At 71.1% G+C, this 55117-nt stretch carries 56 protein-coding genes (1 of these 56 cut by a window edge); 23 read left to right on the top strand and 33 right to left on the bottom strand.

What is annotated here, in order from left to right; genetic code table 11:
• The 10 genes from ABZ880_RS36890 to ABZ880_RS36845 form a co-directional block, all read right to left on the bottom strand.
• Window positions 1-833, bottom strand: partial view of a family 43 glycosylhydrolase gene (locus tag ABZ880_RS36890; protein WP_361272672.1) — the 5' portion only. The gene continues 685 nt to the left of window position 1, outside the view; 833 of the gene's 1518 nt are visible here — the first part of the coding sequence; its start codon is at window positions 831-833; its stop codon lies beyond the left edge, outside the window.
• A 71-nt stretch (window positions 834-904) separates the two neighbouring features.
• Window positions 905-1750 (bottom strand): PmoA family protein, encoded by an 846-nt coding sequence (locus ABZ880_RS36885; RefSeq protein WP_361272356.1) that lies wholly within the window; start codon window positions 1748-1750, stop codon window positions 905-907.
• Window positions 1750-2895, bottom strand: coding sequence for a Gfo/Idh/MocA family oxidoreductase (locus tag ABZ880_RS36880; protein ID WP_361272353.1), 1146 nt, complete (start codon window positions 2893-2895; stop codon window positions 1750-1752). The genes ABZ880_RS36885 and ABZ880_RS36880 overlap by 1 nt, the downstream gene beginning before the upstream one ends.
• Window positions 2892-4187, bottom strand: coding sequence for a pectate lyase (locus ABZ880_RS36875; RefSeq protein WP_361272350.1), 1296 nt, complete (start codon window positions 4185-4187; stop codon window positions 2892-2894). Before ABZ880_RS36875 ends, ABZ880_RS36880 begins: the two co-directional genes overlap by 4 nt.
• A complete protein-coding gene (locus tag ABZ880_RS36870; protein ID WP_361272347.1) occupies window positions 4184-5068 on the bottom strand; it encodes a carbohydrate ABC transporter permease in 885 nt (294 codons plus the stop codon). The genes ABZ880_RS36875 and ABZ880_RS36870 overlap by 4 nt, the downstream gene beginning before the upstream one ends.
• On the bottom strand, window positions 5065-6000 hold the full coding sequence (locus ABZ880_RS36865; RefSeq protein WP_361272344.1) for a sugar ABC transporter permease: 936 nt from the start codon (window positions 5998-6000) through the stop codon (window positions 5065-5067). Before ABZ880_RS36865 ends, ABZ880_RS36870 begins: the two co-directional genes overlap by 4 nt.
• 112 nt (window positions 6001-6112) lie before the next feature.
• Complete coding sequence (araD, locus tag ABZ880_RS36860; RefSeq protein WP_361272342.1) at window positions 6113-7843, bottom strand: L-arabinonate dehydratase; 1731 nt, start codon at window positions 7841-7843, stop codon at window positions 6113-6115.
• On the bottom strand, window positions 7840-8751 hold the full coding sequence (locus ABZ880_RS36855; RefSeq protein WP_361272339.1) for a dihydrodipicolinate synthase family protein: 912 nt from the start codon (window positions 8749-8751) through the stop codon (window positions 7840-7842). Before ABZ880_RS36855 ends, araD begins: the two co-directional genes overlap by 4 nt.
• Window positions 8748-9404 carry a GntR family transcriptional regulator gene (locus ABZ880_RS36850; RefSeq protein WP_361272337.1) on the bottom strand — a complete coding sequence of 219 codons (657 nt, stop codon included), beginning with the start codon at window positions 9402-9404 and terminating at the stop codon, window positions 8748-8750. Before ABZ880_RS36850 ends, ABZ880_RS36855 begins: the two co-directional genes overlap by 4 nt.
• Window positions 9405-9540: 136 nt before the next feature.
• Window positions 9541-10128 (bottom strand): TIGR03086 family metal-binding protein, encoded by a 588-nt coding sequence (locus tag ABZ880_RS36845; protein ID WP_361272334.1) that lies wholly within the window; start codon window positions 10126-10128, stop codon window positions 9541-9543.
• A 263-nt stretch (window positions 10129-10391) separates the two neighbouring features.
• Here ABZ880_RS36845 and ABZ880_RS36840 point away from each other — a divergent pair, with 263 nt between their 5' ends.
• Window positions 10392-11636 (top strand): MFS transporter, encoded by a 1245-nt coding sequence (locus ABZ880_RS36840; RefSeq protein ID WP_361272331.1) that lies wholly within the window; start codon window positions 10392-10394, stop codon window positions 11634-11636.
• Here the strand turns inward: ABZ880_RS36840 and ABZ880_RS36835 are convergent.
• Window positions 11573-12736 (bottom strand): hypothetical protein, encoded by a 1164-nt coding sequence (locus ABZ880_RS36835; protein WP_361272329.1) that lies wholly within the window; start codon window positions 12734-12736, stop codon window positions 11573-11575. The genes ABZ880_RS36840 and ABZ880_RS36835 overlap by 64 nt on opposite strands.
• On the bottom strand, window positions 12733-13674 hold the full coding sequence (locus ABZ880_RS36830) for a 5-dehydro-4-deoxyglucarate dehydratase (protein WP_361272326.1): 942 nt from the start codon (window positions 13672-13674) through the stop codon (window positions 12733-12735). The genes ABZ880_RS36835 and ABZ880_RS36830 overlap by 4 nt, the downstream gene beginning before the upstream one ends.
• A 229-nt stretch (window positions 13675-13903) precedes the next feature.
• On the opposite strand from ABZ880_RS36830, the gene ABZ880_RS36825 reads away from it, so the two are divergent.
• The 7 genes from ABZ880_RS36825 to ABZ880_RS36795 all read left to right on the top strand — a co-directional run bounded on the left by ABZ880_RS36825 (window position 13904) and on the right by ABZ880_RS36795 (window position 21243).
• A complete protein-coding gene (locus ABZ880_RS36825) occupies window positions 13904-14713 on the top strand; it encodes an NAD(P)-dependent oxidoreductase (protein ID WP_361272324.1) in 810 nt (269 codons plus the stop codon).
• A gap of 256 nt (window positions 14714-14969) precedes the next feature.
• Entirely contained in the window at window positions 14970-15749 is a 780-nt protein-coding gene (locus tag ABZ880_RS36820; protein WP_361272321.1) for a DeoR/GlpR family DNA-binding transcription regulator, read from the top strand.
• A gap of 90 nt (window positions 15750-15839) precedes the next feature.
• Window positions 15840-17213 (top strand): sugar ABC transporter substrate-binding protein, encoded by a 1374-nt coding sequence (locus ABZ880_RS36815; RefSeq protein ID WP_361272317.1) that lies wholly within the window; start codon window positions 15840-15842, stop codon window positions 17211-17213.
• Window positions 17210-18148, top strand: a complete 939-nt coding sequence (locus tag ABZ880_RS36810) for a sugar ABC transporter permease (protein ID WP_361272315.1) — start codon at window positions 17210-17212, stop codon at window positions 18146-18148. The genes ABZ880_RS36815 and ABZ880_RS36810 overlap by 4 nt, the downstream gene beginning before the upstream one ends.
• Window positions 18145-18993, top strand: a complete 849-nt coding sequence (locus ABZ880_RS36805; protein WP_361272312.1) for a carbohydrate ABC transporter permease — start codon at window positions 18145-18147, stop codon at window positions 18991-18993. The genes ABZ880_RS36810 and ABZ880_RS36805 overlap by 4 nt, the downstream gene beginning before the upstream one ends.
• Window positions 18990-19979: a zinc-dependent alcohol dehydrogenase family protein gene (locus ABZ880_RS36800; RefSeq protein WP_361272310.1), complete on the top strand. Its 990-nt coding sequence runs from the start codon at window positions 18990-18992 to the stop codon at window positions 19977-19979. The genes ABZ880_RS36805 and ABZ880_RS36800 overlap by 4 nt, the downstream gene beginning before the upstream one ends.
• Window positions 19980-20031: 52 nt before the next feature.
• On the top strand, window positions 20032-21243 hold the full coding sequence (locus ABZ880_RS36795) for a TerD family protein (RefSeq protein WP_361272669.1): 1212 nt from the start codon (window positions 20032-20034) through the stop codon (window positions 21241-21243).
• A gap of 9 nt (window positions 21244-21252) precedes the next feature.
• On the opposite strand, the gene ABZ880_RS36790 is transcribed toward ABZ880_RS36795, so the two are convergent.
• The gene (locus ABZ880_RS36790) at window positions 21253-21819 is read right to left on the bottom strand and encodes a helix-turn-helix domain-containing protein (RefSeq protein ID WP_361272307.1); all 567 of its coding nucleotides are present in this window, start codon (window positions 21817-21819) and stop codon (window positions 21253-21255) included.
• A 163-nt stretch (window positions 21820-21982) separates the two neighbouring features.
• Between ABZ880_RS36790 and ABZ880_RS36785 the strand changes: the two genes are divergently transcribed.
• Window positions 21983-23413 (top strand): MFS transporter, encoded by a 1431-nt coding sequence (locus ABZ880_RS36785; RefSeq protein WP_361272304.1) that lies wholly within the window; start codon window positions 21983-21985, stop codon window positions 23411-23413.
• 260 nt (window positions 23414-23673) lie between these two features.
• Here the strand turns inward: ABZ880_RS36785 and ABZ880_RS36780 are convergent, their stop codons facing one another.
• From ABZ880_RS36780 to ABZ880_RS36765, 4 genes are all read right to left on the bottom strand, one after another.
• Window positions 23674-24699 carry a 1-aminocyclopropane-1-carboxylate deaminase gene (locus ABZ880_RS36780; protein WP_361272301.1) on the bottom strand — a complete coding sequence of 342 codons (1026 nt, stop codon included), beginning with the start codon at window positions 24697-24699 and terminating at the stop codon, window positions 23674-23676.
• Window positions 24700-24722: 23 nt separating this feature from the next.
• Entirely contained in the window at window positions 24723-25376 is a 654-nt protein-coding gene (locus tag ABZ880_RS36775; protein ID WP_361272298.1) for a GntR family transcriptional regulator, read from the bottom strand.
• A 96-nt stretch (window positions 25377-25472) separates the two neighbouring features.
• Complete coding sequence (locus tag ABZ880_RS36770) at window positions 25473-27062, bottom strand: TROVE domain-containing protein (protein WP_361272295.1); 1590 nt, start codon at window positions 27060-27062, stop codon at window positions 25473-25475.
• 481 nt (window positions 27063-27543) lie between these two features.
• Complete coding sequence (locus ABZ880_RS36765) at window positions 27544-28989, bottom strand: alkaline phosphatase PhoX (RefSeq protein ID WP_361272292.1); 1446 nt, start codon at window positions 28987-28989, stop codon at window positions 27544-27546.
• A gap of 314 nt (window positions 28990-29303) precedes the next feature.
• Between ABZ880_RS36765 and ABZ880_RS36760 the strand changes: the two genes are divergently transcribed.
• The 3 genes from ABZ880_RS36760 to ABZ880_RS36750 are packed head-to-tail and all read left to right on the top strand — an operon-like array spanning window position 29304 to window position 31236.
• A complete protein-coding gene (locus ABZ880_RS36760; protein WP_351582368.1) occupies window positions 29304-29534 on the top strand; it encodes a hypothetical protein in 231 nt (76 codons plus the stop codon).
• 48 nt (window positions 29535-29582) lie between these two features.
• On the top strand, window positions 29583-30749 hold the full coding sequence (locus ABZ880_RS36755; RefSeq protein WP_361272289.1) for a hypothetical protein: 1167 nt from the start codon (window positions 29583-29585) through the stop codon (window positions 30747-30749).
• Window positions 30750-30786: 37 nt separating this feature from the next.
• On the top strand, window positions 30787-31236 hold the full coding sequence (locus tag ABZ880_RS36750) for a hypothetical protein (RefSeq protein WP_361272287.1): 450 nt from the start codon (window positions 30787-30789) through the stop codon (window positions 31234-31236).
• Window positions 31237-31294: 58 nt separating this feature from the next.
• Here ABZ880_RS36750 and ABZ880_RS36745 read toward each other — a convergent pair whose 3' ends face one another.
• Complete coding sequence (locus ABZ880_RS36745; protein WP_361272284.1) at window positions 31295-32722, bottom strand: hypothetical protein; 1428 nt, start codon at window positions 32720-32722, stop codon at window positions 31295-31297.
• A gap of 276 nt (window positions 32723-32998) precedes the next feature.
• Between ABZ880_RS36745 and ABZ880_RS36740 the strand changes: the two genes are divergently transcribed.
• The gene (locus tag ABZ880_RS36740) at window positions 32999-34825 is read left to right on the top strand and encodes an endonuclease/exonuclease/phosphatase family protein (protein ID WP_361272281.1); all 1827 of its coding nucleotides are present in this window, start codon (window positions 32999-33001) and stop codon (window positions 34823-34825) included.
• Window positions 34826-34836: 11 nt separating this feature from the next.
• Here ABZ880_RS36740 and ABZ880_RS36735 read toward each other — a convergent pair whose 3' ends face one another.
• The 3 genes from ABZ880_RS36735 to ABZ880_RS36725 all read right to left on the bottom strand — a co-directional run bounded on the left by ABZ880_RS36735 (window position 34837) and on the right by ABZ880_RS36725 (window position 36974).
• Window positions 34837-35571, bottom strand: coding sequence for an SRPBCC domain-containing protein (locus ABZ880_RS36735; RefSeq protein WP_361272278.1), 735 nt, complete (start codon window positions 35569-35571; stop codon window positions 34837-34839).
• Window positions 35572-35584: 13 nt separating this feature from the next.
• Complete coding sequence (locus ABZ880_RS36730; protein WP_361272275.1) at window positions 35585-36202, bottom strand: helix-turn-helix domain-containing protein; 618 nt, start codon at window positions 36200-36202, stop codon at window positions 35585-35587.
• Window positions 36203-36272: 70 nt separating this feature from the next.
• Window positions 36273-36974 (bottom strand): antibiotic biosynthesis monooxygenase, encoded by a 702-nt coding sequence (locus ABZ880_RS36725; RefSeq protein WP_361272272.1) that lies wholly within the window; start codon window positions 36972-36974, stop codon window positions 36273-36275.
• 111 nt (window positions 36975-37085) lie between these two features.
• On the opposite strand from ABZ880_RS36725, the gene ABZ880_RS36720 reads away from it, so the two are divergent.
• Window positions 37086-38069 (top strand): YihY/virulence factor BrkB family protein, encoded by a 984-nt coding sequence (locus tag ABZ880_RS36720; RefSeq protein WP_361272270.1) that lies wholly within the window; start codon window positions 37086-37088, stop codon window positions 38067-38069.
• Between the two features lie 51 nt (window positions 38070-38120).
• Here ABZ880_RS36720 and ABZ880_RS36715 read toward each other — a convergent pair whose 3' ends face one another.
• The 4 genes from ABZ880_RS36715 to ABZ880_RS36700 form a co-directional block, all read right to left on the bottom strand.
• Window positions 38121-38651, bottom strand: a complete 531-nt coding sequence (locus ABZ880_RS36715) for a DUF3618 domain-containing protein (RefSeq protein ID WP_361272267.1) — start codon at window positions 38649-38651, stop codon at window positions 38121-38123.
• Complete coding sequence (locus ABZ880_RS36710; protein ID WP_361272264.1) at window positions 38648-39067, bottom strand: phage holin family protein; 420 nt, start codon at window positions 39065-39067, stop codon at window positions 38648-38650. The genes ABZ880_RS36715 and ABZ880_RS36710 overlap by 4 nt, the downstream gene beginning before the upstream one ends.
• A gap of 71 nt (window positions 39068-39138) precedes the next feature.
• A complete protein-coding gene (locus ABZ880_RS36705; protein ID WP_361272262.1) occupies window positions 39139-39834 on the bottom strand; it encodes a hypothetical protein in 696 nt (231 codons plus the stop codon).
• Entirely contained in the window at window positions 39831-39962 is a 132-nt protein-coding gene (locus ABZ880_RS36700; protein ID WP_361272259.1) for a hypothetical protein, read from the bottom strand. The genes ABZ880_RS36705 and ABZ880_RS36700 overlap by 4 nt, the downstream gene beginning before the upstream one ends.
• A 172-nt stretch (window positions 39963-40134) precedes the next feature.
• Here ABZ880_RS36700 and dapA point away from each other — a divergent pair, with 172 nt between their 5' ends.
• Window positions 40135-41037 carry a 4-hydroxy-tetrahydrodipicolinate synthase gene (gene dapA, locus ABZ880_RS36695; RefSeq protein WP_361272257.1) on the top strand — a complete coding sequence of 301 codons (903 nt, stop codon included), beginning with the start codon at window positions 40135-40137 and terminating at the stop codon, window positions 41035-41037.
• Here the strand turns inward: dapA and ABZ880_RS36690 are convergent, their stop codons facing one another.
• Window positions 41038-42273, bottom strand: a complete 1236-nt coding sequence (locus tag ABZ880_RS36690; RefSeq protein WP_361272254.1) for a WD40 repeat domain-containing protein — start codon at window positions 42271-42273, stop codon at window positions 41038-41040.
• Window positions 42270-42824 (bottom strand): SigE family RNA polymerase sigma factor, encoded by a 555-nt coding sequence (locus ABZ880_RS36685; RefSeq protein WP_361272666.1) that lies wholly within the window; start codon window positions 42822-42824, stop codon window positions 42270-42272. Before ABZ880_RS36685 ends, ABZ880_RS36690 begins: the two co-directional genes overlap by 4 nt.
• 143 nt (window positions 42825-42967) lie before the next feature.
• Here ABZ880_RS36685 and ABZ880_RS36680 point away from each other — a divergent pair, with 143 nt between their 5' ends.
• On the top strand, window positions 42968-43471 hold the full coding sequence (locus ABZ880_RS36680) for a hypothetical protein (RefSeq protein ID WP_361272251.1): 504 nt from the start codon (window positions 42968-42970) through the stop codon (window positions 43469-43471).
• A 7-nt stretch (window positions 43472-43478) separates the two neighbouring features.
• Here ABZ880_RS36680 and ABZ880_RS36675 read toward each other — a convergent pair whose 3' ends face one another.
• The 6 genes from ABZ880_RS36675 to ABZ880_RS36650 all read right to left on the bottom strand — a co-directional run bounded on the left by ABZ880_RS36675 (window position 43479) and on the right by ABZ880_RS36650 (window position 47715).
• Window positions 43479-43907, bottom strand: a complete 429-nt coding sequence (locus ABZ880_RS36675; RefSeq protein WP_361272249.1) for a hypothetical protein — start codon at window positions 43905-43907, stop codon at window positions 43479-43481.
• Window positions 43908-44015: 108 nt separating this feature from the next.
• Entirely contained in the window at window positions 44016-45005 is a 990-nt protein-coding gene (gene dapD / locus ABZ880_RS36670; protein ID WP_361272246.1) for a 2,3,4,5-tetrahydropyridine-2,6-dicarboxylate N-succinyltransferase, read from the bottom strand.
• 134 nt (window positions 45006-45139) lie between these two features.
• Window positions 45140-46138 (bottom strand): CU044_5270 family protein, encoded by a 999-nt coding sequence (locus ABZ880_RS36665; RefSeq protein ID WP_361272244.1) that lies wholly within the window; start codon window positions 46136-46138, stop codon window positions 45140-45142.
• Between the two features lie 2 nt (window positions 46139-46140).
• Window positions 46141-46746 (bottom strand): sigma-70 family RNA polymerase sigma factor, encoded by a 606-nt coding sequence (locus ABZ880_RS36660; protein ID WP_361272241.1) that lies wholly within the window; start codon window positions 46744-46746, stop codon window positions 46141-46143.
• Window positions 46747-46858: 112 nt separating this feature from the next.
• On the bottom strand, window positions 46859-47395 hold the full coding sequence (locus ABZ880_RS36655) for a TetR family transcriptional regulator (protein ID WP_361272238.1): 537 nt from the start codon (window positions 47393-47395) through the stop codon (window positions 46859-46861).
• Window positions 47395-47715, bottom strand: a complete 321-nt coding sequence (locus ABZ880_RS36650; RefSeq protein WP_361272235.1) for a multidrug efflux SMR transporter — start codon at window positions 47713-47715, stop codon at window positions 47395-47397. Before ABZ880_RS36650 ends, ABZ880_RS36655 begins: the two co-directional genes overlap by 1 nt.
• A 235-nt stretch (window positions 47716-47950) precedes the next feature.
• Here ABZ880_RS36650 and ABZ880_RS36645 point away from each other — a divergent pair, with 235 nt between their 5' ends.
• From ABZ880_RS36645 to ABZ880_RS36615, 7 genes are all read left to right on the top strand, one after another.
• Window positions 47951-48784, top strand: a complete 834-nt coding sequence (locus ABZ880_RS36645) for an AbfB domain-containing protein (protein ID WP_361272234.1) — start codon at window positions 47951-47953, stop codon at window positions 48782-48784.
• A 79-nt stretch (window positions 48785-48863) separates the two neighbouring features.
• Window positions 48864-49235, top strand: a complete 372-nt coding sequence (locus ABZ880_RS36640; RefSeq protein ID WP_361272231.1) for a response regulator transcription factor — start codon at window positions 48864-48866, stop codon at window positions 49233-49235.
• A 3-nt stretch (window positions 49236-49238) separates the two neighbouring features.
• Window positions 49239-50801, top strand: a complete 1563-nt coding sequence (locus ABZ880_RS36635) for an ATP-binding protein (RefSeq protein ID WP_361272228.1) — start codon at window positions 49239-49241, stop codon at window positions 50799-50801.
• Between the two features lie 33 nt (window positions 50802-50834).
• A complete protein-coding gene (locus ABZ880_RS36630; RefSeq protein WP_361272226.1) occupies window positions 50835-51413 on the top strand; it encodes a hypothetical protein in 579 nt (192 codons plus the stop codon).
• 4 nt (window positions 51414-51417) lie between these two features.
• Complete coding sequence (locus tag ABZ880_RS36625; RefSeq protein ID WP_361272223.1) at window positions 51418-52512, top strand: hypothetical protein; 1095 nt, start codon at window positions 51418-51420, stop codon at window positions 52510-52512.
• A 54-nt stretch (window positions 52513-52566) separates the two neighbouring features.
• The gene (locus tag ABZ880_RS36620) at window positions 52567-54348 is read left to right on the top strand and encodes a histidine kinase (RefSeq protein ID WP_361272220.1); all 1782 of its coding nucleotides are present in this window, start codon (window positions 52567-52569) and stop codon (window positions 54346-54348) included.
• Complete coding sequence (locus tag ABZ880_RS36615) at window positions 54342-55016, top strand: response regulator transcription factor (protein ID WP_361272218.1); 675 nt, start codon at window positions 54342-54344, stop codon at window positions 55014-55016. The genes ABZ880_RS36620 and ABZ880_RS36615 overlap by 7 nt, the downstream gene beginning before the upstream one ends.
• The last annotated feature ends 101 nt before the right edge of the window (window positions 55017-55117 follow it).

The following is a 55117-nucleotide window of genomic DNA, read 5'->3' as shown; positions in this document are numbered from 1 at the left end:
CTCTCGGCTTCGCCCGAGCGGGAGGTGCCCCCACCGCCCCAGCGCATCGGCTGGAGGTGCACGACCCTGCCGTACGCGCCCCGCTGCTGGAAGTGCAGGAACCAGTCCTCGCCGGACGGGGTGCGCACCCAGCCGCCCTGGTGGGGGCCGTTGACGTCGGTGTCCTTCTGCTCCAGGACGATCTTCTCCTCGTACGGCCCGAAGAAGCCCCGCGAGCGGAAGGCGCCCTGCCAGCCGGTCTCGACTCCGCCCGCCGGGGCGAGGATCCAGAACCAGCCGTCGTGCTTGTAGAGCTTGGGGCCTTCGAGGGTGAACCAGCCCGGGATGCGGTCGCCGTCGACGATCAGCTTGCCCTCGTCGAGGAGTTCGGTGCCGTCGGGGTGCATACGGTGGCCGGTGAGGCGGTTCTTGACCCCGGAGCGGGACTTGGCCCAGGCGTGCACGAGGTAGGCCTCGCCGGTCTCGTCGTCCCACAGGGGGCAGGGGTCGATGAGTCCCTTGCCGGCCTTCACCAGGTGCGGTCGTGTCCAAGGGCCGCGTATCTCGGGGGCGTTGACCTGGAAGATGCCCTGGTCGGGGTCGCCCCAGAAGATCCAGAAGCGGTCGTCGTGATGGCGCAGCGACGGCGCCCAGACTCCGCAGTCGTGGCGGGGGGTCCTGAACTCGGCCGCCGGTTCCAGGAGTTGGAGGGCGTGGCCGACCAGGGTCCAGTTGACGAGGTCGCGCGAGTGCAGCAGCGGCAGGCCGGGGGCGCGGCCGAAGCTGGAGGCGGTGAGGTAGAAGTCGTCACCGACGCGGACGACGTCCGGGTCGGACCAGTCGGCGTCGAGGATCGGGTTCGTGTAGACGTCGGGGGTCGGCGGCGCGGGGGCGTCGGGGACCTGGTTCGTGTGGACGTCGTTCGTCACTGGCTCACCGCCTTGCGGACCAGCGCCGCCGCCTCGTGCCGCGACAGCCGGCCGTCGGCGACGACGGTCACGATGCGCCGTACGACGGTGCCGCCCGGCTCGATCGGCAGCCGCTCGTCGTACGCCAACGACGAGCCCACGCCCGGGTATTCGGTGGTCCGCACGAACCACGGGTCCCGGCGGGTCTGCTCCGTGGCGCCCGCGAGGACGAGGGTCCAGGTGCTGCCCGCGAGGGCGAGCCAGTCGGCGCGGCTGCCGTGCACCTCCGGCTCGCCCTCGCGGTCGGCGGTGAAGACGTCGGGGGCGTCCTGCTCCTTGCGGGCGCGCCAGAAGAAGCCGCCGTAGGCCGCTCCCGGACGGCCGTTGGTGGCCGGGCTGCCGATGGACAGGTGACCGGACGTCACATTCGTCAGGGAGAAGGTGAAGTCCAACGCCCAGGCGGCGTCGGTGAGTTCGGTGGCGGCGACCGTACGGCGCTCGCGCAGCAGCTCCGCTCCCGACGCCACCCAGCGCAGCTCCTCCACGAAGCCGTCGGGGTCGCGCAGCTGGAAGGAACTGTGGCGCTGGGCGCCGTGGTTGTCCAGCTCGGTCGGCCCCTGGTCGCGGACGTACGTCCGGCCGCCCCAGAAGTTGTGCCCCTCGACGTCGGGAACGGCGACACCGACGCCGAGGTGGTGGATGTGGTCGGCGGGGCTGAGCTCGGTGACCGCCGTGCCGGCCAGGGTGGTGACGGGGTGCAGATAGGGGCGCGGGGAGAGCCTGGCCGGCAGTTCGGGCCGGGTGACGTAGCGGCCGACCGGGCGGCCGGCGACGCGCAGGACGGGCGAGTCGGTCGTCGTCATCACGTGCTCACCTCTTTGGGTAGGGCCCAGGTGGCGCCGAGTTCGGAGTAGAGGGCGAGGGTGTCGGCGGCGGCCGCGACGAGTCCGTCGATGCCGTCCACGACCCTGCGGTCCTCGTCGGGGATCAGGTGCCAGGACCCGGCCGGCAGCGGGGCCGGGTCCGGGGCCAGTCGAATCGCTTCAACAACCCTCATGAAGGCGCCCGTTGCGTCCGGGGTGACCAGCAGCTCGGCGCCGTCGGTGAGGTGGTCGACCAGGTTCTCCAGCAGGTCGGTGCGGCCGTACTCGTACTCCTGAGGCCCGTGGTCGGCGCGCTGGAGCAGGACGCGGTCCTGCTTGTACCAGAAGGTGATCCGCCCGCTGGTGCCGTGCACGACGACGTACGGGTCCTCGGGGTCCTCGGCGCACAGCGTGGCCGCGACGGTGATCTGGCGGTCGCGGGCGGTGGTGACGCGAACGCAGGAGGTGTCGTCGGACTCGATGTCGTTGGCCCGCAGCAGCTCGAGCTCGATGTCGGTGACGTCCTCGGCGCGTGTGGTGCCGTTCAGCGCGAGGGCGGTGGCGACGGCGTGCGCGAGGGGGTTGGTCAGCACACCGTCGATCACGTCGACGCCGTTCAGGCGCCGCTTCCCGGCCCAGGGCGCACGGCGGTAGTAGGACTCCGGCCGCGCCCAGGCGCCGGCCCCGCCGATCCCGACGACCTCGCCGATGGCACCCTCGGCGACCATCTGCCGGATCGCGGGCACGGCGTGCGAGCCCAGCGACTGGAAGCCGATCTGGCAGACCACGCCCGCCTCGGCGACCCCGTCGGCCATCCGCCGGAACTCGGCGTACGACGGCGCGGGCGGCTTCTCCAGGAGGAGGTGAACGCCCTTGCTCGCGGCCGTCAGCGCCAGGTCGGTGTGGGTGGGGATCGGTGTGCAGATCACCGCGATGCGGGCGCCGGTGGAGTCGAGGAGCGCGCCGAAGTCGGCGGACTGCTCGGGTGTGCCGAGGCCCTCCGGGATCTCGTCGGCGGCCAGCGGGGTCAGCTCGCAGATGCCTGCCAGCCGTACGATCCCCTTGTCCTGGAGCCGGCGGATGTTGTCCAGGTGCCAGCGGCCGTGGCCGCGCGCGCCCGCCAGGACGCTGTCTACGGTGCTCATGGGATCCTCCCTGCGCCCGCGCCGCGCGCCACCTCTCGGTCGGCCACCGCGGCGCTGTCGATCTGTGCGTGCAGGGTAGGCGTCCAGCCGACGTCGGCGGTGAGGTCGCGCTCGCTGCCGGAGTTGTAGGCGTCGTAGATCGCCAGAAGATCCACCGGATAGCCGTTGAAGAGGGTGCCGCTCTGGTGCAGGGCGGTGCCGTTCCAGCTCTTCACGAGGTCGGCGACCTCGACATGGCCCGGGGTGTGGAAGGAGTTGTTCTCGGCGTAGATGCCGGACTCGGTGGAGACGCCGAGCGAGTAGCGGTATTCGGCTCCCTGCGGGACGACGTACCGGTTGTCGTAGACGTGCACCTGCCCGAAGCGGACGCGGGGCGCGCGCTGGACGACCGACTCGAACTGGTTGTGGTGCAGCGTGACCCGCAGCCTGCCGCGGTCGCCCGTCGCCGAGTCGCTGTTGCCGATGAGCATCGCCTTGTCGTGGTCGGCGAACCGGCTCCAGGAGACGGTGACCAGGTCGGAGCCGTTGGTGATGTCCAACAGGCCGTCGTGGCGCAGGTAGTTGCGGGCGAAGTAGACGGGCTCCCTCGCGTCCGGGTGGCCCTTGTCGCTCGCGGTGACGTGGTCGATCCACACATGTGTGGCGCCGGTCAGCCAGATGTTGTCGTACGACGTCTTCCAGTCGCCGAGGCCGCCCGTGTTGGGCTGCCAGACGGGGAAGCAGTCGTAGGCGTCGCGCAGGTCGAGGTTGCGGATGATGACGTTGTTCGCGTTCTTGACCTGGAGGCTGGCGCCCTTCAGGACCGCGTTGCCGAGGCCGACGATGGTGGTGTTGGAGCCGACGGGCAGGGTGACCCGCTCGGCCTGCTTGGCGGCCGATGCCTGGCGGGCCTCCTCCTGCTCGCCGCTCGGCTTGGCGGAGCCCCGGGTGCGGGGGTCGTAGGCGGCGAGGTACTTCTTCAGGCCGTAGCCGTCGGTGGCGTAGTCGGCGCAGTCCAGGGGGTGGCCGTCGTCGTCGGTGTTGGCGTCGATCGTCCCCGCGACCTTGATGATCTTCGGGGTGTCGCTGCCGCCGTCCAGGGCACGGACGAGGCCTGCGCGGTCGGTGACAGTGAAGACATGGGCGTCGTCGGCGGCCGAGCCACCGGTGGTGCCGGTGCCGTAGGCTGCCCAGCCGTCGTCGGCGGGGAGGGTGTCGCGGCTGATGTCGCGGTCACTGCCGGAGTCGGCGTGCGCGGGGACGCACAGCACTCCCAACAGGGCTGCACCCAAGGTGACCTGACGGAGTCTCATCCCTTCACCGCCCCCGCGCTGAAGCCGGTGATCAGCCACTTCTGGATGAAGGCGAACACGATCACGACGGGTACGGCCGCGATGATGCCGCCCGCGGCGAGCGCGCCGAGGTCGACGCTGTCCGCGCTCATCAGGGTGTTGAGGCCGACCGGGATGGTCTGCTTGCTCTGGTCGCTCAGGAACATCAGGGCGAACAGGAAGTGGTTCCAGGCGTGCACGAAGGCGAAGGAGCCGACGGCGATCAACCCGGGCCGCAGCAGCGGCAGTACGACGATCCGGAAGGCAGTGAGGCGATTGCAGCCGTCGACCCAGGCGGCCTCTTCGAGGGAGTACGGCACGTTCCGGATGAAGCCGCTGATCAGGATCATCGACAGCGGCAGCTGGAAGACGGTCTCGGCGATGATGACGCTGCCGAGCGAGTTGATCATCCGCAGGTTGGCGAAGATCTCGAAGAGCGGCACCAGGAGCAGCGCGCCCGGTACGAACTGGGTGCAGAGCAGGGCGAGCATGAAGGCCCGCTTGATCTTGAAGTTGAACCGGGCGAGCGCGTAGCCGCCGGCGAGCGCGACCAGGGTCGTCATCACCAGGGTCGCGACGCCGACGAGCACGCTGTTCTGGAAGTAGGTGCCGAACGCCCGCTCGTTCCAGACCTTCTCGAAGTGCTCGAAGGTCATCGGCCAGGGCACGAGGGAGGTCGAGCCGGCCGGGCGCAGGGCGAAGAGCAGGATCCAGTAGAAGGGGATCAGGGTGAAGAGGAGGTAGATCGACAGGGGGACGTAGATGTGCCGGCGGGGGACCTCGTCCCAGGCACGGCGCTTCTTCCGCGGCCGGGCGGGCTCGGCCGCCACGCGCTCCGGCGCGGGTGCGATCTCGGTGATCACTTCTCCTCACCTCCGAACTTGCTCAGCCGCAGATAGACCATCGAGCAGAAGAGCAGAATCACGAACGCCACCGTGGTCAGGGCCGATGCGTAGCCGAAGTTGTGGGCGTCGACGCTGGTGTTGGCGATGTAGAGCGGGAGCGTCGTGGTCTCTCCCGCCGGTCCGCCGCCGGTGAGCGTGTAGAGCAGGTCGACGTTGTTGAACTCCCACACCGCGCGCAGCAGCGTCGACAGGACGATGGCGTCCTTCAGGTGCGGGAGCGTGATGTGCCAGAACTGCTTGAGGCGGCTGGCCCCGTCCACCTCGGCGGCCTCGTACAGGTCCTTCGAGACGGACTGGAGGTCGGCGAGGATGAGGATCGCGAAGAAGGGGACGCCGCGCCAGAGGTCGGCAACTATCGCCGCGGGGAAGACGGTCGAGGTGTCCGAGAGCCAGCTCGTGCCGTACGAGCCGATGCCCATGTCCGCGAGATAACGGGTGATGCCCGTCTGGGAGTTGTAGAGCAGCACCCAGATCGCGGAGGTCAGCACACCGGAGACGGCCCACGGCGAGAAGACCAGCGCCCGGCCCAGCGCCCTTCCCACGAAGGTCTGGTTGACGATCAGCGCGAGGGCGAGACCGAAGAGCAGCTGCAGACCGACCTCGACAATGACCCACTTGGCGCTGAAGGTCAGCGTGTCCCAGAACTGCGGGTCGTCGGTGAAGGCCTGGACGAAGTTGTCGAAGCCCGCGAAGCCGTTCCGCCACGGCTTGGTGGGGTTGTAGTTCTGCAGGCTGTAGTAGAAGACGCTGATGACCGGGTAGGCGATGAAGCCCAGCATCAGCAGGGCCGCCGGCGCGATCAGCAGGTACGGCAGCCTGCGCGGCGTGGCGGAGGCACGGCGCCGCCGGGGTGGCGCGGGCGGTTTCGCCACGGCTGCGGCTTGGGCCATGACTGGTCTCCGTTCTCGGTACGTCGTGCGTGCGTCGTGCATGCGTGGAGCAGGAAGCGCTTTCTCGTCGTGCGTGGTGCGTTCTTGGCCGTGCCTGGGGTGGTGCGGTGGTTCAGCCCGCGTACGGGTCGGCGACCCGGCCCGGACGGGCGAGGAACTCGAAGTCGCAGCCGGTGTCGGCCTGGGTGATCTGCTCGTTGTAGAGCGCGCCGTAGCCGCGCTCGTAACGGGTGGGCGGCGGCGTCCAGTCCGCCCTGCGGCGCGCCGACTCCTCGTCGTCCACGTGGAGATGGAGGGTGCGCGCCTCGACGTCGAGGGTGATGAGGTCCCCGGTCCGCACGAGGGCCAGCGGGCCGCCGATGTACGACTCGGGCGCCACGTGCAGCACGCACGCGCCGTAACTCGTGCCGCTCATCCGGGCGTCGGAGATCCGCACCATGTCCCGCACGCCCTGCTTCAGCAGGTGGTCGGGGATGGGCAGCATCCCGTACTCGGGCATGCCCGGCCCGCCCTTGGGCCCGGCGTTGCGCAGCACCACCACGCTGTCGGCGGTGATGTTCAACTCCGGGTCGTTGATGGTGCGTTGCATGGTCCTGTAGTCGTCGAAGACGACCGCGGGACCGGTGTGCTTGAGCAGGTGCGGCTCGGCGGCGATGTGCTTGATGACGGCGCCGTCGGGGCACAGGTTGCCGCGCAGGACGGCGACGCCGCCCTCGCCGGCCACCGGGTTCTCGCGGGTGCGGATGACATCGTCGTTGTGGACGACGGCGCCCTCGATCTGCTCGCCCAGAGTGCCGTTGACGGTCCGCCGCTCCAGGTGCAGCAGGTCGGTGATCCGCGAGAGGAAGGCCGGCAGGCCACCGGCGAAGTAGAAGTCCTCCATGAGGTACGTCTGTCCGCCGGGCCGCACGTTCGCCAGCACCGGCACGGTACGGGCGATGCGGTCGAAGTCGTCGAGGGAGAGCTTGATCCCGGCTCGGCCCGCCATCGCGATCAGGTGGATCACGGCGTTGGTGGAGCCGCCGAGCCCGAGCACCGTGGTGACGGCGTCCTCGAAGGCCTCGCGGGTGAGGATCCCGGACGGCTCGAGACCGGTCCAGGCGAGTTCCACGGCGCGGCGCCCGGAGGCGGCGGCCATCCGCTCGTGCCCGGAGTCGACGGCCGGGATCGAGGAGGCGCCCGGCAGCGTCATGCCGAGCACTTCCGCCGCCGCGGTCATCGTGGACGCGGTCCCCATGGTCATGCAGTGACCGGGCGAACGTGCCAACCCACGCTGGAGCTCACCGAGTTCGCAGTCCGTCAGGTTGCCCGCGCGGTGCTCGTCCCAGTACTTCCACATGTCGGTACCGGACCCGAGGGTCTCACCGCGCCAGTGCCCCGGCAGCATCGGCCCCGCCGGCACGAAGATCGACGGTACATCGGCGGAGGCGGCGCCCATGAGCAGCGCCGGCGTCGACTTGTCGCAGCCCCCGAGCAGCACCGCCGCGTCGACCGGATACGAGCGCAGCAACTCCTCCGTCTCCATCGCGAGCAGGTTGCGGTAGAGCATCGGGGTCGGCTTCTGGTAGGTCTCCGAGAGCGTGGCGACCGGGAACTCGAGCGGGAAGCCCCCGGCCTGCCACACCCCCCGCTTGACCGCCTCGGCGCGCTCGCGCAGATGGACGTGGCAGGGGTTGATGTCGGACCAGGTGTTGAGGACGGCGATCACCGGGCGGCCCCGGTACTCCTCCGCCTCGTAACCCAGCTGGCGCATGCGGGCGTTGTGCGACCAGGTGCGCAGCTGGCCCTCGGTGCCGTACCACTGATGGCTTCTCAGTTCCTCGGGGCGCTTTCTGTCGGTCATATCGACCACCCCGCGGCTATCGCGGCGACCTCGGCCCGCTCGTCCTCGGGCAGCGTCCTGCTGGGCGGGCGGACGTCGCGGCGGCACAGGCCGAGGGAGGCGAGGGCCTCCTTGACGACGGTGACGTTGTTGGCGGAGCCGTTCGCGGCGCGCAACTCCTCGAAGCGGCGGATCTGTTCCCAGACCTTCATGGCGGCCGGGTAGTCGCCGGATCGAAGCGCTTCGATCATATTCAGCGAAACCGACGGGGCGACGTTCACGAGTCCGGAGGTGAAGCCGGTGGCGCCCGCGGAGAAGTACGAGGGCGCGTACGGCTCGGCGAGACCGGCGACCCAGACGAAGCGGTCGAGCCCCGCGTCCCGCGCGAACGCGGCGAACTTGGCGGCGTCCGGGACGGCGTACTTGACCCCGATGACGTTCGGGCAGGAGTCGGCGAGTTCGGCGAGGCGCAAGCCGGAGAGCTGGGCGTTGCGGATGTACGGGACGACGCCGAGCTCGGGGACGGCCGCGGCGATGGCGCGGTGGTAGTCGACCCAGCCGGACTGGGAGACGTACGGGTGGACGGGCTGGTGGACCATCACCATCTGGGCGCCGAGTTCGCGGGCGTGGCGGGCTGAGGCGACGGCGGTGGGCACGTCGTGGCCGACCCCGACGAGGACGGCCGCCCGTCCGCCGGCCTCGTCGATGGTCAACTCCGTGACGAGACGGCGCTCTTCGGGGGTGAGGGCGTAGAACTCGCCGGTGTTCCCGTTGGGGGTGAGGATCCGCACCCCGCCCTCGAGCAGCCGACGCAGCAGGGCCCGGTGGGCGTCCTGGTCGACGGTGCCGTCCTCGGCGAACGGAGTCACCGGGATCGCCACCACGTCGGCCAGGGCCGCCCGCCCGGTCTCGAACGTCACGCTGCTCATGCCTGCCCTTCCTCTTCCCTTGCCTGGGGGAACGCTCGCTGCACGAAGGACGCGATGTGGTCGTGGAGGGCGCGCGCGGCGCCGTCGCCGTCGCCGTCCAGGGCGAGCCGGAGGATCTCCCGGTGCTCGTTCGCCTCCCGCTCCCAGGAGGGGTCGGCGGCCCAGGCGACGGCGGAGACGAGGGCGGCCTGGTCACGGACCTCGTCGAGCATCCGGCCGAGCAGCGGGTTGCCGCACGGCAGGTAGAGGGCCCGGTGGAACTCCCGGTTCGCGAGGGAGCGTTCGGCGGTGTCGGTGGCGTCGTCGGCGCGGGTGAGGGCGTCACGGGCGGCGTCCAGGGAGGCGCCCCGCCTGACCGCCCGCCTGAGCGCCTCGGGCTCGAGGAGCAGCCGCACGTCGTACACCTCGCGTGCCATGTCCGCGTCCACCATGCGTACCGTGACGCCCTTGTACTGGCTCATGACGACCAGTCCGGTGCCGGCCAGGGTCTTGAGCGCCTCCCGCACCGGGGTCTTGGACACCCCGAACTGCGCGGCGAGCTCGGTCTCGACCAGGGCCTGACCCGGCGTCAACCGCCCGGTGAGGATGCGGCGTTTGATCTCCTCCAGCACGTACTGCGTGCGGGAGGGGATCGGCGTGGGCACAGAGGTCATGCGCGCCTCTCGGATCTCGCGTATCGCGTCTCATATATGACGTACGAAGTACGACGCGTTGAAGGTAGGAGGGGCCGCATGTTTCGTCAATGCTTCTGACAAAGGAAGTTGGGGTTGTTGCTTCCTGTCCTTGGGATTACGGCGTCCAGCCCGGGTGGCGCCCGCTCAGCCCCACCGCCCGGTCCAGCAGCGAGGCATCCGCCGGTACCGGGACCACCGGGCCGAAGATGCCGCCGCCCCGGCTCGGGTCCTCGGCCGCGGCCAGCAGGAAGTCGTGGGACGCCTGGAGTGCGGCCGGGTCGGGGGTGTAGTCCTGGCCGGTGGCGCGGGCCAGATCCCAGCCGTGGATGACCAGTTCGTCGACGGCCACCGCTCCCGCGACCTCGCCGGGCAGGTCCACGCCGCCCGCGCGGGTCATCCCCGTCCAGGCGGACGGGTCGCGCCAGGCGTCGGCCAACTCGTCCAGCACCTTGGGGAGTTCCTCGCGCCAGTCGGGAGCGATGTCCGGGGTGACGTCTCCCGGATTCGTGTCGGTCGTGGCGCCCAGGTCCTTGCGGGCGGCGTCCCGGAAGGCGACGGACAGACCGAGCAGATGGCCCAGCATGTTGCGCACCGCGCAGTCCGGGCAGGGCGTCCCGTCCGCCAGCTGCTCCTGGCGCACCCCTTCCGCGAGCCGTGCGATCACGCGGGTCTGCGGTCCGAGGTCGAGGGTCGTGTCGGTCATGCGCTGCTCCTCACGGTCGTGTCTGTGTGAGGTAGACCGACCGCGACCCGGAAACTCATCGCACCCCGGGCTCGACCCGCACGAGCCCGGCCCGGCCCATCGGGGCGACGCAGCTCGTGGACGTCGACGCCATGGCCGTCCCGGTGCCCGTCCCATGGGGATTGCCGACAGGTTCCGACGGGTTCCCGCCGCCCCTCCCCCAGCCGCGGATACGGCACTTGCCTCATCCCCCGCCCAGGGCCTTAGACCCACGATGGCCAGGCATGACGACATCGGCAGGGACGACATGGACGGTGCTGCGGGTCCTGCGGGACCGCAACGCGGGGCTGTATCTGGCGGGCGTGGTGGTCTCCGGCTTCGGGACCTCGGCGCTGTGGCTCGCCTCGGGCGTGTGGGTCAAGGAGCTGACCGGCTCGGACGGACTGGCGGCGCTGTGCCTGCTCGCCATGTGGGCCCCCACGCTCGTCGGCCCCCTGCTCGGCACGCTCGCCGACCGCGTCCGCCGCAAACCCCTCCTCATCGGCGCGAACCTCCTCCTGGCCGCCCTCCTGCTCACCCTCTTCACCGTCGACTCCCCGGGCCGCCTGTGGCTGCTCTACACGGTCCTCTTCGTGTACGGCGCCGCAGGCGTCGTCCACGACGCGGCCGAGTCGGCGCTCGTCGCCGCCGCCGTCGACCACTCCCTGCTCGGCGACTTCAACGGGCTGCGCATGACGGCGACCGAGGGCATGAAACTGGTCGCCCCACTCGCGGGCGCGGGCCTCTTCGCGGCGTACGGCGGCCCGAGCGTCGCCCTGCTGGACGCCGTCACGTTCGTGCTGGCCACGGGCGTGTACACCCTGCTGCGCGTCCGCGAGGAGAAGCCGGAGCCGCCCACCAGCGGCTGGTGGCAGCGGACGGCCGAGGGCACCCGCTTCCTGTGGGCGCACGCCCGGCTGCGCCCCCTGGTCCTCGCCGGCGGCACGACGATGCTCTGCGCGGGTATCGGCGGGGCGCTGCTCTACGCCGTCATCGACGACCTCGGGCACTCCCCCGCCTACGCCGGCGTCCTGTACGCCGTCCAGGGCGCCGGCTCGGTCGCGGTCGGGCTGGTCTCGGGGCCCGCGCTGCGACGGCTGGGGGAACGCCGGTTCGCCGCGTGCGGCATCGCGCTCACGGCGGTGGCGGTAGCGGCGCGGGCGGTCCCGTCCGACCCGGTGGCCCTGGCCTGCAGCGCGGCGAGCGGCGTAGGGCTGCCCTGCGTGCTGATCGCCGCGCTGACCGCCGTGCAGCACGAGACCCCGGACGCGCTGCTCGGCCGTACGGCCGCCACGGCGAACACGCTCCTGTTCACGCCGAACGTGCTCGGGCTGGCCGCGGGGGCGGCACTCGTCGAACTCACCGACCACCGGCTGGTGTTGGCCGTCCTGGGAGCGGTCCTGCTGATGACCGCGGCTCCGCTCCGTCAGAGCGCGGCGACCGCTTCCTGCACCGACGACAGGTCGCCGTCCGACGCCAACCCGGCGTGATACAGCCGCAGTTGGGTGGCACCACGGTCCCGGGCCGCCGCCGCGTCCGAGGCGAGCGTGCCCGGGCTGCCGCCCATCCCCGAGACCACGGGGAAGTTGGCGGCGACGACGGCCGTCTCGCGGCCCTGCTCGGCGAACGGCGTCAGCAGCTCCGTACCGCCCGCGCACGGCACGACCACGCCGTCCGCGACGGACAGGATGTGCTCGGGGTCGACACCCGGGTTGGCGCCGACGTGGTACGTCACCGGGTCGGCGTGGAGCAGCACCTGGAAGTCCTCGGGGGCCGCCTCGCGCACCGCGCGGACCGCCGTCTCCTGGAGCGTGCGGGCGGTTTCGTCACGCCACGCGCGCGTGGCGGCCGCCTTCGCCTCGCCGAGCAGTTTCTCGACCCCGGCCCAGCCCCCGTCGTCCGGCGCACCCTGCCACAGCGGCTCCAGCGCGTCCCGTACGGCAGCCGCCAACTCGTCGGCGTCCAGGCCCTGTTCGCCGTAGCCGGCCCGGCAGGCCGGGCAGAAGCAGAGCGCCATCAGGTACATCCCGGCGTCCCCGAGGCCGACCCCGCCGGTCTTGTCGTGGGCGTGCAGATGCTGCAGCCCGTACCAGCCGAGGGACTCCAGCTCGGTGCCGCGCGCCCCGGGCCGTACGGCCGCCTCGGCGGCGAGGTCGACGAGGTACGCGCGCGTGGCGGGCTGGGCGATGCACGGCGCCCAGGGGTAGCGGTCTCCGTAGGCGTTGACGACGGAGGTGTCCGGACGGTCGGCGCCCAGGCGGGAGTTGTGCGCGAGGACCACCCAGGTGTGCACCTCGAGGCCGGCGTCCGCGAGGGCCGCGGCGGCCTCGCCGTACGCGTCCCCGGGCGCCCAGTCCCCGGCCGCGTACGGCCGCAGCTCCCGCCCCTCCCAGCGCGCGTCCGCGGGGTAGAGCACGGCCGCGTGCTCGGCGGTGACGATGCGGTGGCGCGGGTGGCGGGGCGTGAGCGCGCGCGTGGAGTGGTACGCGGAGGCCAGCGTCACCTGCTGGACGCCGAGCGCGGCGATACGGTTCGCGGCCTCCGGGTCCCCGTTGACGTCCCAGGGGTAGACGAAAGTCGACGCCTTCACTTGCCGTCCTCCAGTAGTGCGTACCCGCGCTCGATCAGCTCGGCGAGCTGCTTGACATGATCCTCGGCGGGTTCGTGCAGCGGCGGCCGGACCTCCCCCACGTCCAGTCCGCGCAGTCGTACACCTGCCTTGACCAGGGACACGGCGTAACCGCGGCCCTGGGCCCGGAGTTCGACGAACGGGCGGTAGAAACCGTCGAGGAGGCGGTGGGCCGTCGTGTCGTCGCCCGCCTCCAGCGCCCGGTGGAAGGCGAGGGCGATCTCCGGGGCGAAGCAGAACACGGCGGAGGAGTAGAGCGGGACCCCGATTGCGCGGTAGGCGAGCTGGGTCTGCTCGGCGGTCGGCAGGCCGTTGAAGTAGAGGAAGTCGCCCGGGACTTCGGTGCGGACGGCGCTGACGATGCGCTGCATCAGGTCGAGGTCGCCGAGGCCGTCCTTGAAGCCGATGATCCCGTCCGTGCGGGCCAGTTCGACGACGCTCTCCGGGGTGAACACGGCGTTGTCGCGCTGGTAGACGATCACCGGCAGCGCGGTCGCCGCGGCCACCTCGCGGTAGTGCCGCAGCAGCCCCTCCTGACCGGCGACCACGAGATACGGCGGCATGGCGAGCAGTCCGTCCGCCCCGGCGGCCTCGGCCAGGCGCGCGTACCGCACCGCGAGCGCGGTCCCGTACCCGGCGCCGGCCACGACCGGCACCCGCCCGGCGGTCTCCTCGACGGCCGCCCGTACGCAGGCCTCGAACTCCTCGGGCGTGAGCGCGTGGAACTCACCGGTGCCGCAGCACGCGAAGACCGCGGCGGCCCCGGCCTCGACCCCGCGGCGCACATGCGCGCGGTAGGCGTCGAGGTCGACCGAGCCGTCCGGGCCGTAGGCGGTGACCGGGAAGAACAGCGGCCCGCTGGGGATGCTGAGTCGAGCGGCGAGGGGGGCTGGCGTCACGGGCTCTCCCTGAGGCAGGCGCGTACGTTCTTCTGATCGGCGTCTATATCTCTGAACAGCACCACACTATGGAGGCGTCTCGGCGCCGGTCAAGCGCGCAAACCGCCATCCCAAGAGCAGAATTCCGGGCTTCGCGGCACACTTGACTAGGCACGTCGACCATCCTTAGCGTGTCCACGGATGTGAATACCGTGCACACATGCGGCCGCTGACCGAAGGAGAACCGAGGATGCCAGCCCCCCGCACCGTTCTGCTCACCGGCGCCGCAGGCGGGCTCGGCACCCTGATGCGGAACCTGCTCCCGGCCTTCGGCTACGAGCTGCGCCTCCTCGACCTGCGCCCGATCGAGGGCGACCCGGACGCGGTCACCGCCGATCTCGCCGACAAGAAGGCCGTGCGCGAGGCCGTGCGGGGCGTCGACGCGATCATCCACCTCGCCGGCATCTCCCTGGAAGCCCCCTTCGAGAAGATCCTCAAGGCGAACATCGAGGGCACGTACAACCTGTACGAGGCCGCCCGCGAGGAGGGCGTGCAGCGGATCGTCTTCGCGTCCTCCAACCACGCCGTGGGCTTCACCCCGCGCCCGCAGGGCGAGGACCCCCTGATCCCCGTCGACACCCCGCGCCGCCCGGACACCTTCTACGGCCTGTCCAAGTCCTTCGGCGAGGACCTCGCCCAGCTGTACTGGGACAAGTACGGCCTGGAGACCGTGTCCGTGCGCATCGGCTCCTGCTTCCCGGAGCCGACCAGCGTGCGCATGCTGTCGGTCTGGATGAGCCCGCCCGACGGCGCCCGCCTCTTCCACGCGGCCCTGACCGCCGAGAACGTCGGCCACACGGTCGTCTACGGCTCCTCGGCGAACACCCGCCTGTGGTGGGACCTCACCACCGCGCGGGCGCTCGGCTACGACCCCCAGGACGACTCCGAGCCGTACGCGGAGAAGCTGATCGCCGAGCAGGGCGAGCTGGAACCGGACAACATCGCGCACGCCTACCTGGGCGGCCACTTCGTCAGCGACCCGCCGATCTGGCCGTACTGAGCGGCTGGATTTCACGGCGGGCGGGCACCGAACGGGCCCGCCCGCCGCCGTATTCGGGCATCGCCGGTGCCCGATCTCACGCCCTCTTCCGCAGCCGCGCAGGTCCGAGGCGGGCACTCCGCTCCGCAAACGGGCGCATACGGGCAGCATCGGTCCTGCAACAGGCCTGGTCAGTGCCGCAGACCGGTTGTAGAACTTCCTGCATGGGCCGCACCGGGCCCGAACGGGCACCACAGCAGGGAAGCAGGTGACGGCGATGACGGCGAACACCGCGAAGACGGCGGAAGAGCGCCAGCGCGAGATCGTGCGGGCCGCGCGCGCCACCGGCTCGGTCGACGTCACCGCGCTCGCCACCGAGCTGGGCGTGGCCAAGGAGACCGTACGGCGGGATCTGCGCGCCCTGGAGGACCACGGACTGATCCGCCGCACCCACGGCGGCGCCTACCCCGTGGAGAGCGCCGGCTTCGAGACGACGCTGGAATTCCGCGCCACCAGCCATGTGCCCGAGAAGCGCCGGATCGCGGCCGCCGCGGCCGAGCTGCTCGGGGACGCCGAGACGGTCTTCGTCGACGAGGGCTTCACCCCGCAGCTCATCGCCGAGGCACTGCCCGGGGACCGGCCGCTGACCGTGGTCACCGCGTCCCTGCCGGTCGCGGGCGCGCTCGCCGAGGCCGACGGCATCTCCGTGCTGCTGCTCGGCGGCCGGGTCCGCCCCGGCACGCTGGCCACCGTCGACCACTGGACGACCAAGATGCTGGCCGGTTTCGTCCTCGACCTCGCCTTCATCGGCGCCAACGGCATCTCCCGCGAGCACGGCCTGACCACCCCCGACCCGGCCGTGAGCGAGGTCAAGGCGCAGGCCATCCGGGCCGCGCGCCGCACGGTGTTCGCCGGCGTGCACACCAAGTTCGGGGCGGTCAGCTTCTGCCGGTTCGCGGAGATCGGCGCACTGGAGACGATCGTCACCAGCACCCTGCTCCCGTCCGCCGAGGCCCACCGCTACTCACTGCTGGGACCACAGGTCATCCGCGTCTGAAATACCGCGCCCGAAGAACAAACCCACTCCCCAGGGCACCCCCACGCCTCAACCGCGCCCTTTATCTCCCCATATGTTCAGGAGCGATCCATGCGAACCCAGAGCCGACGACGGCCGACGCGAGCCACGCTCGCCATGGCCGCCGCAGGGACGCTGCTCGCCCCGCTGCTCTCCGGCTGTTGGGTCGGGGCGGGCGGGGGCGGCTCCGGCGGCAACTCCATCAACGTCCTGATGGTCAACAACCCGCAGATGGTGGAGCTGCAGAAACTCACCAAGGCCCACTTCACCAAGGAGACCGGCATCAAGGTGAACTTCACCGTCCTGCCGGAGAACGACGTCCGGGACAAGATCAGCCAGGACTTCGCCAACCAGGCGGGCCAGTACGACGTGGCGACGCTCAGCAACTACGAGATCCCCATCTACGCCAAGAACAGCTGGCTGCACGAGATGAACTCGTACGTCGCCAAGGACCCGTCGTACGACGAGCAGGACGTGCTGGGGCCGATGCGGCAGTCCCTGACCGCCGACGACGGCAAGCTCTACGGGCAGCCGTTCTACGGCGAGTCGTCCTTCCTGATGTACCGCAAGGACGTGTTCGCCGAGAAGGGTCTGACGATGCCGGCCCACCCCACCTGGGACCAGGTGGCGAAGCTCGCCGCCGAGGTCGACGGGGCCAAGTCCGGGATGCGCGGCATCTGTCTGCGCGGCCTGCCGGGCTGGGGCGAGGTCATGGCGCCGCTCACCACGGTCGTGAACACCTTCGGCGGCACCTGGTTCACCAAGGACTGGAAGGCCCGACTCGACTCCCCCGCCTTCGAGAAGGCGACGAAGTTCTACGTCGACCTGGTGCGGGCGCACGGTGAGTCCGGCGCCGCACAGTCCGGCTTCGCCGAGTGCCTGAACAACATGACGCAGGGCAAGGTCGCCATGTGGTACGACGCCACGTCGGCCGCCGGTTCCCTGGAGGCGTCGAACTCCCCGGTCAAGGGCAAGCTCGGCTACGCCCCCGCGCCCGTCGAGAAGACGGACTCCTCCGGCTGGCTCTACACCTGGGCCTGGGGCATCCAGAAGGCCTCCCGCAACCCGGACAAGGCCTGGAAGTTCGTGTCCTGGGCGTCCAGCAAGCAGTACGAGCAGCTGGTCGGCGAGACCAGCGGCTGGCCCAACGTGCCCGCGGGCAAGCGCGCGTCGACGTACGCGAACGCCGACTACCGCAAGTCGGCGGCGGCCTTCCAGGAGATGACGAAGCAGGCCATCGAAGGCGCCAAGCCCAACGACCCGGGGGTGCAGCCGCGCCCCGCACCCGGCATCCAGTTCGTCGGCATCCCCGAGTTCACCGATCTCGGCACCAAGGTCTCCCAGGAGATCAGTGCCGCCATCGCCGGACGCCAGTCCGTCGACTCGGCACTGAAGAAGTCCCAGCAGCTCGCCGAGAAGATCTCGAAGGAGTACGAGGGACGATGACCGCCACGACTACGGCTCCGACCGTCGCAACGCCCGTACGCAGCACGCACCGGCCCTCCGCCCGGCTGAAGGCCTGGGCCACCCGCGCCCCGCTGCTGCCCGCCCTGGTCTTCATGATCATGGTGACCCAGCTCCCGTTCGTGGCCACGCTGGTGATCTCGTTCTTCGACTGGAACGCGCTGTACCCGAACGCCCGTCACTTCACCGGCCTCGACAACTACAAGGAGGTCCTGACCGACGCGGACCTGCGCCACTCGGTGTGGACGACGGTCCTGCTGACGGCCACGGTGGTCCTGCTCAGCCTGATCCTGGGCCTGGCGCTCGCCCTGCTCCTGGACCGCAAATTCCGCGGCCGGGGCGTGGTCCGCACACTGCTGATCGCACCGTTCCTGGTGGTCCCGGTGGCGGCCGCCCTGCTCTGGAAGCACGTGCTGTTCAACCCTGAATACGGCCTGCTCAACGGCCTGTTGCACTACGTGGGCGGCCCGCAGCCGGACTGGATCTCCAACAACCCGCTGCTCGCGGTGGAGGCATCGCTGATCTGGCAGTGGACGCCGTTCATGATGCTGATCCTGCTGGCGGGCCTGCAGAGCCGTGACAACGAGCAGTTGGAGGCCGCGCGGGTCGACGGTGCAAGCGACTGGCAGATCTTCCGCCATCTGACGCTCCCGCACCTGCGCCGCTACCTCGAACTCGGCGCCCTGCTGGGCTCGATCTACATCGTCCAGAACTTCGACGCGGTCTTCACGATCACGTCCGGCGGCCTGGGCACCGCCAACCTCCCCTACACCGTCTACCAGAGCTTCTACCAGGCGCACGAGAACGGCCTCGCCTCGGCCGCGGGCGTCCTGGTGGTCATCGGCTCGATCATCATCGCGACCTTCGCCCTGCGCGTGGTGTCGTCCCTGTTCCGCGAGGAGGTGTCCCGCGCATGAGCACGGTCGCCGTACGAACAAGCCCCCGCCGCAAGGGAGTCGGCCTGGGCCTGGTGGCCTGGCTGGTCGGGATCGTCTTCTTCCTGCCCATCGCCTGGATGGCACTGACGTCCTTCCACTCCGAGGCGGACGCGGCCACCAACCCGCCGTCCTTCGGGGCCGCCCTCACCCTGGACGGCTACCGCGAGTTCTTCGGCACGGGCGGCGGCGCGAGCCCCTGGCCGTCGCTGATCAACTCGACGGTGGCGTCCGTGGCGTCGACGGCCCTGGTGCTGCTGCTCGCCCTCCCGGCGGCGTACGCGCTCTCGATCCGCCCGGTGAAGAAGTGGACGGACGTCCTGTTCTTCTTCCTGTCGACGAAGATGCTGCCGATCGTCGCGGGCCTGCTGCCGATCTACCTGTTCGCCAAGAACACGGACATGCTCGACAACATCTGGCTGCTGGTCATCCTGTACACCTCCATGAACCTGCCGATCGCCGTGTGGATGATGCAGTCGTTCCTGGCCGAGGTCCCGGTGGCGGTGATCGAGGCGGCGCAGATCGACGGGGCACGCCTGCCGACGATCCTCGCGCGCGTGGTGGCCCCGATCGCCCTGCCCGGCATCGCCGCAACAGCCCTGATCTGCTTCATCTTCAGCTGGAACGAACTCCTCTTCGCCCGAGTCCTGACGGGCGTGGTCGCCGAGACCGCCCCCGTCTTCCTGACCGGCTTCATCACCAGCCAGGGCCTGTTCCTGGCGAAGGTGTGCGCCGCGTCGCTCGTCATCTCCCTGCCGGTGCTCGCCGCGGGGTTCGCCGCCCAGGACAAGCTGGTCCAGGGCCTGTCACTGGGAGCCGTCAAATGAAGGCCGCCGTCATCGAGTCCGTGGGCCGCGCCGTCGTCGCCGAGGTCCCGGACCCGACGCCCGGGCCGCGCGAGGTCGTCGTCGAGGTCGCCGCGTGCGGCCTCTGCGGCACCGATCTGCACATCCTGCAGGGCGAGTTCGCACCGAAGCTGCCGATCGTGCCCGGGCACGAGTTCGCCGGCGAGGTGGTCGGCGTCGGCACCCAGGTCACGGAGGTCGCGGTCGGCGACCGGGTGGCGGTCGACCCGTCCCTGTACTGCTACGAGTGCCGGTACTGCCGTACGGGACACAACAACCTCTGCGAGCGGTGGGCCGCGATCGGCGTGACCACGGCCGGAGGGGCGGCGCAGTTCGCGGTGGCCCCGGTCGCGAACTGCGTGAAGCTGCCCGAGCACGTCCGCACCCAGGACGCGGCCCTCGTGGAGCCGCTGTCCTGCGCGGTGCGCGGCTACGACGTCCTGCAGTCCCGGCTGGGCGCGCACGTCCTGATCTACGGCTCGGGGACGATGGGCCTGATGATGCTGGAGCTCGCCAAGCGGACCGGCGCGGCGAGCGTGGACGTGGTGGACCTGAACCCGACGCGCCTGGAGACCGCCGTACGGCTGGGCGTCTCGGCGTCGGCGGCGAACGCGGACGAACTCGAACGGCCGCAGGGCTGGGACGTCGTGGTGGACGCGACCGGCAACGCGGCGGCGATCCAGGACGGCCTGGAGCGCGTGGCGAAGGCGGGCACCTTCCTGCAGTTCGGGGTCGCCGACTACGCGACGCGCGTGACGATCGACCCGTACCGCATCTACAACCAGGAGATCACCATCACCGGCTCCATGGCGGTGCTCCACAGCTTCGAGCGGGCGGCGGAGCTGTTCGCGAACGGGGTGCTGGACCCGGAGATCTTCATCAGCGACCGCATCCCGCTGGAGCAGTACCCGGCGGCGCTGGACCAGTTCGCGGCGGGAGTGGGGCGGAAGATCGTCGTGGTGCCGTAGAAGTTTAAGGGAACGGTAAAGCCACCTCGTTCGTTGACCCGGCATGACAGCTATGACCCCAGGCTCGAACATCCCTCTCTCCGCCTCGCGGGTGGCGGTGGACGTCGCCGCCCCCGTGCGGCTCGACGTGTCGGGCCTGCTGCTCACCGGCGACGGCAAGGTGCGCTCCGACGCCGACTTCATCTTCTACAACCAGCCGAGCGGACCCGGCGTGACGTACCGCTCCGGCGGCGGTGCGGCGCCGGACGCGATCACCGTCGACACCGCCGCCGTCCCGCCCGGCATCGAGAAGATCGTCGTCACCGCCAGCCCGGACGCCGCGGGCCAGACCTTCCAGGGCATCGAGCCGACGGCGACGATCCGGAACGCGGACGACGGCTCCGTCCTGGCCACGTTCACGCCCCCGCAGCTGGGCGCGGAGACGGCGCTGGTGATCGTCGAGATCTATCTGCGGGGCGGCCAGTGGAAGGCGCGGGCGGTCGGCCAGGGGTACGCGAACGGGCTGGCGGGCATCGCCACCGACTTCGGCGTCACCGTGGAGGAACCGGCGCCGGCCCCCCAGCCGGTGGCTCCGCCGACACCCACGATGCAGGCCCCCGTGGCCCCGCCGGCCCCGCCCCTGTCCACCACCCCGCCGCCTCCTCCGGCCCCGCCCGCCGCCGCGGCCCCCGCCGCTCCCGGCACCGGGAAGATCAACCTCGACAAGGGCCGGGTCAGCCTCCAGAAGAACCAGACGGTCTCCCTCGTCAAGGGCGGCCGCCCGCTGCTCTCCCAGGTCAAGATGGGCCTCGGCTGGGAGCCGGCGTTCCGCGGCAAGGACATCGACCTCGACGCGTCGGTCATCGCCTACGGCCCGCAGCGCAACCACATCGACAGCTGCTACTTCGGCAAGCTGTCCATCCTCAACGGCGCGATCAAGCACTCCGGCGACAACCTCACCGGCGAGGGCGGGGGCGACGACGAGGTCATCGTGGTCGACCTCGGCCGCATCCCCCAGGACGCCACCGGCCTGGTCTTCACCGTCAACTCCTTCTCCGGCCAGAAGTTCACCGAGGTCGCCAAGGCCTACTGCCGCCTCCTGGACGCGGCGACCGGCGAGGAGCTCGTCCGCTTCGACCTCACCAACGCCGAAGCCCAGACGGGCGTGATGATGGCCAAGCTGATCCGCCAGTTCTCCGGCGAGTGGGAGATGACGGCCATGGGCGAGTTCGTGAAGGCCCGCACGGTCCGCAACATGGTGAAGCCGGCCGCGCAGGCTCTCTAGCCCGCGCGGCTACGCCCGCAGACCCTCCGTCAGTAGCGACAGATACCGGCGGAGGTGCTGTGTCCCGCCGTTCGCCAACTCCGAGGCGTGGGACACCCCGTGGGCCAGCCGCAGCACCTCGATCGGCTCGATGTCCGGGCGCAGCGTGCCCTCCTGCTGAGCCGCCGCGACCAACCGCTCCGCCGCCCCCTTCATATGGGTCCCGCACGCCGTGAGCGCCGCGTTGCTCCCGTCCGAGACGGCCGAGCCCAGCAGGGACTTCAGGCCGCGGACCTCGATCGTGCCGATGCACACCTCGTAGAGCCACTCCGCCAGCGCCTCACCCGGCGGCAGCTCCTTCGCGATCTCGTCGGCGCGGTTCGCGAGCGCCTCGATCGTGTCGACGTACACCGCCTCCAGCAGCGCCTGCCGCGTCGGGAAGTGCCGGTACAGCGTGCCCGACCCGACCCCCGCCCGCTTGGCGATGTCGTCGAGGGACGCACTCTCCCCGTGCTCGGCGAAGGCCTCCGCAGCGACCTTCAGCAGCCGCTCGTAGTTGCGCCGAGCATCCGCCCGCATGGGCTTGGCCTGCGTCATCCAGATACTCCTTGCGAACCGGGGACACTCTCCGTATCTTAGCGAGAGTTAAACGGAGACAGTCCCCGGTTATCTCCGCGGGCCACCCTCACCTGCCCACATTCCCTTGCTTCGTGCTGCCCGCGCGCATCTCACCCGGGGGACATCGACACGGGAGAACTCCATGTCCAGCCCGTCCGGCACCACCACCGAAGCGCTCCCCGCACCACAACACCCCGCCAGGCTCGGCACCGTCCTCTTCGTCATCGTCACCGCCTACCTGATGGTCGGCGTCGACTCCACCGTCGTCAACGTCGCGCTGCCCGACATTCAGAAGGACCTCGGCTTCAGCCGCACCGGCCTGTCCTGGGTCCTCAACGCCTACACGCTCGCGTTCGGTGGTCTGCTGCTGCTCGGCGGACGCGTCGGTGACATCGTCGGCCGCCGCCGCACCCTCACCACCGGCGTCCTGCTCTTCGCCGGCTCCTCCCTGCTCGGCGGGCTCGCCACCGACAGCGCCTGGCTGCTCGCGGCCCGCGCGCTGCAGGGCGTGGGCGCCGCGCTCACCGCGCCCAGCACCCTCGCCCTGATCACCACCAACTTTCCCGAGGGACCCCGCCGCCACCACGCCCTGGGCATCTATACCTCCATGGCCGGCATCGGTGCCTCCATCGGCCTGGTCATCGGCGGCATGCTCACCTCCTGGGCGTCCTGGCGCTGGGCCCTGCTGATCAACGTCCCGATCGGCATCGGGGTGGCCCTCGCCCTGCCCCGCTTCGTCACCGAAACCCCGCGCCACGCGGGCAGGTTCGACGCGGCGGGGGCGCTGACCGGCACGGCGGGGATGTCCTCGCTCGTGTACGCGTTCATCCGGGTCTCGGAGGAAGGCTGGAGCGACACCCAGGCCCTGCTCGGATTCAGTACGGCCGCCGCACTGCTCGCCGGCTTCACGCTCGTCGAATCACGCGCCGCCCAGCCGATCCTGCCGCTGCGGCTCTTCTCCGACCGCAATCGTGCGGGCGGTTACGCGGGCGTCCTGCTGCTGCCCGCGGGCATGTTCGGCGCGTTCTACTTCCTCACCCTGATCAGCCAACAGGTCCTGGACTACAGCCCGTTGCGCGCCGGGTTCGCCTTCCTGCCGATGACCCTGGTGTTGTTCACGACCGTCCGCTTCGTGCCGCGACTGCTCGCCCGGGTCGGCGCCAAGCCGGTCCTGCTCACCGGCATGGCCCTGCTCGTCACCGCGGCCGCCTGGCTGTGGCGGCTCGCACCCGGCGACGGCTACGCGGACGGACTGCTCGGCCCGTTGCTGCTGATCGGCATCGGCGTGGGCCTGAGCTTCATGCCGCTCAACGCGACGATCCTCGCCCGTATCGAACCGCGCGAGGCCGGCGCCGCCTCCGGCCTGCTGCAGACCCTGCAGTGGCTGGGCGGCACGGTCGGACTGTCGGTCCTGGTCACGGTCTTCGGCACGGCGACCCGGCACGCCTCCGGCACCCCGTCCGAGATCCTCGTCCACGGAGCGGCGCGCGCGTTCGGCGTCGGCGCCCTGATCGGCCTGACCGCCCTGCTGGTGTCGGCCTTCGTGATCACCGGGCGCCGCAGGCCCGCCTAGGTCGTGTCCGCAAAGTCCCGCCGGCTCCGCGACGCCTGGCACGCTCCCCCGCCGCCTCAAGGGCGCGGGAGGTGTCCCCACTCGCCGCACCGGCCGAAAGCCCAAGTACGTCCAGTACGAGGGCTTCCGCACGGCACGCCGAGAGCATGCACCAGACGCCGCGGAGCCCGCCCTTCGGGCGAACGACGGGACTTTGCGGACACGACCTAGGCCTGTGCCGGAAGTGGCGTCGTGCGCCCGGGAGGCCCCTCAGGCCGTCCTCAGGCCGTCTGGAACAGCGCGCTGTACGCGTTGAGCGCGGGCTGGCCGCCCAGGTGGGCGTAGAGCACGGTCGAGTCGGCGGCGATCTCGCCGCGCTCGACCAGGTCGACCATCCCGGCCATCGACTTCCCCTCGTACACGGGGTCGGTGACCATGCCCTCGGTGCGGGCGGCCAGCCGCATCGCCGCCAGCGTGGTCTCGTCGGGGATGCCGTAGATGCCCGCGTGGTAGCGCTCGTCCAGCTCGACGTCCGCCTCGGCCAACTCCCGCTTGACCCCGATGAGTTGCCCGGTGTTCTGCGCGATCCGGGCGATCTGCTCACGGGTGGCGGCGGGCTTGGCCGAGGCGTCGATGCCGAGCACGCGCCGCGGCCGCCCGCCCGCCTCCTCCAGCGCCGCGAAGCCCGCGACCATGCCCGCCTGGGTCGACCCGGTCACCGAACAGACGACGACGGTGTCGAAGAAGACCTCCAACTCCCGCTCCTGCTCGGCGACTTCGTACGCCCATCCGGCGAACCCGAGGCCGCCGAGCGGGTGGTCGGACGCCCCGGCCGGGATGGCGTACGGCTTCCCGCCCGACTCCTCGACCTCACGGAGCGCCTGCTCCCAGCTCTCCTTGAACCCGATGCCGAACCCGGCCCTCACCAGCCGTACGTCGGCTCCGGCCAGGCGGCTGAGCAGGATGTTGCCGACCTTGTCGTACACGGAGTCGGGCCACTCCACCCAACTCTCCTGGATCAGCACGCACTTGAGCCCGGCGCGGGCGGCGACGGCCGCGACCTGGCGGGTGTGGTTGGACTGGACGCCGCCGATCGACACGAGCGTGTCGCAGCCCTTGGCGAGCGCGTCCGCGACCAGGTACTCCAGCTTGCGGGTCTTGTTCCCGCCGTATGCGATCCCGGAGTTGCAGTCCTCCCGCTTGGCCCAGAGCGAGGCACCGCCGAGGTGCGCGGTCAGGCGCTCCAGCGGGTGCACCGGGGAGGGGCCGAAGAGGAGGGGGTAACGGTCGTACGAGGAAAGGGACATGGGTCCTCCCGGGGTGATCCGGATCAGTCGCCGTCGGTCAGGTCTACGAGGTCCGCGAGACTCCGCCAGATCTCCGCGGTGACGCGGACCGCGATGTCCGTCTCACCGGCCGCGCAGGCCTCGATCAGCTGCTCGTGCAGCCCGGCCGAACGGCAGGTGCTATCGCCGAAGCGACGGCGCTCGAGGCGGCGGATGAGCGGGGTGTAGCGGGCGATGGTGGCGGTGGCCGCGTGGTTGCCGGCGACCCGGACGAGGACGTCGTGCAGATCGTCGTCGGCGCTCAGGGCCCCGTCGACGTCACCCGCGCCGACGGCGGCGGCGAACCGCTCGTTGGCGGTGCGCATCGCCTGGACGTCGGCGGCGAAGAGGCGGGGCACGGCGACCCGCGTGGCCAGCTCGTGCATGGCGCCGACCACGGCGGCGGCGTCCCGCACATCGGCGGTGACGACCGGGGTCACCCGGGTGTAGCTCTGCGGCTTGCTCTCCAGCAGCCCCTCGTCCACCAGCCGCGAGAAGGCCTCCCGCACGGGCGCCCGGGACAGCCCGAGCCGCTCGGCGAGCTCGCCGTCCCGCACCACCGCGCCGGGCTCGATCTCCCCGGCCACGATGGCGTCCCGGATGGCTTCGTAGGCGCGGTCCCTGAGGAGGGTGCGCCGGACGGGTCGTATGGCCTCCACGAACTGAAATGTTAGATATCAATGGCCCTGTGGACAAGGGGCGGGCAAGGGTGTGGCCCGCACCCCCCGTAGAAGTGCGGGCCACGATTCGGCGGCTCAGGCGGCCCGGGCGACCCACGGCCAGTCGGCGTCCCGGGCGGCCTCGAGCAGCGGGACCATGCGGAACGCCGCGTCGCCCAGGCCCCCGAAGGTGTGCCGGTTCGCCTTGCCGGACGGGCCGTGGCCCGCGCGGTAGCCGGCGAGGTTCCAGGTGTAGACCGGCACGTTCGCCGGGACCTGCTCGGTCGGGTCGCCGTAGTGGCTGAACGCGTACTGCTCGTCGGTGACGATCAGCACCCGGTCCTGGCCCCGGTAGTGCGCGCGGATCGCCGAGGTGGTGTCGGTGCCGCCCAGGTCGCCGAAGCGGCCGAGGATCTTCAGCACCGACTCGCCCTTGCGGAAGGACAGCCGCCGGTTCGTGGTGCCGAACTCGACGAGGTCCGCCTTCTTCGCCCGCAGCGCGAGCGCCGTGCCGAAGATCGCCGCCGCGTCGGCCCGGTTGAGCTCCGAGCGGTCGGACAGCGGCGCCCACATCGAGCCCGAACGGTCCACGAGGACCAGCGTCCGGCCGGGCAGCGCGGGCACGTTGGCCAGCGAGTGGCCGAGCGCCTGCTCCAGCGGGTACGACCAGCGCAGCGAGGGCGCGTGCTGGTACGCGGCGAGGTACCGGAAGGGGAACTGCCGCGAGCGCGCGACCTCCGCCGGGTCACTGATCTTGGCCGCGACCCGGGCCGCGACCTCGTCGGAGACCCCGGCCTGGTCGAAGTTCCGCAGGTTCCGTACGAGTGCCATCGCACCCATCGACGGAATCACGGCCTCCCAGGCCGCCTTGTCCATCGGGCCCTGCAGCCACCCGGCCAGCGCCTCCCAGGTCATCCCGGCCGCCGCGAGCCGCTCCGCGCCGCCCGCCGAGGTCACCACCGCGCGCCGCCGGGCCACCGGCAGCGCCATCAGCTCGCGGTGCGCGGTGAGGACACGGCTGGACGCGGGCGGCACCGCGGTGTCCGGGTTGTGCCGGCGGTCGAGGGCGTACTGGAACAGCTCGCCCTGCCACGGCTTGTCCGGGTCCGGCGCCGCATGCACCAGGTTGAGGATGTCGCCGAAGCGGTAGCCCTTGGACGCGGTGTCGTACTTCAGCAGCGACTTGCCGTGGTAGAGCCGTCGTACGGCGTCGGCGACACCCCGCTTGACCGGCTTGGGCACTGCGCGGCCGTACGTCGCGGTCCAGTACGCGAGCAGCTCGCCCGGCTCGTCGGGACGCTGCAGTACGGAGGCCACGACCTGGCGGTTCGACGGACCGTCGGTGGCGCCCGCGTCGAGGCGCGCCTTCACGTACTCGGCGGCGCCCACGATCGAGGCCGTACGAAGGTTTCCCTCGCCGCGCAGCCAGCCGAGCAGGCCGGCGGTCCAGGCCGGGTCCTCCACGGCGAGCTTGCGCACCAGGCGTGCGAAGCGGTCGTCGCGGTCGGCGCCGGACTCGTAGAAGGTCTGCTGGGACACGAAGTTGGCGACCGCGAGCAGGAAGAGCTCGGAGCGCGCGTCGCGCTCGCGGCCCTTTCCGCCCTCGTAGCTGCGCAGGACGCGGCCCGTGGAGGTGACCCGCGAAGTGGGGTGCGCCCGGGCGGCCTTGGAGTTGAATCGCGCCATGGTGAATTCCCCCGAATTCCGTTTCGGTTTCTGCTTCGGTTTCGGAGGGAGGCGCAGCAAAAGGAGGGTGCCCGAGTTCAGGAGTCGGCGACGGGACTATAACCTGGCGCGTCTTCCCATTTCCGCCACATCGGCACCGGGCCGATGGCGGGATTCGAACCCGCACCCGCGCTCGGCGGACCAGGTCCCTGAAGTATCCGCTGCCTGCGCACCGGGCACCCACCTTGAGCTGCGCCTCCCCGAGATCAATGATTCGCACCGGGAGGTGCAATGAAGTTGTGGTGTCCAGAGATCGAGGTCGGCGGAACCGACGTAGGTGCTCTGCCTCTGAGCTACACCGGCTCGTGGAACCGGTGGCGGGATTCGAACCCGCGGCCTCCCCATTAAGAGTGGAAGTAGGTCCTGCCTTCGCACCTGGACATGCACAACTTTAGGAGGACGGCCGCGAGTCGAGCGAGCGAATTAAATTGCCGTCAGCGCATCAGCCGCGCTGCTGGCGCTTCCACGGACCCGTGATCGCCAGCATGATCCCCGGCGTCTGGATGTTCGCGAACAGGGTCCTGCCGTCGGGCGAGAACGTGACCCCGGTGAACTCGCTGTATTCCGGCGCCTCTTCGGTGCCGATGTTGAGTTCGTTGCGGGCGATCGGGTAGGTGCGGCCACTGTCGGTCGCGCCGAACAGGTGCTGGACGCCCTCGCCGTCCTCGGCGATGACGAGGCCACCGTACGGGGAGACGGTGATGTTGTCGGGGCCGTCGAAGGCGCCGTCCTTGGACGGGTCGGGGTTCACGCCGAGCAGGACCTTCAGCGTGAGGGTGCGGCGCTTGGGGTCGTAGAACCAGACGGCGCCGTCGTGCTGGACGGGGCTCTCGGTGCGCGCGTACGAGGAGACGATGTAAGTGCCCCCGTCGCCCCACCACATGCCCTCGAGCTTGCGGGCGCGCGTGACCTGGCCGTCGGTGAACTGCTTGCGCACGGGCGTGGTCTTGGCGTCACGGTCGGGGACGTCGACCCAGTCGACGCCGTACACGGTGCCGATCTTCGTGGCGCGGGAGAGGTCGTCGACGAACTTGCCGCCGGAGTCGAAGCACTTGAAGGCCTGCAGGACGCCGGCGTCGTCGGCGAGGGTGCGGAACTTGCCGCGGCCGTGGCAGTAGCCCTCCGGCGGGGTCCAGCGGTACAGCAGGCCGTTCGGGCCGGCCGCGTCCTCGGTGAGGAAGGCGTGGCCTCGCTTGGGGTCGATGACGACGGCCTCGTGGGCGTAACGGCCCAGCGCCTTGATGGGCTTGGGGTTCTGGTTGGCACGGCGGTCGGAGGGGTCGACCTCGAAGACGTAGCCGTGGTCCTTGGTCATGCCGTTGACGCCGGCCTTGTCCTCGGTCTCCTCGCAGGTGAGCCAGGTGCCCCAAGGGGTGTTGCCGCCCGCGCAGTTGGTCGAGGTGCCGGCGATGCCGACCCACTCGGCGACCTGGTCGCGGCGCACCTCGACGACGGTGCAGCCGCCGGACGCGGCGGGGTCGTAGACGAGGCCGTCGGTGAGCGGGACGGGGTACTTCCAGTTGGCGCGCGGGCCCTTGAGCTCGTGGTTGTTGACCAGGAGGGTCGCGCCGCGGGGGCCGTCGAAGGTGGAGGTGCCGTCGTGGTTGGAGGGGGTGAACTCACCCGACTCGAGCTTGGTCTTGCCGCTGTACGTGATGATCCGGTACTTGAAGCCGGCGGGGAGGGCGAGGATGCCGTCCGGGTCGGGCAGGAGCGGTCCGTAGCCGACGCCGCCGTGGGCGGCCGCCGACTCCTCCCCCGCGCTGTCGGTGTCCGTGGACGCAAGGGCGTTCGGGGCGGTGGCGAGGGCGCCGACGCTGCCCGCCAGTGCGACACCGGCACCGGTGATCGCGGATTTTCTGGCGAAGTCCCTGCGGGTGAGCGACATGGTGTCTCCTGTGACGGTGGGTGTGCCGTGGAGGGTGGCGGACCTCGGGTCGGCGCCACCGTCCCGCCCATGCCTGAACGGGAGTTGAACGCCGGGCGACGGCGGCGCAGACGCTTCCATGAATCCGTACGCGTCGGACCACGGGACTCAAAAAACCCTTGTGCCCGGGTAATTGGTCGGACGAATCTTCGTAAGGAAGGCAGTTTTGGGCCAACCCTCCCCAATCCCATGATTTACGGCAGAGCACCTTGACCGCCGGTGTCCACGGCAATAGATACCCAATTGCCTGGAGAACCCGGGGGAGGCGAGCCGAAGTGGACGCACGTCGTGCGCGCAGCCTCCATGAGGGCCGGCTGATGGGCCTGCCCAATGTGACGGGGGTCGGGACCGGGAGGGACGAGGCCACGGGTCGGGACGTCATCGTCGTCTTCGTGACCCGCAAGGTGCCCAGGGACCGGCTCAGGGACGAGGACGTGGTTCCGGACGAACTCGACGGCGTACCCGTGCGCGTGCTCGCCATCGGCGAGGTCTCCGCGCAGGAGTAGCCGCGGCCCCGGAATCACCGTGACACCGGGGAAGAAGGTGGTCTGGCCGTGACGAGCCAGCCCGAACTGATGCGAGGACCCACCGGCGGACAGCTCAGCGACAGTTCACGGCAGCAGGCGCTGTCGGACTTCCTGCGCCGCGAGCAGCCGCTGGCGAACGTCGTCGGCTTCGGCCACGGCGTGAAGTGGAGCGGAGGTGAACCGACCGGCCGGCAGGCGGTGTTGGTGTTCGTGACCCAGAAGGTTCCGGAGTCGATGCTGCCGGAGCGGGACGTGGTCCCGTACCAGATGGACGACGGGACACCGACGGACGTGGTGGCGGTCGGTCATGTCGCCGCGCAGCGCCAGCAGCGCCAGGCGGGTTCCCGCCGGGAGGAACGGCGGGGAGTGTCGTACGGCCCCGACGGCGGCGTCGAGGAGCAGCTGGCGCGGCTGACCCAGCCGCTGCTGGAGGAACTCGGCGGTGTGTCCATCGCGTTCGAGCCGCAGATCCTCAAGCGCCGTATGCGGCCCTGCCCTTCGGGCTTCTCGGTGGGCAACGTACGGGTGACCGCGGGCACGTTGGGCAGTGTGGTGTACGACTTCCTGCCGGGCGCGACGGTCGACCCGCCGGGGCCGGGCCTCGGCACGCCGGCGAAGTTCTACGTCCTGTCCAACAACCACGTGCTGGCCGACTCCAACCGCGCCCAGCTCGGCAGTCCGATCGTGCAGCCCGGTGTCTTCGACGGCGGCTCGGACCCGGCGGACCGGATCGCGACCCTGGAGCGGTTCATCACGATCCAGTTCGCCCCGCAGATCCCGCTGGAGCGGCACAACAACGTGGTGGACTGCGCGCTCGGCGCGGTGGAGTTCCAGGACGCCACCCGCGAGCAGTACTTCAGCGGGGCGCCGCGGGCCTGGCGGCGCAAGGCCAATGTCGCGGTCGGCGACCTGGTGAAGAAGACCGGCCGGACGACCAACATCAGTTTCGGCCGGGTGATGGCGGTCGACGCGACCATCGACGTCAACTACGGCACGGCGGGCACGGCCCGCTTCAAGGACCAGATCCTCACCACGAACATCTCGGCGGGCGGCGACTCGGGCTCCCTGGTCACCTCGCTCGACAACGTGGCGGTGGGTCTGCTGTTCGCGGGGTCGTCGGTCGTGACGATCGCCAACCACATCGAGAATGTCCGCGCGCTGCTGCGCGTCGAGGTCGCCGAGCAGCTGGCCTGACGGCCGCTCAAGTCCCTACGAGGGGAGGCACGTTCCCATGACCACCCAGGCACGCAAGCAGAAGGGCGCGGCGGCGGTCGAGCACCGGTTCCACAACGCGCAGGGCGCCGAGGTCAAGACGCGCGACGAGGCGTTCGCCGCGCAGCAGGAGGTGTCGCCGGAGGCGGTCGCCGCGACGGCCAAGCTGCAGCTGAACAGCGGGGCCGCGGTCACCTTCGACCTGGAGGTGAAGTTCGACCCGAACACCCACCCGTACGTGGTCCTCGGCGGCCAGATCACGGGCTCCATCTGCGGTGCCCCGTGGAACATCACCGGCGGTTTCATCGGTGACACGATCCGCCTGGACGCCAAGCGCGCGGGCAGCGGCAGCTGCGCCGACACGATCACCATCGTCGGGGAGTTCCAGAACCCGCCGGCGTACCGGGGGACGTACGGCTTCAACGGTGCGACCTCGTCGTTCAAGCACACGACGATCTATCACTGCTGAGCAGGGTCACGTTGCGGCGGGCATCGGCCTTCACCGCCCGCCGCAACGGCGCTCGGTCTCAATCCCCTTGCTGGGACCGCGCCTTGAAGGCGGCCTTCCGGGCTTCCTTCGCGATCCGCTTGTCCGGGTGCAGCCGGCCCATGGCCTCCAGCACGTCAGCCGTGGCCGGGTGGTCGACCCGCCAGGCCGCCGCGAAGAAGCCGCCGTGCTGGGCGGCCAACCCCTGCACCAGCGCGCGGAGTTCCTCGGAGTTGCCCTCGGCGGCCAGCTGCGCGGCGATCGTGTCGATGGTCAGCCAGAAGATCATCGCCTCGGACGGTGCGGGTACCTCCGTCGCTCCCCGCTCGGTCAGCCAGACCCGGGCGAGCCCGCCCAGCTCGGGGTCGTCGAGGACGTCCCGCAGGGCCGGTTCGGCCTCCGTGCCGACGAGCGAGAGCGCCTGCTGGCAGCGCAGCCGCCGCAGCGGCGCACCGGCGTCCGCGCCGCGTGCCGCAGCGAGCAACTCCCGTGCCGCCGCGAGGGGTTCGCGGCGGGCCAGCCACTGCTCGGTCTCGGCCTGCGCCGCCGACTGCCCGAAGGCCGCCGTGCCGTCGAGGAGTGCGTCGGCGCCCTTGTCCGCGAGGTCGCCGACCGCGGGTGCCGCGAGACCGGCCTCCAGCAGCCGCGCCCGCAGCCCGTACAGGCCGAGCGGCGTCATCCGCACCATGCCGTAGCGGGCGACGTCGACGTCGTCCACGGGTGCCGCGGGTTCCTCGTCGGCGTCGGCCATCAGCGCCTCGTCGACGGGCTGGTACTCGACGAGCCCGACCGGCGCGAGCAGCCGGAACTGGTCGTCGAGCCGCATCATCGCGTCGGAGACCTGCTCCAGGACGTCGTTGGTGGGCTCGCCCATGTCGGAGGGCACGATCATCGAGGCGGCGAGCGCGGGCAGCGGCACCGGCGAGTCCCCGGGCCCGTCCTCGCTGACCGTCAGCAGGTACAGGTTGCGCAGGACTCCGTCGAGGAACTCGGCCTCCCCCGCCGGGTCCCACTCCAGCTGGGCGAAGTCGACCTCACCGGCCTCGTCGAGCGCGTCCTCCAGGCCCTCCAGGTCGGGCACGCTCGCGTCGGCGAGCACCGTCTCCAACGCGCCCTGCCACACGGCCAGTACGTCGTGCGGGGAGCCGGCGGTGAGCAGGGCCAGGTCCTCCCCGGTCGCGACGGTGCCCTCGTCCTCGTCGACGATCTCGACGAGCCCGGTGTCCAGGGCGACCCGCCAGGCCTCGCTCGCGTAGGCCGCGGCGTCCTCCCCGTCGAGCCCGAGCACCTCGGCGGCCTCCGGCAACTGCTCGTCCACCAGCCCGCCCCCGGCGTCGACGCGTGTGTCCGGGCCGGCCCAGCGGGCCAGCCGAGCCGCCCGGGAGAGCAACGGCGTGGACAGCGCGTCCCGCGCCAGCTCCGCTTCGGGGTGCAGCCGCACCGGCGGCAGGGGGGAGCTGTCTGACATCGGATGGTTCTCCTCGGGCGTGTCGTACCTCAGCCGCTCAGCCTAGACGGATTTCGCCCCATGCCGCCCGGTTCATCTCCCGGACGACGGCTGTACATGGCCGAAACCTTGACAACTGGCCTGACCAGGCAGGAGATTGACGCGCGTAGAAATCTGCTGGACATCTGTTCACTGTAATTTCTACGCGCGTCGCCACCGCCCCACCGGTCGCGGCCTCCGACCGTCCCACGCACCACCCTCGTCCCGGCGCCCACGCACGTCCCCGGAGGGATTCCGTTGCCGAGCAAGAAGTCCGCGCGTCTCGCCGCGCTCACCGTCGCTGCCGTCTGTTCCGCGGCGTCCGCCGTCGTCCTCACCTCTCCCGCGCACGCGGACACCGTCCGCATCCATGACATCCAGGGCACCACGCGTATCTCGCCGTACGCCTGCCAGAAGGTCACCGATGTGGCCGGAATCGTCACCGGCGTGCGCACCTACGGCTCCTCCAGAGGTTTCTGGATCCAGGATCCGACCCCGGACGACAATCCGGCCACCAGTGAGGGCGTCTTCGTCTTCACCAGCTCCACGCCGAAGGTCGCCGTCGGTGACTCCGTCACGGTCACCGGCACGGTCTCGGAGTACGTCCCGGGCGGCGCCTCGACCGGCAACCAGTCGCTGACCGAGATCACCAAGCCGACGATCACCACCGTGTCCACCGGCAACGCGGTCCCGGCCGCCACGGTGATCGACGCGAAGTCGGTGCCGAGCGAGTACACCCCGGCCGGCGACGCGGCCGCGAGCAACTCGATCAACGGCCTGACGCTGCAGCCGTCGAAGTACGCCCTGGACTACTACGAGTCCCTGGAGGGCATGAACGTCCAGGTCGCCGACACCCGCGTGGTGACGGCCACCGACCCGTACAGCGAGCTGTGGGTCACCGTGAAGCCGTACGAGCACCGCACCCACCGCGGCGGCACGCTGTACGGCTCCTACGACGCGCAGAACACCGGGCGTCTGCAGATCCAGTCGCTGGGCTCGACCGCCGACTTCCCGAAGGCGAACGTCGGTGACACGCTCACCGGCTCGACCGCCGGTCCGCTGGACTTCAACCAGTTCGGCGGCTACACGCTGGTCGCGAGCCAGCTCGGGACGCTGAAGAGCGGCGGCCTGGAGCGCGAGACGACGGAGAAGCAGTCGCGCGGCGAGCTGGCGGTCGCCACGTACAACGTCGAGAACCTCGACCCGTCCGACGCCACCTTCGCGGCGCACGCCTCCGCGATCGTGAACAACCTGCAGTCGCCCGACATCGTGTCCCTGGAGGAGATCCAGGACAACAACGGTGCCAAGGACGACGGCACGGTCGACGCGAGCGAGACGGTGAACAAGCTGATCGACGCGATCGTCGCGGCGGGCGGCCCGAAGTACGACTGGCGCTCGATCAACCCGGTCAACGACCAGGACGGCGGCGAGCCCGGCGGCAACATCCGCCAGGTCTTCCTCTTCAACCCGGAGCGGGTCTCCTTCACCGACCGCGCGGGCGGCGACTCCACCACCGCGGTGGGCGTCAGCAAGGTGCACGGCAAGGCTCAGCTGACGGTCTCCCCCGGCCGTATCGCCCCCGCCGACGACGCCTGGAAGTCCAGCCGCAAGCCGCTGGCCGGCGAGTTCGTCTTCCGTGGCAGGACGGTCTTCGTGATCGCCAACCACCTCAACTCCAAGGGCGGGGACCAGGGGTTGACCTCGCAGTACCAGCCGCCGGTGCGCAGCTCGGAGACCCAGCGCCACGCCCAGGCGACCCTGGTCAACGCGTTCGTCAAGAGCATCCTCGACGTCCAGAAGAACGCGGACGTCATCACGCTCGGCGACATGAACGACTTCGACTTCTCCGACACCACGAAGATCCTCGAGGGTGACGGCGAGCTGTGGTCGGCGATCAAGTCGCTGCCGAAGAGCGAGCGTTACACCTACGACTACCAGGGCAACCAGCAGGTCCTGGACCAGATCCTGATCTCCCCGTCGATCCGCCGCGGCTGCGACTTCGACTACGACTCCGTGCACATCAACTCGGAGTTCAACGACCAGATCAGCGACCACGACCCGCAGGTGCTGCGGTTCCGTCCGTAACGGCCCCTTGTTCAGGGCTGGTTGAACACGCCGTTCAGCCAGCCCTGCCAGGCGGCCTCGCACTCCTTGATGTCGGCGCCCGGCGTGAAGTCGTGCAGCGAGATGCCGACCGGGTGGCCCCAGTGGTTGCGCCCGAAGACGCGGGTGAGTCCCCGGTCCGTGCGCAGCCCGATGAAGTAGGGGTTGCGGAAGTCGACCACGGCGTCGAACTCGTCGGGCCCGTGCACCGTCACGCGCGTCCCGGCGGCCACGTCCTCCCCCACACCGAGCGCCCGTCCTACGGCGGCGAGGGCGTCGGCGGCCTTCGAGGCCTCGGGTCCGTCGAAGGTGGCGAAGGCGGCCGGCCGGGGTGCGAAGTGGGTCAGGTACTCCCGCAGGGTGTGCAGATAGAAGTCGGTGTGCCGGGCGGCGCCGTCGTACTGGTTGTCCCAGTCGTCGACGAAGATCCCGCTGTGCACGTACCGCACCCAGGCCCGCCGCCCCTCGTCCCGCGGCTCGATGGTGTAGTCGAGCTGGTTGAGGCTCTGCTCGGAGATGCCCTCGACGTCCTCGACGCGGTTGGTGTAGCGGTGCGGCGGGTCCCAGGCGGTGACCTTGGACCCGAAGGGCCCCTTGCCGCCGACCTTCGGCTCGGGCGGCTCCATCGGCCACAGATAGCCTCCGGTGCCGGTGGTGATCGCCTCCCACACCTCCTCGGGAGTGGCGTCGACCTCGAACTCGCGGGCGATCTCGAATTCCTTGGACATGGTGGGCTCCTGGTTACTGCTGCTCGATTTCCTGCGCGGGCGGCTGCTGGTCCTTGACCGTGGGGTGTACGGCGACGACGATCCGGTGGTCCCGGCCGCCCTCGGCGCCGGGCGCGTCGTACTTGGCGATCAGCGCGCTCACCCCCGCCGTCAACTCCTGTACGAACGCGGCCCGTTCGGCCGCCGAGGCGAACCGGACCTCGCCGTCCAGCGCATACGTCGCCAGCCGCTTGCGGGCCTTCGTCGCGCCGGTGATCAGCGAGCCGACGTCGCGCACCAGCCGCGCCCCGAGGGCGAGCAGCCAGCGCGCGGACAGCTGGTCCCGGAAGCGGTCCGGGTCCGGCTGCACGGCGGCGAGCGCGAGCGGCGAGATGACGTACGACGCCGCGGTCGCCCGCATCAGCCGCTCGGTGACATTGCCCTTGCGGCGCTCCCCGGCCAGTTCGACCAGGCCGTGCCGCTCCAGAGCCTTGAGGTGGTAGTTCACCTTCTGCCGCGGCAGCCCGACCTTGCCGGCCAGCATCGCCGCCGAGGCGGGTCCGGCCGCCAGCTCGGCGAGCAGGCGGGCCCTTATGGGGTCCAGGGAGACGGCGGCGGCCTCGGGGTCCTCGATCACGGTCACGTCCAGCATGCGTCCACCGTCTCACCGAAAACTTTTTTTGTCCAGGAGGCTGAAGTTTTCGGTAAAGGTGGCGATGGGCTCACTCCGGCACGAGGCCGAGTGCATGCTCGTAGCGGCTGACCGTGCTGCTCTTCAGCCCCGGCCAGGTCTGGACGCGCTCCCAGTACGCGTTCGCCGAGCCGATCCCGTCCCCCGGTGCGGCCAGGGCCTCGATGTGGGCCCGGGCGCTCTCCCACTCGGCGTAGTTGAGGACGCGGGTGCCGTCCGTGCTCAGGTGGAAGTGGGCGGCGATGCCTCCGGGGTGCGGGGCGGGCTCGTTCTGCAGCGCCTCGAAGACGGCGTCGACCCAGGCGCGCTGCCGGTCGGGATCGGGGCCCTCGAACTCGACGTCGACGATCACGATGCACCCGGGGACGCGGCCGCCGCGGTCGGCGGGACCGCTGCGGTAGCGCCGGTAGCGGCCGAGGCCGACGCGCTCGATGCCGGGTACGGCGGTGTCGATCTCGTCGACGCGCTCCTGGCGATGCGCCTTCACGAAGGACTCGTAGGCCTGCTCGCTCGTCCACTGCGAGTAGTGGAGCAGGGTGGAGGTGTCGTCGCCGGTGTAGACGTGGTAGCCGAGCAGATCGGCGGCGGGCCAGGGCCGGCGCTCCCAGGTCTCGGCGATCGCCTCGACGGTCTGCCGCTGCCGCAGCGGGGTGCCCACGCGCCAGGTGCTGAAGAAGGGGGCACCGATTCGGGGGTCGGCAAGGTCGGGATGGGTGTCGGTACGGCGGGTCATGGGGGCCTCCTGTGGCCGTCGGCGCATGCCTGTACCGCCCACCCTTCAACCTCAACCAAGATTCAGGTCAAGTACGGGATTCGGCGCGGGGGTTCGGGAGACCCGCAGGTCATGGACGAGACCAAGAAGGAAGAGGACGAGGACGAGAAGGAAAGTCCCAGCCGGTTGCCCGCGCGGTCCTGGCGGGCGGTGCTGCGGCGCACGGGGAAGGAGTTGCTGGACGACGAACTCGCCGACCGTGCGGCTGCGTTGACGTACTACGGCGTCCTGTCGCTGTTTCCCGCGCTGCTGGTGCTGGTGTCGCTGCTGGGCGTGGTGGGGCGCAGCGCCACGGACAGACTCCTCGACAACATCGGGGACCTGGCGCCGGGGCCCGCCCGCGACATCCTGCGGGACGCCGTGGTCCAGCTCGGCGACAGCGGCGGTACGGGCAGTGTGCTGGCCGTGGTGGGGCTGCTCGCGGCGCTGTGGTCGGCGTCCGGCTACGTCGGGGCGTTCATCCGTACGTCCAACGCGGTGTACGACCTGCCGGAGGGGCGCCCGGTGTGGAAGCTGACGCCCCTGCGGCTGGCGCTGACCGTGACGCTGATGGTGCTGCTGGCGGCGAGTGCGCTGATCGTCGTGTTCACCGGGCCGCTGGCCGAGCGGGCGGGCCGGACGATCGGGTTCGGGGACGCGGCGATCGCGGTGTGGGGCATCGCCAAGTGGCCGGTGCTGCTGCTGTTGGTGGTCCTGATGATCGCCCTGCTGTACTGGGCGGCCCCCAACGTCCGCGGACGCGGCTTCCGTTGGATCAGCCCGGGCAGTGTCCTGGCCACGCTGATCTGGCTGGCGGCCTCCGCCGGGTTCGCCGTCTACGCGGCCAACTTCGGCTCGTACAACAAGACGTACGGCACGCTCTCGGGCGCCATCGTGTTCCTGGTGTGGCTGTGGCTGTCCAACCTGGCGATCCTGCTGGGGCTGGAGTTCGACGCCGAGCTGGCGCGTGAGCGTGCGGTCACGTATGAGGGCCGGGCGCCCACGGAGGAGCCGTACGTGGAGCCCAGGGACACCCGGAAGTGGCCGTCGAAGTTGCGGTCGGCGAAGGGGAGTTGACCGGACGGAGGGGGTGACGGGCCGCCGCCCGCCACCCCTCCTCTCGTGCCGTCACTTCTTGGGGTACCGCCAGGCCACCACCACGACCACCGCGAACGCCGCGCCGATGACGAGCGCCGGCCGCGGATGCCGTACCGCCGCCTTGACGACGGGGCGGGCGGGCCACGGCATGCCGTGCTCCGCCCGGTACTCCAGCGTGTGTCCCGTCTCCGTGGCCTTGTCCTGGGCGGTGTGGCCCGCCTGGAGCGCCCGGTCGTGGGCAGTGTGCCCGGCCTTCGTCGCCCGGTCCTGAACCGTGTGGCCTGCCTGCAGTGCCCGGTCGTGGACCGTGTGCCCGGCCTTCGTTGCCCGGTCCTGCACGGTGTGCCGGGCCTGTGCGGCGGTGCTGCGCAGCTGCACCGTCATCGCGCCCGCCTTGTCCCTGAGGTCGGCCGCCCGGGCCCGCGCGCGACCCTTCACGTCCACCATGCCCGCCAACTCCTCCACTGTGTCGCCGAGTTGGCTGCGGGTCTGCTCGATCTGCCGCCGCAGCTCGTCGGGCCCCTTGGCGCCGGTGCCCTCCGGTGAAGTCCTGTCCGTCATCGGTGCGCCCTTTCCCTGATCTCCTCGACGTCGGCCCTGACGCTGCCGATGGCCTCTTCGGGCGTGGGAGGTGCGGCGCGGCGCAGCTGCGCGCGGCCGGTCGCGGCGAGCAGGCCCGCGATCGCGAACAGCACGCCCGTCACGATGAGCGCCGCGGCCCAGACGGACAGCGTCAGGGAGAGGGCGGCGACCGCCGTGCCGGACAGCGCGAGCAGCCCCGCGTAGGCGAACGCGCCCGCGGCGCCCAGCAGCCCGCCGCCGCGTCCGGCGCGTCGGCCCTTGGCCGCCAGTTCCTCCTTGGCGAGGGCCACTTCCTGTCGTACGAGCCGGGAGAGCTGTTCGGTGGCCCGCCCGACGAGCTCGCCCACCGAATGGTGCTCCTCGCGCACCGGCCCGGGTTGCATGGTCCCGGTCACGGTGTCGCCTCCTCTCATGTTCCTCGCGTTCCTCGAGTCCGGAACACTCCGGGTACCCCGGCCGGCCTGCGCTATCCCTGCCGGGCGTCGCCCGGGCCCTGCTCGCCGAGCCGGCCGAGCTGGGTCTGGAACCAGTCGAGGCGTGCCTGCAACAGGGCGGCCTCGGCGACGAGTTCGGGCACGCCGAGCTCGCCGGAGCCGCCGAGGTCGGCGACCGGCGCCGCGTTCGCGCGGCTGCCCGCCACCACCCGCAGCCCCTCGCCGGCCAGCCGCGCGAACGCGGCGAGCGAGACGGACGTACGGCCGCGGACGCAGCCCGCGCAGGACGGGGCGAGGGCACGCCAGCCGGGCCGGCCCCAGCCCGCGTCCGCCAGGGCCACGGCGACCGCCCCGCACGCGCAGGGTCCGACGGTGGACGTGCGGACGCGCTGGCGGGCGTAGCGGAAGCCACGCTCGAAGCGGAGGTAGCGGCCGAGCACGGTGATCTCGAGAAGGACGGCCGCCCGGTGCTCGGCCGTGCACAGCAGCGCCTCGGCCGCCGCACGGTCGTGCACGCAGTGGAAGCCGCAGTCGCAGCGGCGATGCGGTGCCTTGTGGCGCAGCCCGTAGACGCAGGACGCGTCGGCCAGGACGCCGTACGGCAGCGCGCCGCCGAGCGACACACCGGTGAACCCGGCCCGGGTGCCGTCCTGGGACAGCACCGGGTGGGCGATCTTGTATCCGGTCGGCGGCTCCGTCGGGCGTTCCTCCGGAAGCCGCAGTCTCATCGGGCCGCCGGAACCTCTTCGGGGGCCTTCAGCTCCTCGGTGATCTCCTCGGGGAGTTCGAGCTCTTCCTCATGGGCCTGCGGCTGCTCCTCCGCGACCCCGGTGGCCAGTGCCTTGCCGAGCTTCATGACGCCTCCATGGGCTGATGCCGATGACCGTCACGGCCATGGTGACCCATGAAGGGCCGAATTGGACATAGGGCCTGATCAGCGCCCCGGATGCCACTTCGCAGCAATCCTTATCGATATCGCGTAGAAGAATTAAGTGGAGCTTCACGTTGCGCGCGCCGAGACTACGGACATGACGACAGCCGATCGCTCCACTCCCCCGTTCGGTCGCGCCCTCTGCGCGATGATCACGCCCTTCACCGAGGAGGGCGCGCTCGATCTCGACGGTGCGCAGCGGCTCGCCGACCATCTGGTGTCGCGGGGCTGCGACGGCCTGGTGCTCTCCGGTACGACGGGCGAGTCGCCGACCACCACGGACGCCGAGAAGGCGGCGCTCGTCGAGGCGGTGCGGGCCGCGGTGGGCGGCCGGGCGTCGATCGTGACGGGTGTCGGGACCTTCGACACGCGGCACACCGTGGAGCTCGCGCTGCAGGCCGAAAAGGCGGGCGCGGACGGCGTGTTGGTGGTCAGCCCGTACTACAGCAGGCCCCCGCAGGACGCGTTGGCGGAGCACTTCCGGACGGTCGCGGACGCCTCGGGGCTGCCGGTCGTGCTGTACGACATCCCCGGCCGCACCGGCACCCGTATCGAGCCGGAGACGATGCTCCGGCTCGCCGAACACCCCCGGATCGTCGCGGTCAAGGACTGTTCGTACGACTTCCTCGGCGCCCAAAAGGTGCTCGCCCGCACGGAGTTGGCGTACTACGCGGGCTGCGACGAGCACAACCTCGCGCTGTACGCGGTCGGCGGAGCCGGATACATCAGCACGGTCGCGAACGTCGTCCCGGACCGACTCCGCGCTGTGCTGGACGCGTTCGAGGCGGGCGACACCCCCGTGTCCGCCCGCCTCCAGCAACGCGCCACCCCGCTCATCGAGTTGATGATGGCGTCGGGCCTGCCCGGCACCGTCACCACCAAGGCGCTCCTGGGCGAACTCGGCCTGCCCGCGGGTCCGGTCCGCGCCCCGCTGCGGCCCGCCGGCCGCGAGGCGGTCGACGGACTGCTGGCGGCGTACGAGGAGCTGACGGCCGGCTGATCAGCGCCGGGCGAAGACGGGCTGCCACTCCAGCCCTCCGTCGAAGCCCTGCTGGTCACTGACTCCGCTCAGCGGTACGACCTTGTCGCTGCCGATGGTGACCAGCACGAGCCGGGGCCGGTACGTCTCGTCCAGGCTCGTGACCCGCTCCCAGGCGATGAGCCGCTTGTCGTCGGCCCAGGCGAGCAGATGGGCTCCGCGGACCCTGGTGATCTCCTTGCCCGTACGGGGATCACGGATCGAGGAGTACGACTTTCCGGGGTGGCCGTTGACCTCCTTCGTCAGGCCGAGGGCGGCGAGCCTGCCGTTCGGGGAGAGCCGTGCGTCGACGTCCGAGCGCAGGTACTTCTCGTTCGCGGGCGCGGCGACCTTGTTGCCCTTGAGGTCGTAGAACTGCTGCATGCCGTCCCGGCCGCCGATGACCTGCGCGTACACCTGGCCGCCGCGGCCGAATGCGAAGTCCTGGCGGGCGTTGGTGTTGCGGTCCGGTGCGACCGGGGTCCAGGAGCGGTCACCGGAGGCCACGTCGAGGCCGTAGAAGCCGGACCGGCTGGAGTCGCCGTACCTGGACGCCCAGATCCACACTTCCTTGCCGTCTTCGTCGATCCCCTTCTCCTTGATCCGCAGATCGGGGTTGTCGCCGTACGTCGTCGCCACGAGCCTGCGCCCGTCGTACGAGAACGCGAGCCCGCCGACCTCGTGCCCGACCTGGATCCATCGCTCGACCCTGCCCGTCGCGAGGTCGAGCAGGCCGATCCGGTGGGCGGGCAGGTTCTGCTCCAGCACGGCGGCGGTCCCGAGGCCGGGAGCCACGGCGACGTAGGACCACCGGGTGTCCTTCTTGTACGTGCCGGACCTGGGATCGAGCAGCCAGTACGTCCGTACGAAGGTCCCCCGGTTCTTCGTCTGCGGCACGGTCCTCCCCGTCCAGTACGCGGCGAGCACCGACTGTCCGGCCCCGATCATGTCGCGCGGCGGCGACTGGTCGGAGTGGGCGTCGATCCCCTCCTGCGGCAGGACGCCCGAGGGACGCACGTCGTCCTTCCCGGAGTCCAGCAGCGGCACCCCCACGGCGACGGCGACCACCGCGGCCGTGGCGGCGGCGACCGACGCGAACCTGCGGCTGCGGCGGCGCCGGCGGACGGCCAGCACCCGGTCGGCGAAGGACGGTCCCGTCGACGGCTGCTCGGCGGCCAGCTCCCGCAGGGAGTCGCGCACCAGTTCCTCGACGTTCACGGGCGTACCTCCACGGGCGAGTAGTCACGGGACGGCTGCGGGCGCTCGGCCGGGTCGAGAGCGGTCAGCTCGGGCGCGAGGGTGCGCAGCCGGGCGAGCGAGCGGTGGGTGGTGGACCGTACGGTGCCGACGGAGCAGCCGAGGATCCGGGCCACGTCGGCCTCCGGCAGGTCCTCGAAGTAGCGCAGCACCAGCACGGTGCGCTGACGGGCGGTGAGCCTGGCCAGTGCGCCGCGCATCACCAGGCGCAGCTCGGCGTCGGACGAACTGTCGGGTCCGGCGCCGGCCTCCGGCGGTTCGGCGACGCTCAGTTCGCGTCTGGGCCACTTCAGCCGCCAGCGGCTGATCTGCTGCCGGTAGAGGATCTGCCGTACGTACGCCTCGGGCTCGTCGATACGGTGCCAGCGGCCGGCCGCCTTGATGAGCGCGTTCTGCAGCAGGTCCTCGGCGGTGTGCCGGTCGCCGCCGCTCAGCAGCACCGCCGTCTTGAGCAGCGCGGACGACCGGTGCTCCACGAACTCCCGGAAGCTGTCCTGCGCTTCGGCATCCATCGTCACCATCGCTTTCCCCCGGGCGGACCCGGTGTCCGCCCCCTCTGCCCCTTGTGACGCGTGCGGCCGCCCGTGGCTATGCGCGCCCCCGGGAAGGAAATTTCCCGCGACCTCGCACACCCCCGCTGCCGTACGTTGTCCCCGTGAGCCGCCCCTTGCTCTTCCTCGACGTCGACGGCCCCCTCAACCCGTGGGCGGCACAGCCGGAGGGACGCCCCGAGGGTTACACGACCATCCTGGTGGCCCTCCACCCGGGCAGGGCACTGCCCGTCTGGCTCAACCCCGCCCACGGCCCCGCCCTGCTCTCCCTCGACTACGACCTGTGCTGGGCCACAACCTGGATGGACGCCGCCAACCGCTGGATCGCTCCCACGGTCGGCCTGCCCGAGCTGCCGTACGTGGACTTCGGCGCGGGCCTGTTCGCGTTCCGGCCCGACGGGGTGCACTGGAAGACGGAGGCGATCGTGGCGTACGCCCAGGGCCGCCCCTTCGCCTGGGTGGACGACGAGCAGAGCCCGGCGGACGAGGAGTACGTGACTGCCGTCCACCCGGGCCCTGCACTGCTGCACCACGTCAACCCGCGCCTGGGCCTGCGCGCGGCGGACTTCGCGGCGCTCGCGGACTTCGCAGCCGCGGTCCAGGCGTGAACGGGCGTCAGAAGGTGCCGGGGATCTTGAGGGTGATGTTGTTGGTGGTGTCGGTGAGCAGGACGTCGGTGAACTTCACGGTCATCGGCGGGCTGCACGAGGGCTGGAAGACGGCCGTCACCGACAGCGAGAAGTTGGCCTTGCCGTTCTGCACGGGGAAGTCCCCCGCCGCGTTGACGGACGCCTTGTTGACGGCCTTCGGGTGGTTGCCGCCGCCGTTGATGCACAGAGCGGTGGCACTCAGGACGATATGGACCTGGGACTCGTCGCCGAGCCCTGCCTCCTTGCCGTTGACGGTCAGCGTGTCGCCGGACCGCGTGGCGGAGGTGGCGTTGCTGATGAAGTGCGGGCTGCCTGCCTGGGCGGGACCGGCGAGCAGCGTCACGGCGGTCATCGCCGTCGCCGCAGGGAGGAGGAATATTGCAGCGCGTCGCATAGAGAACCGCCTCTTTCGCGCGCGATGTACGAATGCCATAAGGGAGGCATAAGCGACGTTACGCCTCCCTTTTGGGAGTGCAAGTTCGGCGGTGGCGACCGCCGTTGATCAGTTGTGGCTGTGCAGGATCTCGTTCAGGCCGCCCCAGACCGCGTTGTTCGGGCGGGCCTCGACCGTGCCGGTGACCGAGTTGCGGCGGAAGAGGATGTTGGAGGCGCCGGACAGCTCGCGGGCCTTGACGATCTGCCCGTCGGGCATGGTTACGCGGGTGCCCGCGGTGACGTACAGCCCGGCCTCGACGACGCACTCGTCGCCGAGCGCGATGCCGACGCCCGCCTCTGCGCCGACCAGGCAGCGCTCACCGATGGTGATGCGGACGTTGCCGCCGCCGGACAGCGTGCCCATGGTGGAGGCGCCGCCGCCGATGTCGGAGCCGTCGCCGATCACGACACCCGCGGAGATACGGCCCTCGACCATCGACGTACCGAGCGTGCCGGCGTTGAAGTTGACGAAGCCCTCGTGCATCACGGTGGTGCCCGCGGCGAGGTGCGCACCGAGCCGCACCCGGTCCGCGTCGGCGATGCGCACGCCCTTGGGGGCGACGTAGTCCGTCATGCGCGGGAACTTGTCGACCGAGGTGACCTGGAGGTGCAGTCCCTCGGCGCGGGCGTTGAGCCGCACCTTCTCGATGTCGTCGACGGCGACCGGGCCGAGCGAGGTCCAGGCGACGTTGGCGAGCAGGCCGAAGATCCCGTCGAGGCTCTGGCCGTGCGGCTTGACCAGGCGGTGCGAGAGCAGGTGCAGCCGCAGGTAGGCGTCGTGCGTGTCGATCGGCTTCTCGTCGAGCGAGGCGATGACCGTGCGGACCGCGACCACCTCGACGCCCCGGCGCGCGTCCGGACCGATCGCCTTCGCGGCACCTTCGCCGAGCAGCTCCACGGCCTTCTCGGCGGACAGCCGCTCGGTGCCGGCCGGGCCGGGCTCCTCGCCGAGCGCGGGCGCGGGGAACCAGGTGTCGAGAACAGTGCCGTCGGCGGCGATCGTGGCGAGGCCGGCGGCCACGGCGCCGGTGGTGCGAGGAGCAGTCGTGTCGGTCATGAGGGCAACCTAACCGGCCGGGGCCTGCGCAGGCCAACCAGCGGGGCGGGCGTCTCAGGTACCGGGCGGCGCCGGATGCACGGGCGGCCCGCACTCCCCTCGTGGTGCGGGCCGCCCGGGTTCGGGGTGCCGTGTCAGCCGCGCTCGCCGGCCTCGTCCACCACGGCCCTCGCGACGAGCGAGTTGCCGCCGTCGACCTTGTCGCCCGTGACCAGGCGCATGCCGACGATCCGGTACGTCTGCGGATCGATCAGCCACTGGTCCCGCATCGTCTCCCCGCTCTTGGGGTTGTCCTCCCGGGCGTAGGACAGCGCGATCACCCGGCGCCCGGCGGCGGTCTCGACCAGGTGGTCGGTGAGCTGCCCGCCCGGCAGGGTCGCGAGGGCGCGGTAGAGGGAGGCCAGCCCCTTGGACGGCATGACGTCGGCGTCGAGCAGGACACTGATCTCGACGTAGTCGTTGCGCGCCTGGGAGACGCCCTTGCCGTCGGCGATGGCGTTCTTCTCCCGGAGCACCTTCAGCGTCTGCTCGGCGTCGGCCGGCAGCGCGGCCAGCACCCGGTACAGCTCGCGCGGCGAACGGTCGTCGCCCTCCCCGCCGTTCTCCAGGTGCATCTTCGTGATGTGGAGCTTGAGATGCTCCCCCTTGGCGTCCAGCTGCTGGTCTGCCATCGCGGTGCCGTCGAACCTGAGCCAGCTCTCCCGCGGACCCAGCAGCAGCCTCATCGGGCCCTTGACGTCCTGGGCCCGCTTGTCCAGCGGTTCCTGCACGCTCTTGGTGTAGATCCACTGCTTGGCCGTGGGTACGGCGCCGTCCGGCTCCGTGTCGAGCACATCGGCCGCCCGCCGCAGGAACTCGGCCGCGCTCACTCCCTTGAGAGTCACGCCGGGCGAGACCGCGGGCTGCACCTTCCGCCCCGTCCCTCCGCCCACCAGCAGCGAGACGGTGACGGCGACAGCGGTCACCGCGGCCACCACTCCGACGATCACGAACTCCCGCCGCTGCCACAGCGCCCGGCGCCGCTCCCCGGACCGCGCCGCCTCGATCAGCCGCGCCCGCCCCGGCGTGAGCCGCGCCCGGTCGGGCACGGGCGCGCCGGCACGCAGCTCGCGCACCTTCGTCATCTCGTCCATCGCTACGCCACCTCCGCCGCGTCGTTCACGAATGCGGGATCGGCGCCCAGCGCCGTACGGACCTTGCGCCGCGCCCGGTTGAGCCGGGAACGGACCGTGCCGACCGGGATGTCGAGCGCCTCGGCGACCTCCTGGTAGGTGAGTTCGGCCCAGGCGACGAGCAGCAGGACGTGCCGGTCGCCCGCGCTCAGCGCCGCGAGGGCGCCGGCCAGGGGGGCCTGCGCGGCGATCCGGCTGTCGGTGTCCTCGACCCAGGACTCGCCCCAGGAGGCGGCGACCGGATCGTGGCCGGTGCGGGCCAGCGCCCTGAGCGCGCGCACCTCGGCGCGGCGCTGCTTGCCGATGAGGTTGCCCGCGATGCCGTACAGCCAGGGGCGGGCATTGGGGCGCGTGAGGTCGTAGCGGGAGCGGATGCGGAACGCGACCAGGAAGGTGTCCGCGGCGATGTCGTCGGCCGCGGAGTCACCGAGACGCCGGGCGGCGTAGCGGTGGATGTCGGGCGCGTACCGGTCGTAGAGCAGGGCGAACAGCTCCGGCTGCTCCAGTGACTGGGCGACGATCTGCGCGTCGTCCTCCGTCCGTGTCGTGGACGGCGGTGGTCCGCTCACAAGGCTCCCCCTGGTTCGTCGGTGCGTGCGTGTCACCCCCTGTTCCCCGCTGGGCTCGGGAGAGTTCACGGTTTCCCGGAAGAAACATCAGGAGGGAAACACACCGTCGGGATCAGGGAATCACCCGCGCCAGCACCTCGCGCGCGTACTCCTCGTCGTACGGCATCCCGGTGAGCAGGACTTGCAGGCATATCCCGTCCAGCAGCGCGACCAGCGCCCGCGCCGTGAGCGGGTCGGTGCGGCGGGCGAGGCGGTCGGCGAGGTCCGCGGCCCACTCGGCGGCTATCGGGCGCAGGGCGGGGCGGCGCAGGGCGGCCAGGTAGAGCTCGCACTCGAGCTCGACGCCGGTGCGGTCGCCGGCGAGCCATTCGCCCATCAGGCCCGCGAGTTCGGTGGCCAGGTCGGCGCCGGTGTCCTCCAGGCCGCCGCGCGAGACGACCACCTTGACGAAGCCCTCGTTCGCCTGCCGCAGCGCGGCGACCATCAGCTCGTCGAGGGTCTTGAAGTGGTACGTCGTCGAGCCGAGCGGCACGTCCGCCTCGGCGGCGACCGAGCGGTGGCTCAGCCCGGCCAGGCCCTTCTCGCCCACGACGCGGATCGCCGCGTCGATGATCCGCTGGCGCCGGTCGGGGTCGTAGCGGCGGGGCATCAGTGCGCGCCGCCCAGGTTGAGCACGACGACCCCGACGATGATCAGCGCGATCCCGATGGCCTTCGGCACGGTCATCCCCTCACCGAGGTACACCATCCCGATCACCACGATGGCCGCGGTGCCGAGGCCGGACCAGATCGCGTAGGCCGTGCCGACCGACATGGTCTTCAGGGTCTGGGCGAGCAGCGCGAAGGAGACGCCGTAGCCGACGACCGTGAGCACGGACGGCCACAGCCGACTGAAGCCGTGGCTGAGTTTCATGGCGGTGGTGCCGCCGACCTCGGCGGCGATGGCCCCGAGGAGCATCAGGAATCCCATGTGTACGAGGGTACACAACGATACGTACGACCGTACACAACGACGCCGTCACGCATCCCCGGCGGCGCGGGATGCGAAGTCCTGGATTCCGTATGAGGAGGTTCAACATTCATGGAAATCGCTCGCTGAAACGACTCCCCGCGCTCCCTCGGCTCCACTAGGGTTTCACCGCTCACACACCTCACCCTCACCTCACCCCCGGCCGCCGCCTCGGGCGCCGCTGGAGGAACAGCGCATGCCAGAAACCACCCCCGAGCCGCCCCGGAACCCGCAACCCTGGGAGAACGGCTGGACCCCCGACACCTCCCGGGCACCCGGAACCCGCAGACTCTGGCTGGCCGGCGCGCTGGCCCTGGCCACGATCGTCGCGTGCGTGACGGCAATAACCGTGATGGACAAAGGAACTGACGGCACGTCACGCGCGTCCGGCGACCCGTCGCCCGCCGGCTCCGCCACGATCCCCGGGCTGATCTCCTTCGCCACCCCGTCCACGACCGGCGCCACGGCACCGTCCGGCAAGAGCGGCCTGTCGTCCGCACAGCCCACCAAGTCTTCCGCACCCGGGCCGCAGGGATCCGAGTCGGCCCCCGCGGAGAACACGAAGTCACCGAGCCCCCACGGCAGTTCGTCGAGCCACCCGAAGCCGGCGAGCACCTGGCGATCCGTCCGCTCGGTCAACTACCCCGACCGCTACTGGCATGTGAGCAACGACTATGTGAAGCTCGACCCGGTCCGCGGCTCGGAGTCCCGCGAGGACTCCACCTTCAAGGTGGTCAAGGGCCTGGCGGACGGCTCCTGTTACTCCTTCGCCACCCACGACGGCAAGTACCTCCGCCACCGCAACTTCATCCTGCTCGCCGGCCGCGACGACGGCTCGGCCCTCTTCGAGCAGGACGCCACCTTCTGCCCCCGGACGTCGTCGTACTCGGGCGCGGTGATGCTGGAGTCGGTGAACTACCCGGGGCGCTTCCTGCGCCACCAGAACTTCCAGCTGAAGCTGGATCCGTTCCAGAACAGCTCGCTGTATCTGGCGGACTCGGCGTTCCGGCTGGTGGACGGGCTGGCCTGAGCGCACGCACCCGCGGTGGCCCGTACTCCCAGGGTCTGCCCGGGTGTGCCGGGATCGCGGGGCGTGTCACCATGCGCTCATGCGGCGGACGGTGCTCATCGTCGATGACCACCCGCCGTTCCGGGCCGCCGCGCGAGCGGTGCTGGAGGCGGAGGGGTTCGGTGTCGTCGGCGAGGCCGGGGACGCCATGACCGCGCTGCTCGCCTGCGCCCGGCTCAGACCCCAAGTAGTGCTGCTGGACGTGCAGTTGCCGGGTCCGGACGGGTTCGCGGCGGCGGAGATGCTCGCCGCGCTGGAACGCGAGGGCCCGGCGCCCGACATCGTGCTCATCTCCAGCCGGGCACGCAGCGGCTACCGCGAGCGGCTGCGCACCTGCCCGGCCCTGGGGTTCCTGACCAAGGCCGAGCTCTCCGGGGACGCCTTGCGGGCGCTGCTGGACGCGGGGCGGTGACGCGTGGACGCGTGGGACGTGTTCACCGGCTGCGTGCTGCTGGGGAGCGGCCTGACGTGCGGCCGGCGATGGACCGGAGGCCTGCTCGTCGCCTCCGGAGCCGCCTGGTTCCTCGGTGATCTCGCGAGCTGGGCGGTGTTCCTCCACCGCGGGTTGCTGTTCTTCCTGGTGCTGACGTTTCCCGGAACCCGACCGCGCCGCATCACCCATCTGTCGGCCGCCGCGGCGATCGCCTGCTGCACCGCCGTCTACCCCCTCACCCGCATCGACACGGTCGCCGCAGCACAGGCCCTCGTGGTGGCGGCCGGCTCGGCGCTGCGGCTGCGCTCCGGGGCGGCCCCGGTCCGGGAACGCCGGGCGCGGGCGCTCGGCTGCGGCGCGGCGGCGGTGCTGGCGGGCGCGGTCGGGTGGGGGGTGGTGGCACGCCGGACGGGTGCGGCGGACGACCTCGCGGTGCTACGGGTGTACGAGGCGGCCGTCGCCGTCGTCGGCGCCGGGCTCTGCGCAGGCGTACGGCTCCTCGGTTCGGCCCGGGCCGCCCTCACCCGCCTCGTGGTCGACCTGGGCGAGTCCGACGGCGGCGGTCCGCTGCGCGCACGGCTGGCCCCGGTCCTGGGCGATCCCCGGCTGGCGCTCGGCTACTGGGTCCCGGAACTGCGCGGGTACGTCGACGAGTCGGGGCGTCCGCTGCATCTGCCGCCCGCGGACTCGGATCTGGTGGTGACCCCGCTCGCGGAGGACGGCAGACCGCTCGCGGTGCTGGTGCACGACGGCTCCATGCCCCACGACCGGGCCCTGCTGTCGGCCGTCGCCTCGGTGGCCCGGCTCGCCGTCAGCAACGCGCGGCTGCAGGCGGAGGTCCGGGTTCGGCTGGCCGACCTGGAGTCGTCGCGGCGCCGGCTCGTGGAGGCCGCCGACACCGAACGCCGGCTCCTGGAACGGCAGTTGGACGAGGGCGTACTGGGCCGCCTGGACCGGGTCGCCGAGGTGCTGGAGGGCGCCGGCGACTGGGCCGGGCCCGTACGGGAGTCGCTGCGGGCGGCCCGTGCCGAACTGCGGGAGTTCGCGCGGGGCATCCATCCCGCGGCCCTGGTCCGGGAGGGGCTGGCCGCGGCGCTCGCCGAGCAGACGGCGCAGTGTCCGCTGCCGGTGACCCTGGACGTGCCCCGGGTCCGGTTCCAGCCGGGGGTGGAGGCGGCCGTGTACTTCATCTGCTGCGAGGCACTGGCCAACGCGGTGAAGCACGCCCGGGCCACGCGGGCGACGGTCCGGGTGGCGGTAGGGCCCGGCGGCGAGGTCGAGATCGACGTACGGGACGACGGCGCCGGCGGGGCACGATCCGGCCTGGGCTCGGGGCTGCGCGGCCTTGCCGACCGGGCGGAGGCGCTCGGCGGAACGCTGCGGGTGGAGAGCACACCGGGGCGAGGCACACACGTATTCGCACAGATTCCCCAAGGGACAGCCCTGGGGCCGGGGGTGGAGAATCCGGGGGTTGGCCCGGATGTACGGGACAAGTCCGATCCGTACCGTCGAAGCAGGTCGAAACAGCCGGCCGACGGCGCATAGCCCGCGGGGGACGAGGCAAAAGGGGGCGGCGGCATGACAGCAATCAGGATGACGGCGGGGGTGCTGGTCACCGGACTGATGCTGCTCGCGTCGGCCGGCTGTTCCGACGGGGGAAAGACACAGGCCGCAGGGAAGCCGGACGGACGGTCGGGGGTTCCGTCCGTCCGGCCGAGCGGGGTGTACACGGTGACGACGACACACGCCGACCTGATCAAGGCGGGCGCACCGGACGAGGACGTCCCGGAGAACTACGGAAAGTGGGTCTACGTCTTCAAGGGCGACCGACTCGCCTTCACCCAGGAGAACCAGTACGCCTGCACCTGGGCCTACGGCGAAGTACGCTTCCACGGACAGCAGTTCGACTGGGAGATCCTCGACGGCGGCTTCACCAAGGCGCCCCGCAACGCCTACAACAAGCCCGGAGAGCTGTTCACCTTCACCATGAGCGCGTACCGGGACACCCTCACGCTGTCCCGCGGCAAGGACGCGGTGTCGCCCGAGAACTTCCGCGCCAAGCCCATGCACCGGATCAGCGCGACACCGTCCGACAAGTACTTCAGCCGCAACTGCCCGCCACCGAAGGACTGGGCGACGACCGGGAAGGGAGCGTGACGTCATGCGCGCACGAAGTGCGACGGTCAGCGGCTCCCTGGCCGCCCTCCTCGGCCTGACCCTCCTCGCCGCCACCGGCTGTTCCGGCTCCGCGGCAGCCGACAAGGCCGGGGGCAACAGCGCGGCGAAGCCGGTCACCCTGACGATGGCCACGCCCATGGGCACGACGCAGGAGTTCAACGCCTTCCTGACGCAGGTGCAGGCCCTGTCCCACGGCTCACTCCGCATCCGCGTGGAGACGGACGCCCACCATGAGGAGGGGCCGGACTTCGAGGAACAGCTCCTGCTGGACGTGAAGAGGGGCGACGTCGACCTTGCCGCGCTCGGCAGCCGGGTCTTCGACACCACCGACGCGCGCCCCCTCGGCGCACTGACGGCACCGTTGCTGATCACGAGCTACACCGCCGAGGAGAAGGTGCTCGGTGCCCCGGTCGCGCGGCGCATGGTCCGGGAGCTCGACGGCGACGGACTGACCGGCCTCGGCCTGCTGCCCGGCACACTGCGCCGGCCCCTCGGCGCACACACCGCGCCGCTCGGTCCCGCCGACTACAAGGGGCGCACCTTCGGCATCCAGGAGTCCAAGGTCGCGGACTCCACCCTGCGCACCCTCGGCGCGAAGCCGGAGTGGTTCGCGGCCGGCGGCGACGTGGACACCTTCGGGGGGTACGAACAGCAGCTCAGCTCGGTCGACGGAAACCGCTACGACAAGAACGGGATGATCGCGGCGGCCAACGTCGTACTGTGGCCGCGCCCGGTCGCCCTGGTCGCGGGCTCCAAGGCCTTCCAGCGGCTGAGCGAGGACCAGCGGGCCGTCCTGCGGAAGGCGGCGCAGCAGGCCGTGTCCGGCGCGAGCAAGTCCCTGCGTGCGATGGAGAAGGAGTCGCTGGGCAACCTCTGCCGGCGCGGCCAGAAGTTCGCCGCCGCGAGCCCGGCCCAACTCGCCGCTCTGCGCAAGGCAGTTGAACCGGTGTACGACCAACTCGCCCGCGACCCGCAGACCAAGGCGTACCTGGACGACATCACCGCACAGGTGAAGGGCATACCGGCCGAGCCCGCCGCCTCCTGCAAGGGGACGTCCGGAGTCTCCTCGACTCAGTGACTCCGGCCCTCAGTGACTCTGGCCGGAAACCCTCCCGACTGTCACCATTCAGCCATGAAACGGGCAGCCGCCGTGCGCCTCCCGCTCTGGGTGGCCGGTCTCGCACTGGGACCGGCCACCGTCGCGCTGGTCCGGGCCCGCCCGAGCCAGGCCTTTGCGGACACACCACGGCTCGCTGCGCTCGAACTCGTAGTGGGCTGGGCCCTGTTGACGGCAGGCCTGGTGACCTGGCGGCGCCGCCCCGACAACCTGAGCGGAGTGCTGCTGGCGGCCGCGGGGGCGGGCTCCTTCCTCCCCGAGTGGGCGAACCCGGGCATCTCATGGACACCGGCGTTCACGGCCGGCCTCGTCCTGTATGCGACCGGCCCACCCCTGGTGGCGCACGCCGTCCTCGCCCACCCGTCCGGCAGAACGGGCTCATGGGCGGCACGCGCGCTGCTCGCACTCGCGTACGCCAACTCACTGCTGTTCATGGGCCTGTTCCCCGCTCTGATGTACGACCCCTGGGGCACGGGCTGCACAGAGTGCCCCGGCAACGGCCTGCTGATCGCGGCGCACCCGGAGCTCATGGACGCGCTGGGCCGGATCGGCATGACGGTCGGCGCGGTGTGGCCCTGCGCCCTGATCGCCCTGCTGGGCGTACGGGCAGTCGGCACCTCCCCCGCGCTGCGTCGGGTGGCGGCACCGATGTGGGCGGCAGGCGTCGTGTACGCGGCCCTGGTCGCCGCCGACTTCGTCCACGGACTGCCCCGGCACACGCTGAGCAACGACCCGACGGACCGCCGGCTGTGGCTGGCCCAGGAGGCTGCCCTGCTGCTGATCGCGACGGCCGCGGCCTGGCCGTGGTTCCACCGTCGCCGGGTTCGCGGCGCCCTGGCCGACCTGGTGGTCGAACTGGCCGCGGCCCCCGCTCCGGGCGGCCTTCGCAACGCTCTGTCACGGGTGCTGGGTGATCCGAGCCTGACGTTGATGTATCCGCTGGCGGACGGCAGGCTGGTCGATGCGGAGGGGCGTCCTGCCACTCGGCCCGCGGCCGCCGACGGCGGGAACGCCCCACCGGGGCCCCCCGCACCCGCCAACGAAAGTCGCACGGGTCGTGCGGGTGGGAACACAACGGCCGAAGGCGAAGCCGAGGCCGTCACCGCCGTGGTCCGCGGCACCCACACCCTCGCCCTCCTCGGCCACCGCCCCGACACCCTCACCGACTCCCCCGAGATCGCCCGCATCTCCCGACTCGCCCTGGACAACGAACGTCTCCATGCCGAGTTGGCGACGAGGATGAGCGATCTGCGAGCCTCACGGGCAAGAATCGTGGCGGCCGGCGACACCGAACGCCGGCGCCTCGAACGGGACCTGCACGACGGCGCCCAACAGCGCCTGCTCACCCTGGCGTTGACCCTGCGCCTGGCCCGGAACGGCCCCGCGAAGACGTCCCCCGCGGCAGAGCAGGCGGAACACGAACTGCGTGCGGCGACAGAGGAGTTGCGCGTCCTGGCCCACGGCCTCTTCCCCGCCGTCCTCGCGGAGGAGGGCCTGTCCGCAGCCGTGGGCGCCCTCCTGGAGGAGACCCAGGCACCGGTCGAGGTCACCGCCCTGCCCGAGCGCCGGGTCGGGCAGGCCGCCGAAGCCGCCGCCTACTTCACGCTCGCCGAAGCGGTGGCGCACGATGCCACCGCCGTCGACGTCCGGCTCACCGGCGACCGCCTCCTGCTCACGCTCACCGGCACCCACGGCCTCGACCTCGTCCGCATCGCCGACCGGGTCGGCGCCCTCGACGGCACCGTCGCCCCCGGCGAACCCCCGCACCCCGAGATCCGGGTGGAGATCCCATGCTGAAGACACCGCTCCGGGTCGTGCTCGCCGACGACGAGGTGCTGCTGCGCGAAGGGTTGGAGCGGCTGCTCACCGAGTCCGGCCTGGAGGTCGTCGGCAAGGCCGGCACCGTGCCGGAGCTGCTCACCGCCGTGGCCGCGACCCGTCCGGACGTCACCGTCGTGGACATCCGTATGCCGCCGACCCATACGGACGAAGGCCTGGTCGCGGCAAGGGAGTTGGCCGAACGATACCCGGGCGTCGGTGTGCTTCTCCTCTCCCACCACCTGGAATCGACCTATGCCGTAAGGCTGTTGGAGCAGCATCCGGGCGGCGCCGGCTATCTCCTCAAGGACCGCATCCTGGACGTCATCGTGCTGGTGGACGCCCTGCACCGGATCGCCGACGGCGAGTGCGTGGTCGACCCGGCGATCGTCACCCGCCTGCTGGGCCGCCCCCGCCCCCGCTCCGCCCTGCCGAAACTCACGGAGCGGGAGGGCGAGGTGCTCCACCTCATGGCCGAGGGCCGCTCCAACCGCGGCATCTGCGACCGCCTCCACATGAGCCCCAAGACCCTCGAAGGCCACGTCCGCTCCATCTTCGGCAAACTGGGCCTGCTCGACTCCCCCGACGACCACCGTCGGGTCCTGGCCGTACTGGCGTATCTCCAGGTGTCGGTGGAACGCCCCTGAGACGCCCCTAGGTCGTGTCTTCGAATGATCTTGAGTGGTGGATCATGGTTGGGTGATACGTCGCCATGAACTGTCCGATGCCGAGTGGGAGTTCGTCCGGC

It is taken from the genome of Streptomyces sp. NPDC047043 (assembly GCF_040644055.1).
Taxonomy (GTDB): Bacteria; Actinomycetota; Actinomycetes; order Streptomycetales; family Streptomycetaceae; genus Streptomyces.
The sequence above is the reverse complement of the archived record's forward strand: the minus strand, read 5'-3'. Positions and strand labels throughout refer to the sequence as shown.

What these genes read in the sequence shown, in the direction of transcription:
- ABZ880_RS36885 (WP_361272356.1), bottom strand. Translation starts at nt 1,750, where the DNA reads ATGACGACGACCGACTCGCCCGTCCTGCGCGTCGCCGGCCGCCCGGTC.
- ABZ880_RS36880 (WP_361272353.1), bottom strand. Translation starts at nt 2,895, where the DNA reads ATGAGCACCGTAGACAGCGTCCTGGCGGGCGCGCGCGGCCACGGCCGC.
- ABZ880_RS36875 (WP_361272350.1), bottom strand. Translation starts at nt 4,187, where the DNA reads ATGAGACTCCGTCAGGTCACCTTGGGTGCAGCCCTGTTGGGAGTGCTG.
- ABZ880_RS36865 (WP_361272344.1), bottom strand. Translation starts at nt 6,000, where the DNA reads ATGGCCCAAGCCGCAGCCGTGGCGAAACCGCCCGCGCCACCCCGGCGG.
- araD (WP_361272342.1), bottom strand. Translation starts at nt 7,843, where the DNA reads ATGACCGACAGAAAGCGCCCCGAGGAACTGAGAAGCCATCAGTGGTAC.
- ABZ880_RS36855 (WP_361272339.1), bottom strand. Translation starts at nt 8,751, where the DNA reads ATGAGCAGCGTGACGTTCGAGACCGGGCGGGCGGCCCTGGCCGACGTG.
- ABZ880_RS36850 (WP_361272337.1), bottom strand. Translation starts at nt 9,404, where the DNA reads ATGACCTCTGTGCCCACGCCGATCCCCTCCCGCACGCAGTACGTGCTG.
- ABZ880_RS36845 (WP_361272334.1), bottom strand. Translation starts at nt 10,128, where the DNA reads ATGACCGACACGACCCTCGACCTCGGACCGCAGACCCGCGTGATCGCA.
- ABZ880_RS36840 (WP_361272331.1), top strand. Translation starts at nt 10,392, where the DNA reads ATGACGACATCGGCAGGGACGACATGGACGGTGCTGCGGGTCCTGCGG.
- ABZ880_RS36825 (WP_361272324.1), top strand. Translation starts at nt 13,904, where the DNA reads ATGCCAGCCCCCCGCACCGTTCTGCTCACCGGCGCCGCAGGCGGGCTC.
- ABZ880_RS36820 (WP_361272321.1), top strand. Translation starts at nt 14,970, where the DNA reads ATGACGGCGAACACCGCGAAGACGGCGGAAGAGCGCCAGCGCGAGATC.
- ABZ880_RS36815 (WP_361272317.1), top strand. Translation starts at nt 15,840, where the DNA reads ATGCGAACCCAGAGCCGACGACGGCCGACGCGAGCCACGCTCGCCATG.
- ABZ880_RS36810 (WP_361272315.1), top strand. Translation starts at nt 17,210, where the DNA reads ATGACCGCCACGACTACGGCTCCGACCGTCGCAACGCCCGTACGCAGC.
- ABZ880_RS36805 (WP_361272312.1), top strand. Translation starts at nt 18,145, where the DNA reads ATGAGCACGGTCGCCGTACGAACAAGCCCCCGCCGCAAGGGAGTCGGC.
- ABZ880_RS36800 (WP_361272310.1), top strand. Translation starts at nt 18,990, where the DNA reads ATGAAGGCCGCCGTCATCGAGTCCGTGGGCCGCGCCGTCGTCGCCGAG.
- ABZ880_RS36795 (WP_361272669.1), top strand. Translation starts at nt 20,032, where the DNA reads ATGACCCCAGGCTCGAACATCCCTCTCTCCGCCTCGCGGGTGGCGGTG.
- ABZ880_RS36790 (WP_361272307.1), bottom strand. Translation starts at nt 21,819, where the DNA reads ATGACGCAGGCCAAGCCCATGCGGGCGGATGCTCGGCGCAACTACGAG.
- ABZ880_RS36785 (WP_361272304.1), top strand. Translation starts at nt 21,983, where the DNA reads ATGTCCAGCCCGTCCGGCACCACCACCGAAGCGCTCCCCGCACCACAA.
- ABZ880_RS36780 (WP_361272301.1), bottom strand. Translation starts at nt 24,699, where the DNA reads ATGTCCCTTTCCTCGTACGACCGTTACCCCCTCCTCTTCGGCCCCTCC.
- ABZ880_RS36770 (WP_361272295.1), bottom strand. Translation starts at nt 27,062, where the DNA reads ATGGCGCGATTCAACTCCAAGGCCGCCCGGGCGCACCCCACTTCGCGG.
- ABZ880_RS36765 (WP_361272292.1), bottom strand. Translation starts at nt 28,989, where the DNA reads ATGTCGCTCACCCGCAGGGACTTCGCCAGAAAATCCGCGATCACCGGT.
- ABZ880_RS36750 (WP_361272287.1), top strand. Translation starts at nt 30,787, where the DNA reads ATGACCACCCAGGCACGCAAGCAGAAGGGCGCGGCGGCGGTCGAGCAC.
- ABZ880_RS36745 (WP_361272284.1), bottom strand. Translation starts at nt 32,722, where the DNA reads ATGTCAGACAGCTCCCCCCTGCCGCCGGTGCGGCTGCACCCCGAAGCG.
- ABZ880_RS36735 (WP_361272278.1), bottom strand. Translation starts at nt 35,571, where the DNA reads ATGTCCAAGGAATTCGAGATCGCCCGCGAGTTCGAGGTCGACGCCACT.
- ABZ880_RS36730 (WP_361272275.1), bottom strand. Translation starts at nt 36,202, where the DNA reads ATGCTGGACGTGACCGTGATCGAGGACCCCGAGGCCGCCGCCGTCTCC.
- ABZ880_RS36725 (WP_361272272.1), bottom strand. Translation starts at nt 36,974, where the DNA reads ATGACCCGCCGTACCGACACCCATCCCGACCTTGCCGACCCCCGAATC.
- ABZ880_RS36720 (WP_361272270.1), top strand. Translation starts at nt 37,086, where the DNA reads ATGGACGAGACCAAGAAGGAAGAGGACGAGGACGAGAAGGAAAGTCCC.
- ABZ880_RS36715 (WP_361272267.1), bottom strand. Translation starts at nt 38,651, where the DNA reads ATGACGGACAGGACTTCACCGGAGGGCACCGGCGCCAAGGGGCCCGAC.
- ABZ880_RS36705 (WP_361272262.1), bottom strand. Translation starts at nt 39,834, where the DNA reads ATGAGACTGCGGCTTCCGGAGGAACGCCCGACGGAGCCGCCGACCGGA.
- ABZ880_RS36700 (WP_361272259.1), bottom strand. Translation starts at nt 39,962, where the DNA reads ATGAAGCTCGGCAAGGCACTGGCCACCGGGGTCGCGGAGGAGCAGCCG.
- dapA (WP_361272257.1), top strand. Translation starts at nt 40,135, where the DNA reads ATGACGACAGCCGATCGCTCCACTCCCCCGTTCGGTCGCGCCCTCTGC.
- ABZ880_RS36685 (WP_361272666.1), bottom strand. Translation starts at nt 42,824, where the DNA reads ATGGATGCCGAAGCGCAGGACAGCTTCCGGGAGTTCGTGGAGCACCGG.
- ABZ880_RS36675 (WP_361272249.1), bottom strand. Translation starts at nt 43,907, where the DNA reads ATGCGACGCGCTGCAATATTCCTCCTCCCTGCGGCGACGGCGATGACC.
- dapD (WP_361272246.1), bottom strand. Translation starts at nt 45,005, where the DNA reads ATGACCGACACGACTGCTCCTCGCACCACCGGCGCCGTGGCCGCCGGC.
- ABZ880_RS36665 (WP_361272244.1), bottom strand. Translation starts at nt 46,138, where the DNA reads ATGGACGAGATGACGAAGGTGCGCGAGCTGCGTGCCGGCGCGCCCGTG.
- ABZ880_RS36655 (WP_361272238.1), bottom strand. Translation starts at nt 47,395, where the DNA reads ATGCCCCGCCGCTACGACCCCGACCGGCGCCAGCGGATCATCGACGCG.
- ABZ880_RS36650 (WP_361272235.1), bottom strand. Translation starts at nt 47,715, where the DNA reads ATGGGATTCCTGATGCTCCTCGGGGCCATCGCCGCCGAGGTCGGCGGC.
- ABZ880_RS36645 (WP_361272234.1), top strand. Translation starts at nt 47,951, where the DNA reads ATGCCAGAAACCACCCCCGAGCCGCCCCGGAACCCGCAACCCTGGGAG.
- ABZ880_RS36640 (WP_361272231.1), top strand. Translation starts at nt 48,864, where the DNA reads ATGCGGCGGACGGTGCTCATCGTCGATGACCACCCGCCGTTCCGGGCC.
- ABZ880_RS36630 (WP_361272226.1), top strand. Translation starts at nt 50,835, where the DNA reads ATGACAGCAATCAGGATGACGGCGGGGGTGCTGGTCACCGGACTGATG.
- ABZ880_RS36625 (WP_361272223.1), top strand. Translation starts at nt 51,418, where the DNA reads ATGCGCGCACGAAGTGCGACGGTCAGCGGCTCCCTGGCCGCCCTCCTC.
- ABZ880_RS36620 (WP_361272220.1), top strand. Translation starts at nt 52,567, where the DNA reads ATGAAACGGGCAGCCGCCGTGCGCCTCCCGCTCTGGGTGGCCGGTCTC.
- ABZ880_RS36615 (WP_361272218.1), top strand. Translation starts at nt 54,342, where the DNA reads ATGCTGAAGACACCGCTCCGGGTCGTGCTCGCCGACGACGAGGTGCTG.